The organism is Streptomyces sp. H27-H5, assembly GCF_026627505.1.
In the GTDB taxonomy this organism is placed as follows: domain Bacteria; phylum Actinomycetota; class Actinomycetes; order Streptomycetales; family Streptomycetaceae; genus Streptomyces.
The window spans coordinates 57,672-113,471 of the sequence record NZ_JAPNLK010000005.1 but is presented as its reverse complement, the minus strand read 5'-3'; the positions used below and the strand labels follow the sequence as shown (position 1 = coordinate 113,471).

Genomic DNA, 55,800 nt, shown 5'->3' with positions numbered 1-55,800 from the left:
CCGTGTCATCGCGCTCAAGGATCTCGGCTTCAGCCTGGAACAGGTCGGGGCGATCCTGAACGAGCGGTTGGGCGCGGACGAGCTGCGCGGCATGCTGCGGTTGCGGCAGGCGGAACTGGAGGGCGCCATGGCCGCGGCCGCGGCCCGGCTGCACCAGGTCGAGACGAGGCTCCGGACCATCGAGAGCGAGGGAACCATGCCCACCGACGAGATCGTCGTGAAGAGCCTTCCGCCCGTCCGGCTCGCCGAACTGACCGGCGTCGCGGCGAGCTACGCCCCGCAGGACATCGGCCCGGTCATCGGCCCGCTGTACGACGACCTGTGCCACCGGATCGGGACGGCCGGGGTGGTCCCGACCGGACCCGGTCTCGCCTACTACGAGGCCGCGCCGGACGGCGGACCCGGATCGGTTCTGGTGCACGCGGGGCTCCCGGTCCCGGCCGCCGTGCGCGCCGAGGATCTCGGGGGCGCCGTACGGATCGTCGAACTGCCCGGCGTGGAGCGCGCGGCGACGCTGGTGCACCGGGGCGCCATGGACGACGTGCTGCCGGCCGCGCAGGCGTTGGCACGCTGGATCGACGCGCACGGCCACCGCTCGGCCGGGTATGCCCGCGAGCTGAACCTGGACTGCCCCGAGGACCGCGCGCAGTGGGTCACGGAACTCCAGGAGCCGTTGGCCGACTGACTCCTGGCGGGCCGCCCTCTGGCGGGCTGACCCTTGGCGCGCCGACCTCTGGCCGGCTGACCCCTGGCCGGCCGGTCGTGGGCGGCATACGCTCCGCTGGTGCAGCGCGTACTCGTCGTCGGCATCAGCGGAACCGGCAAGTCCACCCTGGCCCGGGCGTTGGGTCGGCGGCTCGGGCTGCCGTATCACGAGGTGGACGCGCTCCATTTCGGCGGTCCGGGGTGGGCGGTCAGCGAGACGTACGTCGCCGACATGCAGCGGATCGCCGCGACCGGGCTGTGGGTGCTCGACTCCTCCGGCCCGGCGGCGGTCCGGGACCTGCTCTGGGCGCGGGCCGACACGGTGGTCTGGCTGGACCACCGGCGTCCGGTGGTCATGCGGAGGGTGCTGCTGCGGTCGTTGCGCCGGAGCCTGTCGCGGGAACGGTTGTTCAACGGCAACCGGGAGGCCTGGCGGGAGTGGTTGCGGTCCGACCATCCCGCGTGGTGGGCCTGGTCCCGGTACGCCGACCGGCGGGCCGAGATCGGCGGCCTGGCCGCCGACCCCCGCTTCGCCCCGCTGCGCGTGGTCCGCCTGCGCACGCCCGCGGAAGCGGACACCTGGCTCCGGACACGGCGGGCCGGCTGAGGGTCGCCGCGATCGTCGGTCAGGGCCGGGCCGTGCGGTCGGGCAGGTGTCGTCCGCAGGCCTGGGCGCAGCGGCGGGCCGTGTGGGCCGTGCCGTGGCGGGCGGAGCGCAGGCGGGTGATCGCCTCGTGCCGGCGGCGGCTCCACTCGGCGCGGGGCAGGCCCGCGCGCCGGCCGCCGCCCGCGATCAGGGCGTTGACCGGGGTGTAGGGGTCCACGGCCATGGCCTTGGCGAGCAGCACGCCGACCACGAGGGGTACGAGCGCCACGGCCAGCGCCGACCCGGCGGTGGTCACGTGCCGCATGCGCGGGTGGTGTGCGCTCTGCGCGGCCTCTGAAGTCATGTCCCCATTCGACCAGCGGGAGCGCGCCGGGGAATCGGGGCGGATACTCAGGCCGTTGGGCACGAGGTACTCAGACAGGGTGGTGTGCGGTGACGGAAGGACCGGGCGGGCAGGGCTTCGAGCCCGCGACCGGCGACGAGATCCGGGCGGAGTCGGCGGCCGGCGGGCCCGGGGAGTCGGGCGCCGACTCCGCCCGGGCCGCCGAGTTGCGCACGGCGTACGAGGGGATGTTGCAGATCCGCCGGCTGGTGAACGGTTCGGGCGTCGCGTCGGTTCCCGCGCCTTGGGAGGTGCGCCGCATGCCGCGCGCGGTGGCCCTGGCCCTGGAGGCGGCGGGTATCGCGGCGTCGGCGGTGGACGAGCGGGGTCGTCGGATCCGCACGGGGTACCGGGTGGCGGCCGGGGCCGAGGCGGGGCGGGTGGAGGTCACCTGGCTCGGCCCGGCCGGAGGCGGGGCGGCGGAGGAGGAGCAGGAGCGGCTGACGGCGTGCGCGGCGGTGCTGGAGGCGCTCGGATGGGTGTGCCTGCTGTACCGGGGGCCTCGCCGGCGCCGCTTCCTGGAGGTGGAACCCCCGCGCCGGACCTGACGGAACGGATCGGGTCCGGACGGATACGGGCGGGCCGGAACAGAACGGGCCGGGCCTGACGGGGGCTGCGGGCCACGGGGTCGGCGGGCCGGCGCGGTTCATCCGTACAGGTCCGCCAGCGCGGCGGCCGTCTCGGCGAGGGCCCGGCGCAGTTCGGGCGGACCGAGGACCTCGACCTCCGCCCCGAGGCCCAGCAGGTCGCCGACCGCGACGGCGGTCGTCTCGACGGTCAGGTCCACCCGGGTCCAGCCGTCCGCGTCGGCGTCCTCCTCCGCGGCCTCGGCGGCGGCGAGGGCCCGCGTTCCGGCCGCCCCGAACCGCATGGGCAGCAGGGTCCGGCCGCGGGGTGAGAGGCGCAGCCGGGCGGTCTGCGGGTTCAGTGCGGCCCGGAGGCGGTCGGAGGTTTCGGCCCAGTGGGCGGCGAGCACGAAGTCGTCGGGCCGCTCGAAGGTGTCCGCGAGGACGTCCACGGCGAGGAACCGGCCCACGCGGTAGGTCCGCGGGGCTTCGCCGGACCGTGCTTCGCCGGACCGTGCGACGAGGTACCAGATGCCTCCCTTGAGGACGAGGCCGAGCGGGTGCAGTTCGCGCCGGACCGGCCCGGACGGTCGGCGGTAGTGGGCGTCCAGGACGTTCTGGTCCCACACGGCGCGGGCGATCCGCCCGAGGTGCGGGACGGGGTCCACTTCGCGGAACCAGGCCGGGGCGTCGAGGTGGAAACGGGCCCGGATCCGCTCGGCGCGGGCGGCGAGTTCGGCGGGCAGCGCGGCCCGGAGTTTGAGCTGTGCGGCGGCCAGGTCGGCGCCGAGGCCCAGTTCCTCGGCGGGTCCCGGGGCGCCGGCGAGGAAGAGCGAGCCGGCCTGGGCGTCGGTGAGTCCGGTCAACCGGGTGCGGTAGCCGTCCATCAGCCGGTATCCCCCGGCGGGCCCCCGGTCGGCGTGCACGGGCACTCCGGAGGCGCCGAGGGCCTCGACGTCCCGGTAGACGGTGCGGACCGAGACCTCCAGTTCCGCGGCGAGTTCGGGCGCGGTCATCCGGCCGCGGTTCTGGAGCAGGAGCAGCAGCGAGAGGAGACGGTCGGCGCGCATGGCGCCATTGTCGCGGCATACCTGACAGAGGGTGTCAGGTATGCCGTCGATGCTGCTCACACGTCGGGCGGAGGTCCTGCCCGACCGCAGAGAGTCGGGAGCCCCGCATGCCCACGTCCACGACCGGCACCTTCACCTTCGCCGACTGGAAGGAACTTCCGGTCGGCCCGGCCGACGCGACGCCGCGCCTGGCCCACGCCACCGTCACCAACGCCTTCTCCGGGGGTGTCGAGGCCGCCGCGACGACCTGCGACTACACGGTGGCGTACGCGTCGCCGACCACGGGCGGCTTCGCCGGCATGGAGGTGGTGGCGGGCCGGGTGGACGGGCGCGCGGGCACGTTCGTGCTGGAGGAGCGCGGCACCTTCGACGCCGACGGCACCACGCGTTGCACGTTCTCGGTGGTCCCGGGCAGCGCCACGGGAGAGTTGGCGGGCCTCTCGGGTTCGGGTTCCTTCACCGCCCGTCACGGCGAGCCGTCCGTCGCGTACGCGTTCACGTACGACCTGGGCCAGTGACGGCCGGGGGCGGTCCGGGCGGTCGCGGGGCGGCACGCGAAGGGGCGCGGACCCGTCGGTCCGCGCCCCCACCGGTCCCGCTATCGGATCACGGTGCGCCGAAGGTCAGCGTCAGGCGCGGTGTCCCCTCGTTGGCGGCGGCCTCCGAGGACCACAGCCACAACGCGTCCGTGCCCGCGCTCGTCAGGGCCAGACCGTGGGAACCGCCCAGCGCGCCCGCGACGGTGGCCGTGTCCAACCCGGTGCTGTGCACCGCCGAGCCGTCCGGGATGCCCGGGAAGCTGCCGAGCGCCGGGGTGCCGAGGGCGGGGCGGTTGGTGTAGGTGGTCCCGCCCTCGGTCCACGCGCCGGTGATCGGGACCACCGAGACCGTGTCGGTGGTGCCGGCTCCGCTCATCGTGCTGGTCTTGACCGCGAGCGTGGCCGACTTGAGCACCGTGCCCGCGGGCGCGGCGGGCAGGTTGAAGCGCAGGTAGCTCGCGTACAGGGCGGTGCCGCGTACGGCGAGGGAGCCCGAGGTGCCGTAATTGGTGCCCGGGGCGCCCGCGTTGGCGTAGGTGTCCTCGGCCGCCGTGACCTCGACGACGGAGTCGGCGGGCGCGGAGGCGAGGGTGTGGTGGTTCTGCACCTGCGCGGCGCTGAGCACGGTCGGGTAGACGGCGCTCTCGTCGAGTTGACCGGCCCAGAAGTCGCTCGTCGGGCGGTCCGGCCATCCGTTCAGGTTGTCCGCGCCGACGTGCCAGAAGCCGGTGTAGTTCTCGTGGGTGGTGACGTTGAGGGTTCCCCTCTGGACGCCGTCCACGTACAAGGCCATGCCGCCGGGGCCCTGGGTGCCGACGACGTGGTGCCACTGGTTGTCGTTGTAGCTGCCCGGGGTCGTGATGGTGCGGGTGGCCCCGGTGTAGACGCCGTACACGAGCCGGCCGTCATTGGTCATGTAGATGTGCTTGTCGTACTGACTGCTGTTGCGGTCCTGATTGTTCCCGAACCCGAGGAGCTTGCCGCCGCGGGTGGTGTTCGTCTTGAACCAGGTCTCGATCGAGTAGCTGCCGCCGATGCTCTGCCGCTTGTCGCCGTACACCTGTTGGTTGGTGCCGTTGAATCCGATGGCCGTGCTCGCGCCGGTGACCGCGCCGGGCGTCTGGCGCAGGGCCGGGCCGTTCAGGTGAATGCCGCTCTGGTTCCCCCCGTCGGAGGAGTCCGCGACGAACGGCGCGGCCGATTCGTCGTAGCGCCAGTACTGCTGGGCGCCGTCGGTGCGGACGGCGTTCGGGTACGCGTCGACGGACGTCGGCACCGTCACGGTCGAGGTCCCCGACAGGGCGCTGGTGTTGCCGGCGGCGTCCGTCGCCGTCACCCGGTAGGTGTACGACTGGCCGGGCGAGGCCGTGGTGTCCGTCCAGGAGGCCTGCGGGCGCCTGAAGAACAGCGAGTCCGCGGTGACCGTGCCGATCGCAACGGCCGCCCCGTTGCGGTAGATCTTGTAGGTCAGGGCGCTGTCGTCGAGGTCGAGGCTGGTGCGCCAGCGCACCTGGACCTCGCCCGGCTTGAAACTGACGGCGCTCGCGACCGGGACGGTGGGCGCCCCGGTGTCCCCGGTGGAGGAGAACCGCGTCAGGCTCTGCTGCGCGGCCCCGTTGACGGTGGTGAACTCACCGCCGACCCACAGGTACTGGGCGCCGCCCTTCGAGCCGATCGTCATCACCCGCGGGCCGATGCCCTCGCCGATGCCGTCGTTGGTGTCGGGGGCCCATCCGAGCTTGCCCACGCTCGCCGTCGGCTGGGCGAGGAGGTGGTGGCGCTGGCCGTCGGGGAACTCCCCGACGCTGGAGCAGTCGTGCGCGTGCGAGGCGCTGTACAGGACGCTCTGGTAGGGCAGTACGGCCTGGGTGGCGCCGAGGCAGGTGTCGCGCCACCGCTGGTTCAGGTCGCTCAGGTCGAGGGCGATGCGGCCGTCGAAGACGCCGCCGCCCGTGCCCTCGTTGGCGGTGTAGAAGCCGGTGGCGTCGGTGGCGATGTCCTTGACGACCGAATTGTTCTCGATGAAGCCCGGGTAGGACCTGGTGAGCGCGCCGCTCGTGGCGTCGACGACCGCGAGGGCGTGGCTGTTCGTGCCGTTGACGGTGAAGAAGTCGCCACCGAGGAGGACGTTCTCCCCGTCGGGGGTCACCTCGACGGCGCGGCCCGGATCGTCCGCGTCGGCGGTGAAGGGACGCAGTGCGCCGTCGGCCGTGGCCACGGCGGCGAACCGTTGGCGCGGCTGTCCCGCGACGGTGAGGAAGTCGCCGCCTGCGTAGACGGTGTCGCCGGTGACGGCGAGGGCGCGCACGGTGGCGGCGAAGGCCGGACGGAAGGAGGTCTTCACCGTGCAGGTGGCCACGTCGATGGCGGCGACGCTGGAGACCGGTGTGCCGTTGACGGCGCCGAAGTAGCCGCCCGCGTACAGGGTCTTCTTGTCCGGGGAGAGGGTGAGCGCGCGGACGGTCGCGGTGCCGCCGCCGACGGTGAAGTCCAGCTCGCAGGAGGTCGGGGCGCCGGTCGCGGCGTCGAGCGCCACGAAGTTCACCGCCGACTGCTCGCTGCCGCCGCCGCCCGAGGGGGGACGTACGGTCGAGAAGGTGCCGCCGACGAAGACCTGACCGCCGGTTTCGGCGAGGGCCCAGACGACGCCGTTGGGCTGCCAGGTCGACAGCGCGTCGGCGGTGAAGGCCACGGGCGGGGTGACGGCCGCGGCCTGCGGGGCGAGGCCGAGGCCGATGGCCGTGCCGGTGCCGGCCAGGGACAGGGCGAGAGCGATCGCCGTCCCTCTGGATCTACGCATGAACCCCCCAGTTCGATGTGCGGTGTGCGGTGTGGCCGAAAACAGCCTTTGAGCCGTCCTCGGTCGCGGGTATGGGCGCACCCTAGGGCGATTCACCGGGCCGGTCATCACACTTGACTTATTTGATGCAGATTGACCCGGGGAGCCCGCGATCGGCGGCCGGCCGGATGCGACGACCCGGCGGAGTCCGGCGCGGGGGCCGCCGAGCGGCTGTGCGACCGTTCCCGCAGGTCGCCGGGGTGTCTTCGGCGGGCTCACGCTCTGCTCCGGCACACCTGCGGGCCGGGACGCGCGCCCGGCTCGGAGCCGAGCGCGTGTAGCACCATGGGCGCATGAACAGACGTACGAGCAAACGCCTTTCCCGGCAGCTGGTCGAGGCCGCCGGACACGGCTCGACGGCCCGGGTGGAGGCGCTGATCGGCGCGGGGGCCGATCCCGACGGCAGGGACGCGGACGGCACCACCGCCCTGTACGTCGCCTCGGTCCAGGGGAACCCGGACAGCGTCCGGGCGCTGCTCGATCACGGCGCGGACCCGAACGCGCACAGCGGTGGCCCCACGGACGGCACGCCCCTGTGCGCGGCGGCGTGCTGGGGGCATGTGGAGACGGTGCGCGCGCTGCTGGCGGGTGGCGCCGATCCGGGGCTGCGCGAGGACGACGGAGAGGGGCTCTCCCCACTGGAGTGGGCGGTGCGCGAGGAGCACGAGGACGTCGCCCGTCTGCTGCGGGAGGCGTTGCCGACGACGGTGGACGGCAGGTGATCGACGCGCGCGATCGGTCGCCGGAGCGCCGGGACGGATCCGCGGCCGGGGCGGGCGAGCCCCGGCCGCGCTGGACCTATCCGGGCAGGGGGCGGCAGAGCAGGGCCGCCGGGCCCTGGCGGGCGGCGGCGCGGGTGGTGAAGGCGATGCCCGCCGCGTACTCGGTCGACTGGCACTGGCCCTTGAGGTGACCGTGGGCGTAGTCGCCACCCGGGTCGCCCGGAGGCCGGGCGTCGCCCCGGTCGAACCAGACCGTACGGCCGGTACCGGCCGGGAGGGCCGTACGGGCGGGCGCGCACAGGCCGGCCGAGACCCGGGCCCCGCGCAGCGCGTACCCGATGAGGAACTGCCCGCTCGGGCACTGGAACTTCGTGTACCCGGAGGCCCAGTCACCGCCCGGCGGGACGTGCCGTTCGTCCCGGACGACGGTGTGGCCGCCCGCCGCGGCGCGCAGGTCGGACGTGGCGCACAGGCCCCGGCCCCCGGTGTGGCTCAGGCCGGCGAGCCGGGAGCCGTCCGGGCACACCGCCTTGCGGGCCCCGCCGTCCCAGTCGCCGGCGGCCCGGGTGAGCAGCGAGGCGTTGTGGTCCCGGTGGTCGGTGGTGAGTTGGTACCAGGCGGGGGTGACGGGAACCGGTCCCGTGCGCCCGGGGGCGCCGAGGAGCGCGGACCAGGGCCCGGTGCGCCAGTCGCCCGCGTCGAGCGCTCCGCTGCGGCGGCCCGTGTGGTCGTAGCGGAGCACCGCCCAGCTGTCGCCGCCCGGGGCGCCCTGGGCCGTGGTGCTCCAGCCGACCAACGGCCAGTACGCGAAGTCGGCGTCGGTGGCGGTCAGGTGGGAGGTGAGGTTCTCGAACCAGGCGCGCGGTGCGGCGCCGTTCTCGTCGGCGCCGATGCCGAACTCGCTGATCCAGACGGGGGCGGTGAAGTGCTTTCCCGTTTCGGCGGAGACGAAGAACGCCTGGTCGTACAGGGTCCGTTCCAGCTCGGCGCGGGTCATGTCCTGGTAGCGGGGGTCGTGGGTCTCGCCCATTCCGGTGGCGCCGCTGTGGTGGGGGCCGGTGTATCCGTAGAAGTGGGCCGAGTAGACCAGCTTCCCGGACACGGCGAGGGTGTGCGAGAGCGTGCGGACGGGGGTGAGGGTCGGGCGGCCGTGCGCGAGGCCGTCGAGGGGGATGCCGGTCCAGTTGATGCCCTCGATGACGATGAGCAGGTTCGGGTTCGCCTCGGTGAGGATGCGGTCGGCGGCCTCCTGGGCGGCGGCGTGCCAGTCGTGGCCGTCCCCCAGGCCCCAGTTGGGGTCGTCGAGGATGTCGCGGCGCACCTCGTTGTAGAGGTCGGCGCCCACCACGCGCGGGTTGTCGCGGTAGCGGCGGGTGATGAACACCCAGTCGTCCGCCCACTGGCCTGTGGAGCGGCCGCTGTTCCAGCGCTCGTTGCCGTCGAGACCGCAGCACCACCGCGTGGTGCCGGTGTGGTTGTTGAGGATGACGGCGAAGCCGGCGTCGGTGAGCGCGGACACCACGGCGTCGTACACCTGGAGCGGGGTACGGCCGCGCAGGGCCGGATTGGCGGCGACGGCCGCGTCCGGGACGGGGGTGCTCGCGCGGAGCATCTCGTTGGAGAAGGGGAGCCGGATGCTGTTGAGGCCGAGGGCCCGGAAATCGGCGATGAGGGTGGGCAGGGGCACCCGGTCGAGCCCGAGCGGTATGCCGTGGGAGTCCTGGCCGCTGTGGTGGGTGGCGGGATCGCCGCGGTCGCCGGAGCCGGTCCAGGAGCCCTGGGCCCCGTCCCAGTTCCCGGAGCGCAGGCGGAAGCGGTTGCCTTCGGCGTCGACGATGTACCGGCCCCGGGTGGAGAGCGGCGCGGTCCACGCACCGGCCTCCGCCGCCGCGCCGGCCGCCGGTACGGGCGCGGGTCGGGCGGCGTGCGCCGGCGGTGCGGCGACCGCGAGCAGGAGGAGTCCGGGAAGCAGGTGACGGGCCACCCGTAAAAGGCTGTTCATGTCGCTCCCGCCGGATCGGCCGGGCGGTTGACGCGGTCAAGTTACCCGTGGGTCGGGACGGGGGGAAGCCGTTCGGCGGGAGTGATCGCGGCTCTCGGGCGGGCGGAGGGTTCCGGGAGCCCGGGCGGGCCCGGTACGCACGGTCGTCGGTTCGTTTCGTTCGGTCATGTCCGGTTCCTGTCAACAGACGGCATCGCGCGCCACTCGTTTACGCACGCCCACCCCCGTGAAACCGCCCCGCGTCGGGCCCCGCGCCTCTACCGTGCCCTCAGGGGTTGGGCACGACACCGGAGGGCGGGGCGCGGATGGACGACGAAGAAGACATGCGGCTGGCGAGGATGACCCCGGAGATCTCCCGCCGCACCCTCGCGATGCTGCGGGGCCTCGCGGGGCTGGAGCCACCGGAGCAGGTGCCGGAGGACGCCATGCTCGTCGCGGACGCGATCCTCGCCGAGCACGGCACGGACGGCCTGCGGGTGCTGGTGATGACCCTCGCCGCCTGGGCCACGGCGCAGATCGAGAACGTCGCGGAGCTGAGCGAGCGCAGCCACGAGGCGGTGCTGGACGCGATGGAGCTGGCCTGCCTGGAGGCCAATGCCGAGGAGTGAGTCGCGCGGCGGATCGCGGGAACCGGGGCACGTGGATTCGGGCGCATGGGGATCGGCGCCGCCGGAATGGTTTCTTCCGCCACGGATCGGCCGAGGCTGCGAACAGCACGCCGATCCCGGCGGCACACGACGAGAGGAGACCGCGGTCACCCTCGGTGATCGCCGTGCGACGGATCGCCCCGACGGCCCCTCGGCGGGCCCTCCGGGCCCCCGATCCGCCGCGCACCGCGGTCACACCCTGGATCGGCGGAAGTCGGCGACACTGGGGGGAGCAGGAGCGTAGTGGGGGGTCGTGATCGGAGGCCGTCGTGAGCACACCTTCCCCCATCCGGATCGCCGCCGTCTTGTCCACCGAGCACCGTGGACGGCTGATGTCGCACGCCCGCGAGGTCAATTTCCCCGAGAACGCGCGGATCTTCGACGAGGGCACCCGGGCGGACTCCTTCTGGATCGTGCGCTCCGGCACGGTGACGCTAGAGATCCCCGTACCCGGCCGCAGGCCCACGCCCGTCCAGAGCCTCGGTCCCGGTGAGTTGGTCGGTTGGTCCTGGCTGTTCCCCCCGTACACCTGGCAGCTCAGCGCCGAGGCGATGACCCCGGTACGGGCCTACGAGTTCGACGGGACGACCGTACGCATGCTGATGGACGCCGATCCGGCGTTCGGGTCCTCGGTCGGGCACTGGGTCGGACGGGTCCTCGCGGTCCGGTTGCAACAGACCCGCACCCGGCTCATCGACCTGTACGCCCCGCGCACGGGCGCCACGCGCTGAGGCGTCGGGGCCCGCCGCGCGACCCCGGACCCCCGGAACCCCCACAACCGGGGATCCGCGCAACCCGGGATCCGGTGCGTCGTTCCACAGGGTCGAAGGAGACGCCGGCACCGCTCGACGAGGGTGTCGGTCCCGGACACCCGAGGAGCGGAACACGTGCCCCCAGCCCCCGCCGCGCGCCGTCCCCGACGCATCCCGCGCCGAAGCCCCCACCGCGATCCCAGGCGAAACCCGCGACACGCCCCCTCCCGACCCTCTCGGCAACTGCGCACGGTGATCGGCGCCGCGTTCGCCGCCGCCCTCGGGACCCTGTGGCTCGCCGCGACCCCCGTCGGGGCCTCCGCCGACACCGGCCCCCGCCGGGCGTCTGCCCGGTCGCGGCGGGAGGCGCCATCGACGCGGCGAACCACACCGAGGGCGGCCGGCGGTACCTGCTGTGGAAGAGCGACGGCAACTGCTGCGAGACGGACACGTGGATCCACCTCCAGCCCACCACGTGGGACGGGACCCGTACCACCGGCGAGCCCGTCCGGCTGATCCGCCAGGACCGCGACTGGGAGGGCTCGCTGGTCGAGGCGCCCACGCTCGTCAAGCGCGGCGACCACTACGTGCTCTTCTACTCGGCCGACGCCTACGGGGGCGACGGGTACACGATCGGCTACGCGGTGGCGGACGCCCTCACCGGCCCCTACACGAAGGCGGCCGCCCCGCTGGTGACCACCGAGTCGCTCGCCGGCGCGGTCCGCGGCCCCGGCGGCCAGGACGTCGTGACGGGACCGGGCGGCCGGGACCGGATCCTCTTCCACGGCTGGAGCCCCGACGGCCGGGGACGGGTGATGTACCTGGCGGACCTCGTGTTCGAGGACGGCCGCCCGGTCGTGCGCGGCGACCGGGCACGGTGACGGGCGGCCCGATCCCCCAGGCCCTGTCGTCAACGTCTCGCCGGGCCCACCGGCGCCACTTCGACGACAGGGCCCAGCCCGGGCGTCAACCCCACCTCTGATGGTTCGTCCGATCGCAGGCGAGGTCACGCAACCCGGCCGGGCCGTCGTCCAGGCAGGCCCCCGTGACCTTGCTGCGAACCTCGACGGACGCGTCGCCCCAGGCCGTGAGCACCCATTTCTGGGACGCGGCCGCGGCGCAGCCGGAGGTGCGCAGCCCCGCGCCGTCGGCGTCGAGACAGGCCCCGGTGGCGTGGTTGCGCAACTGCCGGGTGCCGTCGGGCGCGCTCTCCACGGTCCACCGCTGGTAGCTCATCCCGTTGCAGTCGAAGGACCGCAGGCCCTTCTCCAGGCTGTCGTCCAGGCAGTCGCCCGTGTTCCGGTTGACGAAGATCCGGGCGTTCTCGGCGATCCCCGGCCCTGATCCCGGGCCCTTGCCCGCGGAACCGGCCCCCGTCGGGCCGCCGGTCGGAGCCGTGGCCTCCCGGGTCTCCCCGGAGGTGTGGCCTGCGTCGACGACGGTGCGCAGCACGAGGACCGCGAGCAGGGCGCCGACCAGCGCCCCGGCCACCGCGCCCGTGGTGGCACAGACCCGTCGGCTGCCCATCCGGGTGCGTACGGCACGGGCGCGACGGCTACCACGCGTACCGGCCCGTCAACATCACCGGCTGATCCTCCGCACGCGCCCCGGCGACCGGCGCCGGGGTTCGACTACCACCCGGTCACCGACGACGATCCGCCGTCCGTGGACCGGGCGTTCCCCTACGTCCTGACCGAGCCGGCCTGGGCCGGCGCCCACGGCTACGGGAGCGCCTTGGAGCGTCGCCGGCGCGATCTGGCGGCGCGCGATCCCAACCGCGGCTACTTCGCGTCCCTGCCCGCGGAGCGCAAGGCGCTCGCCCTCCTCGCGGCGAACGGCCCCGGCCCCGACGGGGTGCGGGCCGCCCTCCCGACGGGCGGTGTGGTCCGGCGCAGCGACCGGGGGTGGGCCCGGTGCATGCGGGAGTCGGGACACCGGTACCCGGACCCCGCCCGTACCCGGGCGGCGGCCCTGTCGCCCGCCGCGGCGATGCCTCCGGGCCGTGAACGGGCCCTGGCGCGCGCCGAGGTGCGATGCGCGGAGCATCTCCCACGGGACCACGATCGGCACCCGGACGTCGAGGAGGTGGAGGGCGCCCCACACGCCCCCCAGGTTCAGGGCGGCGACCAGGCCTCCGACGACCGCCCCGGCCAGGACGACCAGCAGCGCCTCCCCCGCCACCAGGCGCAGCACCTGTCGGCGGGTGGCTCCGGCGAGCCGGAGCGCGGCGAACTCGCCGACCCGCTCGGTGGTGGCCATGACCTGGGTGTTGGCGAGGCCGATGCCGGTGTAGAGGAGGGCGATGCCGAGGACGAGCAGCAGGCCGAGCCGGGTGGTGCTCTTGGTCCCGGGGCGACTGGCCTGCACCCACTGGTCCCTGGTGAAGACCCGGCCGCCCGACGCCTCGGCGACCCGGGTCAGGGCGGTGGCGACCGCGGCGACGTCGGCGCCGGGGACGGTCCGCGCGTCGATCCGGTCGACGTGCGCGCCGGGGGCGTTGGCGGGGGTGAGGTAGACCCCGTTGTCGCCGGTGCCGACGCTGAGCACGGCGGCGATCCGGAGGGTCTTGCGGGCGCCGTCGCCGAGCCGGACCTCCACGGTGGTTCCGACGGTGTGCCGGTCCCATTCCTCGTTCACGATGATGGAGTCGTCGTCGAGGTCGGTGACCTCGCCCGCGACGACGGGCAGTGTCATGGTCCTGGCGAGCAGGGCCGGATCCGCGGCGCGGGCCTCCGAGCGGACGAGCGCGGTGCCCTCCTCCAGGACGTGCACGGCGGTGGCGGAGGTGGCCGAGAGGTCGGCCCCGGGTACGGCGCGCAGCCGTTCGACGGCCGCCGGGTCGAAGTTCCCGGAGAGGACGAAGGGGGCGGTGGTCCGCTCCCGGATCTCGGTGGCCTTCGCCTCGTTCAGGGTGGCTGTGGTGCCGAGGAGGGATCCGGCGAGGGCGACGGTGACCAGGACGGGCGCGGCGACGGCGCAGGTGCGTCGGATCCCGGTGGCCGCGTTCTCCCGGATCAACATCCCGCCGGCGCCCGGCAGTCGGGCGGGAAGCCAACCGACCAGCCGGATCAGCGGTTTGACGGCCAACGGGAACAGCAGGGCGCACGCCGCGATGAGCGGCATCGGCCGGGTGAGGTACGTCTTGCGGTGGAGCAGTTCGGACGGGTCGTCGAGCAGCCCGTACAGCAGGATGGCGAGGGACAGGAGCACCAGTGCGGCGCCGGAGATCCCGCGCCCCCACGTCATGGTCCGGGTCTCCGCGGCGGCCTCGCGCAGCGCCTCGGTGGGGCCGACGCGGCCGGCGCGCCAGGAGGCGGCGACGACCCCGCCGAAGGCGACGAGCAGACCGGTCCAGAAGGCCAGGTGGTAGGGCCAGGAAGCGCTCCCGATGGCGAACCAGCGGGGTGCGAGACCGCCGAGGGCCATGGCCCGGGCGAGGATCGGCGCCCCGTACGCCCCGAGGACGCAGCCGGCGGCGGCGGCCGTCACCCCGAGCAGCAGCGCCTCGACGAGGACCATGCGGCGGATCTGGCCCGGGGCGGCGCCGGTGGTGCGCAGCAGCGCGAACTCCCTGCGGCGTTGGGCCACGGCGAAGGCGAACGTGGAGGCGACGACGAACACGGAGACGAAGCCGGTGATGCCGCCGGCGGTGCCGAGCGCGGCGTTGACGGCGAGCAGGGCTTCGCGGTCGCGTTCCGGGTCGGGGTCGGCGAGGTGCCGGTCCCGGCCGGTCAGGACGCGAACGTCCACGCCGTCGGCCGCGGTGGCTCCGCCGGGGCCGTCCCGGTCCGCGAAGGCTTTCACGGCGGCCCGTACGGCGGCCGGGTCGGCGGTGACGACGACCTGGGGGACGGCGGGTGAGAGGCGGGCGGCGAGTCGGCGCGTCAGCGCGGGGTCGATGCCGCGGGAGTGGGCCAACACGGCCGTGTGTTCGCCGGCCGCGGTCGTCACCCGCAGCGTGTCGGCGCCCTTGACCACGACGGGGGCCTGCGCGAACCGTTCGGGCTGCCGCTGCGGCGCGTCGAGGGTGGCGGCGAGGCCGAGGCCCATGGTGGCGATCAGGCCGACTCCGAGGGACAGGGCGAGGAAACTGCCGACGAGGGTGATCCAGCGGGTGCGCAGGGTGCGCAGGGCGACGCTCAGCACGGCAGGGCCGCCGACTTCGTCATGTGGGCGGCGATGTCCTCGGCGCTCGCGCCGGTGAGTTCGGAGCCGACCCGGCCGTCGGCGAGGAAGACGACGCGGTCCGCGTGGGAAGCGGCGACCGGATCGTGGGTGACCATGATCACCGTTTGTCGTTCGGTGTCGACCATCGCGCGGAGCACGGCGAGGACCTCGCGGCCGGTCACCGAGTCGAGCGCGCCGGTGGGCTCGTCGCCGAAGAGCACCTCGGGGCGGGTGATGAGCGCGCGCCAGCGCCACGCGCTGCTGCTGGCCGCCGGAGAGTTCGGTGGGCCGGTGTCGGGCGCGGTCGCGCAGGCCCACCCGGTCCAGTGCCTCCCGTACCTCCGCCTTCGCGGGGCGTCGGCCGGCCAACCGCAGCGGGAGGGCGACGTTCTGTTCGGCGGTCAGTGCGGGAAGCAGGTTGAACGCCTGGAAGACGAACCCGATCCGGTCCCGGCGCAGGTGGGTCAGGCGGGTCTCGCTCAACCCGCCGAGTTCGGTGTCCCCGATGGTGACGGAGCCGGAGGTGGGGCGGTCGAGGCCGGCGGCGCACTGGAGCAGGGTGGACTTCCCCGACCCGAAGGGGCCCATCACCGCGGTGAAACTGCCCCGGGGGGAAACCGAGGGTGACCTGGTCGAGGGCGGTGACGGTGTGGTCGCCGGAGCCGTGGATCCGGCTGACCGCGCGGAGGTGGATCGCGTCGTTTTCCATGCCTCCACCCAACCGTCCGCGCGCTTCGGAAACAGCGGGGCAGGGGCGAGTCCCGAGGGTGGGGCCGGCCCTACCCCGAGGCCTCGTTCCGTGTGTTTCAGGGATGTTTCAGGGGCGTCTTCGGCCGATTCGACGGTGCGCTCACCCACAGGTCAACACCTCGACACCGCTGCGGACTGCACTCATGCGATCACGATCAGTGACGTAAAACAGCGGTACGAACGGGCGTTCCCGCCCCTCATGGGCAAGACTCACGTCCGCTATCCGAAGCAACCACCCGAGGAGTGTTCGAAATGCGGTCCATCACCAGGAATCTGGGACTGGCCACCGGCGCCATGGCGCTCACCGCCCCCACCGCACTGGTCGGCTCAGGAGTCGCCGACGCGGCGCCCGCCGGCACGGAGAGCATGTACGCGCCCTCCGCGCTCGTGGTCAGCGTCACGGCCGGCGCGGACGCCGACCAGGGCACGGTGCTGCGCGCGGTGACGCTGGTGTGCGCGCCGCGGCCGAGTGGCACGCACCCGGACCCGGTCGCCGCCTGCGCCGAGTTACGGGCGAACGGGCGTGCGCTGGACGCACTCGCCGAACCCCGCGCGGACGCCGCGTGTACCAGGGAGTGGAACCCGATGACGGTCACCGCCGACGGGGTCTGGGAGGGGCGCCGGCTCAGCTACACGTACACGTTCGGCAACCCGTGCGGTCTACGGAACAGCACCGGCGTCCTGTTCGGCATCTGAGTCCCGGTGCCCGGTCCGGGCGGCGTCGTGCGACCGCCGCCCGGCTCACAGGGGGCTCTTGCCGTCCATGTTGAAGGCGTGACCGGCACGGAACATCCGCTTCGCGAAGAAGTGGCCGTGCTCGGCGGCCATCCTGAACCACGGCTCGGCCTCCGGGAGTCCGTCCCGGAGGTCGACGAGCCGGCCCATGTCCCACATGGCCTCCACGTCACCCAGCTCGATCGCCGTGCGGAGCAGCCGCTCCGCCTCGGCGTGGTCATCGCCCAGTTTGTGGATCGAGGCCAGGGCCCGCATCGCCCGGGGATCTCCCGCCTCGGCGGCGGCCCGCGCGTGCTCCACGGACGCGAACTTCCGGCGGTTGCGCCACCATCGCAGGAGGAGCAGGAGGATGCCGATCAGCCAGACCACCCAACCGGCAGTGCTCAAACTGTCGTTGTCGCCGATCCACCCGAGGATGCCCAGCACGGCGGCGACGAGCAGGAGCAGGAACGACACGGTGTCTCCCTCGGGCTACGCTCTGCGGACCCGCGCAGCCTAGGCGAACTCCCCTTCGCCGTCAGCCCAGTTCGAGACTCGCGACACCGTACAGCCCCGGCAGGTCGACCGTGGGCGCCGTCCCCGTGTACATCCGGGCGGCCTCGAAGGTCGGGACCAGCCCCAACGCGGCCAACAGGGCGGTGGCCGTCGGGTTCGCGTCGGGCACGTCCACGGCGATCTCCCCGCCGGGGACGTGCTCCGCGAGCCGCCGCAGCAGGGCGGCGGCCACCTCGGGCGTGGCCGCGTACAGGGGTCCGACGCGGGAGGCCCCGCTGCACGGCCGGACCACGCCGAGCCCCTCGACGCGACCGTCCCGGACGGCGGCGAGGGCCGTGCGGCCCGGCAGTCCGGTCCACGCGGACAGGAAGGCGTCGCGCGGTTCGGGGAAGAACCGCCGGTCGTAGGCGGCGAGTAGGGAGAAGGGGAGGCCGGCGGCGTCCACGACGCGCACCCCGCCGTCGTCCCCGGCCCGCGGCACGCCCTCGTGGCGGACGTTGTTCCACGCCGGACGGAACCCGGACCTGCGGTAGTTGTCCTGCTGCTCGACCACTCCGTCCAACCCCACGAGGCGGCCGTCGAGTCGACTCATGCCGGCCTTCCACAGTCGGATGCCGTAGCCCTGCCCGCGGACGTGTGGGCGGGCGATGTAGAAGCCGATGAAGCCGAAGCCCGTGCCGTAGCGCACGGCGGAGACGCAGGCCACCGGTTCACCGTCGAGCCGGCCGACGAGGAAGCCGTCGGGATCGGCGACCGCGAAGGCGAAGCGGTCGGTGTCACCCGGATTCCAGCCCTCCTCGTCGGCCCAGGCGCGGATCATTTCCATGTCGGCGGCGCTCGCGCCGCCGATCTCGAATCCCGTCATGCCCGGTGTTGTACCAGACAGGCGCGGGGGTCAGCCCGCGCAGATCACGTCATCGAGCCGGATCGGCTGGGAGTCGAGCCGTACGTACGCGGTGAAGGTGTCGGTGTGCTCGGTGTCCCAGCCGGTGGTGACGGTCGCCCAGCCGACCCCCGCGGAGGCGGCGACCGTGACCGGGCCGACGGCGATGCTGCGGGGCTCCCCCTGGGCGCAGAGCAGCACATCGCTCTGGGGGCTGTCCCGCTGCTTGTCCTTCAGCACCTGCGAGACGCGATGGTCCCGGCCGTACCGGGAGGGACCGTGCTTGCCGTAGAAGACGGTGAGGAAGCCGCTGATCTCGGCGGCCGAGTGCCGGTGCGGCCCGGCGGCGACGGCCGGGCCGGGGGCCGGGGCCGGCGCGGGGGCGGCGAGGGCCGGAGCCGGCAGTGCGAGCAGGGAGAGCAGGAGGGCGCCGGTGAGGCGGGGGGTGAGCGTCATGTCCGGTTTGTAGCCGCCCGTCCGTGCCCACGCGGAGGGACGCGGCCGGACCTCACCCCAGTGGGGGCCGGATTCGGCCGAGAACCGCCCCTTTCGGCCGCAGGCCGGGCCGCCGCCCCGGCCGGGTATGGGGGGGGGAGGGCGGCCGCGCGGAATCCGGTCGCGGCGGGGGGTGGGACGTACGTAGGGTCGCGGCCTGGGGAAATCGCTCGTCGCCGTGTTCAGCGGGGCAGGAATGTCCACCGATTCCGGGATTCCGGACTACCGGGGACCGCAGGGTCTAAGGGATGCGACGTGTTCATCGCGGTCGGCTCGACGCTCCAGGTGCAGCCCGCCGCCTCGCTGGCCGGGATGGCGGCGGAGGCGGGGGCCCGCCTGATCATCGTGAACGCGCAGGAGACGCCGTACGACTCCCTCGCCGACGAGGTGATCCGCGAACCGATCGGGACCGCCCTCCCGGCGCTCCTGGCGCGGATCGCCACCCGCTAGCCCACTCCCGCTACCCGGCGTCGGCCGCCCGCCGCATCTCCGCGACGTCGAGCTTCTTCATCCGGAGCATGGCGGCACTGGCCCGGGCGGCGCGGCCCGGGTCCGGGTCGCTGATCAGGTCGATGGCCTCGGTGGGGGTGACCTGCCAGGACAGGCCGAACTTGTCCTTGACCCACCCGCAGGCCGACTCCTGGCCGCCGTCGCGCGTCAGGGCCTCGTAGTAGTAGTCGGCCTCCGCGTCGTCGGCGCAGGGGATCTGGAAGGAGACGGCCTCGGTGAAGGGGAACTGCGGTCCGCCGTTGAGGCCGATGAACCGTTGGCCGTTGATCTCGAACTCGACCACCATCACCTCGCCGACGGGCCCGGGTCCGGCCTCGGTGTAGCGGCCGATCCGGCCGATCCGGCCGTCCTTGAACACGGACAGGTAGAACTCGGCGGCCTCTTCGGCCCGGCCGTCGAACCACAGGCACGTGGTGAACGGGTTGCTGGTCATGACTGCCTCCAGAGTCGTGCGGTGAGGGACACCGTCCCGCACATACAGACCGCCACCGCGCCCGAAACTCATCGGTGGGCGCAGGACGGGTTCACATCGCTCCGGATCTCACTCCTGTGGGCCAGGTGCCGCCGGGGCGGACGGCACCGTGCCGCGCCGTCCGCCACCGCGCCGTCGCGGCCTGCCGAGGGCCCTCAGATCTCCAGTTCGGCTTCGATCTTCTTCAGTTGGTGCCGGGCCATGGCGAGGTTCGCCCGACCGCGATCGAGCGCGAGATAGAGGAAGAATCCGCTGGAACCCCTCGCCTTCATGAGTCGGATCAGGTGGTACTGCCCGCCGAGGGTGATGAGGATGTCCTCGATCTCGTCCTGGAGTCCGAGCATCTCCATCGTGCGCACCTTGGCGCGCACCACGTCGGTGTTGCCCGCCGCGGCGACGGCGAGGTCGAGGTCCTTGCCGCCGCCGATGGTGCCGAGCGCCATGCCGCTGCCGTAGTCGACCAGGGCCGCTCCGAGCGCGCCGTCGATGACGGTGGTGGCTTCTTTGAGGGCGGTTTCCACAGTGGCCATGAGAGGTTCCTCTTTCTTCGGTGACTGTCCGGGGTTCTGCTGGTCTTGTCAGTGGTCGGTGGGGTGGTGCGGCTCAGGTCGACGGAGCCTGGGTGGGCATCGGCGGCGCCACCGGGCCTCGTCGACCGAGGCTGTGCTCGATGAGCTCGGTGATGCGCAGGCTGGAGCGGCGGGCCTCCAGGTGGAGCCGGCCGACATTGACGCGTGGTTCGGCGATCAGCGTGAGGACGGCCGCCTCGCCCGCCGCGTAGGTGGCGATGTAGCCGGATTCGCCGCGCACGAGCAGTTCGCGGAATCCGCCCTGGCCGGTGCTGTCGCTCAGTCGTCGGGCGACGCCGAGGGCGGCCGCGGTCAGGGCCGCGACGGACTCGGCCTCGGTGGCGGCGCTGTCGTGGGCGAGCACCAGGCCGTCCACGCTGGCCGCGAGGGCACCGGTGAGTTGCGGAAGGCGGGCTCTCAGCCGCCGGAGTTCGGCGAGTATCTCGGCCTCGGCCTCGGCGTTCACCATCGCCGTGCTCATGTCGGCCTTCCTCCTTTCGGGCTGTCTCCGCTCGGAGCGGTCGGTGCGCAGAACCGGTCGCAGCGGGAGCCTCACAGGCTTGCCTCCAGTGCGTCGCGTAACCGGCGGAGCAGGGCCACGTCCGGGGATTGGGCCTGGGTCATCCAGTCGGGCAGGGGTGTCTCGGCCATGGGTATCGGGGCCGGTGCGTGCGGGGTCTCGACGAGACCGGCCGCCGCGAGTCTGCGTACGTCGAGCAGGGTGTGGAAGGCCGGTCGGCCGAGCACCCACGCAAGGTCGGCGGGGGTCCGTCTGCCGTCCGCCTGGTGGAGCAGGAGGCGTTGCCGGGCGGTGATGGTCTGGCCGGGTGCGGCCTGACGGGGTATCACGGGGGCGGTGTCCAGCAGCGGATAGGGCCAGACCGCGTCCAACAGTTCTCGGCGGCGGCGGGTCTCGCGCTCGACGGCGGCCGCGGGTACCGAGCGCACGGAACCGATCCAGTGGGTGGCGCCGCGGCGGAACCGGGACGGGCCGCTGCCCGGCGACAGTGCGAAGAACGCGGCGTCGAAGATCGCGGCGAGGTGGCATATCTCCAGCTCGCCGCCCGCCAGACCGCCGCTGTCCACGAGATAGCGGGCGACCTGGCGGCGGGCTCCGGCCTGGTTCACGGCGTCGTTCCAACGCTCGGGGGCGAGGCCGCCACCGGTGGTGAGCAGTACCTCGAGACCGGGGGTGGAGGGGCTTTCGGCGTGCACGACGCGGCCGTCCTCCAGGAACAGGGTGCCGCGGTCGCGGAGCAGGGCGCCGGTGGCGCGTTCGGCGGCGAGGCGGGTCAACAGGGGGGACACTTCGACGGGGTTGGCGGGGAGGGTCGGGGCGGTCATCTGAGCACCAGCCCTTCGGCCAGTGCGCGGAGTCTGTGTCGGGCGAGGGCGAGGTTGCCGTCGGCGCGGTCGAGCCAGAGGTGCAGGAACACGCTGCTGTCGAAGCTCGTCTCGACGAAGCGCAGCACGTGGTAGCCGCTGCGGGTGGTGACGATCAGGTCCTCGACCGGCGGGCCGGCCGGGTCTCCCGGGCCGGCTCCCCCGGCCTCGGGGGCGAAGGATTCGTACTCCGCCGCCGCGCGGGCCAGTTCGGCGGTCTCGGCGGCGGTGGTCTCGTGGTCTCCGACCGGCGAATCCCCTGCGGTGCCGAGGGCCAGTCCACTGCTCCAGTCCACGAGGGAGGCCCCCCGTGCACCGGGCAGGGCCATGGCTTCGAGCAGACATTCGTCGATCCCGGGCACGCGGGCTCCCCTCCCGGCCAGACGTGCTGGGTGCACGGTCGTACGGCGCGACAGGAGGGAACTTACTCAAGTTCCACACTGCGAAAGGGGGTTCTGGCATTTTCCGCTGGAACATGCGCGATAGCACGTGACGGCATGGCCGGAACGCGTCGCATTCTGATCAAGAAGCGAACAGGAGAACGTCAATGCGTCGCACGACGCCATCCTCGCACCGCCCACACACCGCGGTCAGTCCGTCGGCCGACCGGACCGGAAGCAGACCCTCCTGACGGACACGGTGCGCTCCGGGCCCTCCCCAGCGGCCCCTCCCTCGTGTCACCCTGCCGGTCATGGAGCGGATCATCGAGGAGATACGCGAGGACCTGGACCGCCGGATCGCCGTGGCGGCGGACCGGCTCGCCGACCGCACGCCGAGCGAGGACCCCGCGTACGCCGTCCTGCCGGGGCGGACCGCGTTACGCGACCGGATCCACCATCACCTCCGTCAGGCCGTCGACGGCCTGGTCCGCGCGTCCCGAGGCCTCCCGGTGGACCTCTCCGACGCCCGGGCCACCGGCACCCTGTGGGCCGAACAGGGACTCCCGCTCGCCTCCTTGCTCCGCGCCCACCGGCACGGCGGCCGCCTGCTGTGGCAGAGCCTGACCGAGGCGGTGGCCGCGCACGACCGGGCCGCGCTCCCCCGACTGCTGCCGGGCGCGGCCGCGCTGTGGGACGTACTGGAGCAGATGGCGGACGCCGCCTCGGACGCGTACCGCCTGGCCGAGTCCCCCCGCGCCGAGCGCGACCGAGAGCTGAGGGCGTCCCTGCTGGACGCCCTGCTCGACGGCACCGGGGCGGCCGCGGAGGCGGCGGCCCGGTTGGGGCTGCCCGCGCGGGGCCGGTTCGCGGTGGTCGTACTGGGGCCGCCCGGTCTCCCGGCGGGCGGCCCGGAGCCCGGCGCGCCGCGCGTGCTGTGGCGCAACCGCGCCGACGGGGAGACCGGCCTCGTGGAACTGGGCCACCATCCGCTGGAGTCCGTACGGGAGCTGCTCGCCCCGTCGGGCGTGCGGGCCGGGGTCAGCCCCGTCGTGGAGGGGGCCGCCGACCTGGCCCGGGCCCGCCGCCTGGCGGTCCTCGCGCTGCGGGCCTCCCCCGCCTCGGCCGGTCCGCTCACCGTGCTGCTGGACGAGCGGCTCCCGGCGGCGCTGGTGGCGGGCCAGCCCGAACTCGCGGGCCGGCTGCGGCAGGTGGTGCTGGGACCGGTACTGGCCCTGCCCCCGGAGGACCGTCGGGTGTTGCTGACCACGCTGGGCACGTGGCTGACCTGCCAGGGCTCGACCACGTACGCCGCCCAGCGGCTGTACTGCCACCGCAACACGGTCTCCAACCGGCTGCGTCGCCTGGAGCAGCTGACCGGCCGCTCGCTCTCCGATCCGGCCCAGGTGGTGGAACTGGCCTTGGCGCACGCGGCGGTGGTCCGGCACGCCCAGGCGGAACCGGAGCCGCCGCGCTCAGCGGGGCCGCCGGGCCTGAGCCGACGCCACCGTGACGACACCCCCGCCTAGGCCGGTTCGGCGGGCGCGGTCTGCTTCGCCGACTCCAGGAGGTACGGGACGTCGATCACCGCGACCCCCGGTGTGAACAGCAACCGGGCCTTCAGCCGGAGCGCGTTCTGGTTGTGCAGGGGTTGCTCCCACCAGTGCCCGACCACGTACTCGGGGATGACCACGGAGAGCATGTCCGTCCCCTCCGCGGCCGCCAGCTCCTGCACGTACTCCAGGACGGGACCCACCACGTCGCGGTACGGCGAGTGCAGCACCTTGAGCGCGATCCCCGGGTCGTGCCCGGCCCAGGCCTCGCGCAGGGCGTGCGCGTCCTGCGCGTCGGCCGCGACGGAGACGGCCGTGAGGCTGTCGGGCCGCAGGGCCTGCGCGTAGCCGAGCGCCTTCAGCGTCGGGGCGTGCACGGAGGAGACCAGCACCACGACGTGGTGGCGTGAGGGCTTGCGGGGCTTGACGTCGGGGGCGACGGCCACCTGGTCGGCGACGGTGTCGTAGTGGCGCCGGACCCCTTTCATGCCGACGAACAGCAGCGGCATCGCGATGACGACCAACCAGGCGCCGTGCGTGAACTTGGTGAGGAGGACGATGACCAGCACCAGGGCGGTCATGGCGGCGCCGACCGCGTTGATGGCGAGCCGGCGGTGGATGTGCACCCGCTCCCCCCTGGGTGTCTCGGGCGAGTCGAGTGCGCGCCGCCAGTGCCGGACCATGCCCGACTGGGACAGGGTGAAGGAGACGAACACCCCGATGATGTAGAGCTGGATGAGGCGCGTCAGTTCGGCGTCGAAGGCGACGATCAGGGCGATGGCGGCCAGCGCGAGGAGCACGACGCCGTTGGAGTACACGAGCCGGTCGCCGCGGTTGAAGAGCTGGCGCGGCGCGTACCGGTCCTTGGCGAGGATCGAGGCGAGCATCGGGAACCCGTTGAAGGCGGTGTTCGCGGCGAGGATCAGCACGCCGGCGGTGACGGCCTGGAGCAGGTAGAAGAGGAAGTGCCAGCTGCCGAAGGTGGCCCGGCCGATCTGCGCGAGCGCGGTCGAGGTGGGCGTTCCGGGGGCGAGGCCCAGTTCCGTCGGGTCGGCCGCGACGTGCACCTGGTACACCATGGCGAGGACGGTGATCCCGAGGAACATGGTCACGGACAGGACGCCCATGACGGCAAGCGTGTTGGCGGCGTTGCGGCTCTTGGGCTTGCGGAAGGCGGGGACCCCGTTGCTGATGGCCTCGACACCGGTGAGCGCCGTACAGCCCGAGGCGAAGGCGCGCATCACGAGCAGCACCAGGGCCAGGCCCGTGAACGTCTCGGTCTCGATGATGGGCAGGGAGGCGGACTCGGCGCGGATGGTGGCGCCGGTCGCGATCCGTACGGCGGCGACCGCGAACATGACGTAGATGACGAGGACGAAGCCGTAGGTGGGGATGGCGAAGATCCGGCCCGATTCCCGAACGCCGCGCAGGTTCATCAGGGTCAGCAGCACCACGAAACCGACCGACAGCACGACTTCGTGGTCGCTGAGCGAGGGGATGGCGGAGGTGATGGCGGCGACGCCGGAGACCACCGAGACGGCGACGGTCAGCACGTAGTCGACGAGGAGCGCGCTGGCGGCGGTCAGCGCCGCCGTCGGGCCGAGGTTCTCGGCGCTGACGATGTAGGCGCCGCCGCCGCCGGGGTAGGCGTGGCAGGTCTGCCGGTAGGAGGCGACGACCACGATCATCAGGAAGACGATGGCGGCGGCCGCGTACCAGGTGAGGTGGAGCAGCGTCACGCCGCCGAGGGCGAGGATCAGCAGGATCTCCTCGGTGGCGTACGCCACCGAGGAGAGCGGGTCGCTGCAGAAGATGGGCAGCGCGAGCCGCTTGGGAAGCAGGGTCTCGCCCAGGCGTGCGGTGTCGAGCGGTTCACCGACCAGCACGCGTTTCGCATTGATACGCCTCATTCAGGCATGATCGGTCAACCTCTGTCCGGTTCGCCCGCTCTGGGGGCTGTGTCGCCTGCCGTGCTCACATCTTCGCGGCCGCGCCGCGAATGGCCTCACGGATGCGGAAGTAGGTTCCGCAGCGGCAGATGTTGGCGATGGCGTCGATGTCCTCGTCGGTGGGGTCGGCCGTCCGCCGCAGGAGCGCCACCGCGGCCATGATCTGGCCGGGCTGGCAGAAGCCGCACTGGGCCACATCCTGTTCGAGCCAGGCCTCCTGCACCGGGTGCAGGTCGTCCCCGTCCGCCAGGCCCTCGATGGTGGTCACCGTCCTGCCGGCGCAGGCGGACACGGGCACCACGCACGGCCGGATGTCCGTGCCGTCGAGGTGACTGGTGCAGGCCTTGCAGACGTCCACGCCGCAGCCGTACTTGGGGCCGCGTACGCCCAGCATGTCGCGGAGCACCCACAGCAGGGGCAGATCGTCGGGCGCGTCGACGGTGACGCTCCGCCCGTTGACGATGAAGGTGTGCGAGGGCACGGCGCGGCGCTCCTGGGGTGGTGTCGAGAACGATGGCGGGGGGAGGAAACGGGATCGGGGTGGCCTAGCGGGGGTAGGGGGTGAAGTCCACGTCGAAGTCGAGCGGGAAGCTCCGCGGCTTCTTCCCGGTGGCCCGGGCCCAGGCGTTGGCGATCGCCCCGACGGCGGCGGGCACCCCGAGTTCGCCGGCGCCACCCGGTTCGGCGCCGGTGGCCGGGAGCACGAAGACCCGTACGTCCTGGGGGGTGTCGCGTTGCGTCGCCCAGTGGAACTGGCTGTAACTGCCCTCCAACGGCAACCCGTTGTCGAGGTGCAGGCCGGCGCGCAGGGTGGTGGAGAGGGCGTCGGTGAGACCGCCGATCATCTGGGCCTCCAGCCCGCGCGGGTTGACGGGCAGGCCCACGTCCACCGCGATGACGGCCTTGGTGACGCGGACGTGCTCCGGGTCGCGGGTGTCGATCTCGACCAGGCAGGCGGTGCGGGACTTGTACTCCTCGTGGAAGGCGATGCCCTGTGCGCACCCCGCCGGCATCGGTCGCCCCCATTCCCCCTCCCGCGCGGCTTTGTCGAGGACCGCCCGCTGGGCGTCGGTCTTCAGGAAGGTGCGGCGCAAGCCGTACGGGTCCTTCCCCATCCGTGCGGCCAGTTCGTCGACGACGATCTCCTCGGCGCCCCGGGTGTTGGCGGAGTACACCGAGCGCCACGAGCCGGTGGGGACTCCCGTGGGGACCTCGGTGAGCGCCTGGGTGGTGAGCCCGAAGTGGTACGGGGACTTGATCGTGGTGAGGAACAGCGTCTGGGCGAGGGTGGCGTTGCCGAGGCCGAGCGGCAGGTTCGCCGCGGTGGCGGTGATGATCTCGCCCAGCCCGTGCCGGAAGTCCGTCTCGGCGGCGACCACCCGGTGTTCGAACGTGAGCACCTCGCCGAGGGCGTGGGTGGCGCGGATCTTGTGGTGGGTGGCCGGCCGCATCCGACCGTGACGGGTGTCGTCGACCCGGGTCCACATCAGGCGCACCGGGCGGCGGCAGGCCTTGGACACCCGGGCGGCCTCCAGGGCGGCGTCGAAGAAGAGGCGCCGCCCGAAGGATCCGCCGGCCTGGACCACGTGCACGGTGACCTTGTCGAGCGGCAGCCCGAGGTCGGCGGCGATGGTCTGACGGGCCACGATCGGGGACTTGAGCCCGGACCAGATCTCGGCCCGCCCGTCCCGTACGTCGGCCACCGCCGAGTTGGTCTCCATCGGGGCGTGGCTGACGAACGCGAAGTCGAACTCGGCGTCCACGTACGGGGTGAGCAGCGGCGGCACCAGCAGCGGCGGGGTGGCGGCGCGCAGCTTCGTCCGTACCTGCGCGTCCGTGAGCCGGTCGGCGGGGCCGGGCCCCCAGGCGACCTGGAGGGCAGCCTTGGCGTCGAGTGCCTGCCCGAAGGTCTCGGCGACGACGGCGACGCCGGTGGGGATCGTCACCACGTGCAGGACTCCGGGCATGGCCTGGACGGCGGCGAGGTTGGTGACGCCGCGGACGCTGCCGCCGAGGGTGGGCGGTCGGCGCAGCACGCAGGGTTTGGCACCGGGTACGTCGAGGTCGAGGGTGTAGCGCAGGGCTCCGGTGACCATGGCGCGGGCGTCGACGCGGCTGGTCGGTCGGCCGACGAGGGTGTGCCGGGCCGGGGGTTTCGGGGTGGCCCCGAGGACGACCAGGCCGGGCGCGGCGGCGGCCGCGGCGAGGCCGCCGTAGTCGGCGGTGCGCCCGTCGGGGGCCCGGACGACGCCGTTCGCCGTGGTCAGGGCGGAGGCGGAGAGGTTCCAACGGGTGGCGGCAGCGGCGACGAGTCGGGCCCGGGCGGTGGCGGCGATCTGCCGGACGGGTCCGTAGAGGGACCGGATGGCGTTGGAGGAGCCGGTGAGCTGGTTGAACAGCAACTCGGCCCGGGCATCGTCGAGTTCCACCCGGACGTGGGCGAGCGGGGCGTCCAGTTCCTCCGCGACGAGCATGGCCACGGCGGTGGTGAGGCCTTGGCCGACCTCTTCCCGGGGCAGTCGGAAGCGGATGGTGCCGTCCGCCTCGACGGCGAGGGCCAGCAGCGCGGACGTGGGCGCCCCTGCCAGGATGAACAGGTCTCCGAGGTCCACGAGGTCGGCGATCGCGGGCAGGCTCGGGATCACCGCGTGGGCGGGCTGCGGGGCGAGGGCGTCGACCGCGACGCGCGTGACGAGGGCGAGGGTCGGCGCGGCGACGAGGTGGGTGAGGAACGAGCGCCGGCTCGGTGCCGTGTCGTGGCGTTGCCCGGCGTCGCCGCCTTGATCGTTCATGTCCCCGTGGCCCCCGCTCCCGCGCGGTCCGCGGAACGGACCTCCCCCGACTCATTACCGACACGTAGCGTAGCGATCACCGGGAGCGGGGGGAACCCGCTCCGGGGGCCCCAGCGGACGCATCTGTCCGCCGCCGGCGGCGGGGGTCCTTCGTTCGGAGGTACCTCGCGCGTCACGGCGAACGGAGGCTCGCGGGGGCACAACGGCCGCTTTCGCTCGCACACTTCGGCCGCACGCTCGACCGGGCCCTTCCCGGGGGCCGGTTTCCGGCCGGGTCACGCCGCGGGGGCACGGCCCCTCGGATGGGGATCTTCCCCGGGGGCGCCGGTAGAGGTGACCGGATTCGTTCGCACGGCCTCGGAGCGTCCGGGAGGCCGCGAGCATATGCCCCGGGCAAGCCTCCAACAGATGTTGCCAAACCGCTTACGACCCTCCGCCGGCTGTGCCACAGTCGATTCCGGTCCTTCTTTCAGACCTGGCCGTGCCGCGCCTGTATCGGAGTCCTCATGCCGTCCCATCTCTACGCGGACCGTCCCGCGCAGCCCCCCGAGCCGGGACCGGTGGACGCCCTGATCTCACAGACCCGGCGACTGCGGGGCGAGGTGAACGCGGTGCGCCGCGACGCCGTCGCGGACGACGACGACGCGCGGGGCCGCTGGCAACGGGCACTGTGCGACCTCGCCGTACACCACCTCGACGACCTCGGCCGGCACCTCGGCCAGCTCAAGGAAGGGTTGCCGCCCGCCCCCGAGGAGCTCGTCGAGCTGCCGCACGGGGCCTGCGACACCCTGTCCGACGAACCACCGACCCGGGTCGGGAGCGCCGAGTGGAACCTGCTCACCGACGCGGTGACCTGGTCCGAGGAACTCTTCCAGATCTTCGGCCGGTCCCCCGAGGCCGGCCCGCTGCCGCTCGACGAACTGGGCTCGACCCTGTTCTCCGAGGACCAGCCGGCCCTGACCGCGATGGTCACCGACTGCCTGGTGGACGGCAAATCGATCGACGGCGAGTTCCGCATCGTCCGGGCCGACGGCCGCGTCCGGACGTTGCACATGAGGGGCGAGCCGGTACTCGACTCCGACGGTTGCACGGCCTCCATGTGGGCCGTGCTGCGGGACGTGAGTGAACTGCGCCGAAGCCAGCGCGCGGTGCGCGAGTCGCACGACTCGTTGCAGCGCCGCCGGGACATCGCGCGGACCGAGCACCGGCTGTCGGTCGAGCTGCAGGAAGCCGTGCTCCCCCCGTGGCGCGGCTCCCTGCGGTTCCCGCACGACAACACCGGCGCGCTGGACGTCGCCGCGCACCACCTGCCCTCCGCGACCCGCGCGCCGATCGGCGGGGACTGGTACGACGCACTCGAACTAACCGACGGTCGCTCGCTGTTGACGGTCGGCGACCTCACGGGACACGGGGTGAGCGCCACCTCCGGGATGGCGATGCTCCTCGGCGCCCTGCGCGGGATGGCCATGGCCGGCATCGAGCCGGGCCCGCTGATGGGTTGGCTCAACCAGCTCCTGGACACCTCCGCGCAACCGGCGCTCGGCTCGGCCGTCTGCTGCCACTACGATCCCGCCCGCCGGCTGCTGTCCTGGGCCCAGGCCGGACACCCGGCGCCCCTGCTGTTCCGTCGCGGTCGCGGCCGCTCCCTGCAACCGCCGGAGGGCGTGCTGCTGGGGGCGACCTCCGGCGCCGTGTACGGGCAGGCCGAGGAGCGACTGGAGCCCGGCGACGTACTGATCCTGCGTACGGACGGACTGACCCCGCGCGGTTTCGGGATCGCCGAAGCGGACGGCACCGAGCGGCTGTTGGCGCTCGCGCCGGAGCTCGCCACGGCCCGGTCGGCGCAGGAGTGCCTGCGGATGGTCACCGAGGAGTTCGACGAGAACGAGCGCGGCGGCGACGCCTGCGTGCTGGTCGCTCGGGTCGGATCGTAGGGGCGGCCGGACCGGGGCCTCCTTCTCGTTCTCATTCCTTGAGGGCCGCGCCCGGGGCGCGGCCCTTCCCGCATGTCCGCGGAGGTGGGTGGACCTCGTACGCCGGCCCCGACGCCGGCGGCGCGGGCCTCACACCGGCCTAGGCGCCACGGGGCTGTTGGGCAGGGCCGACTCGATCTCCTGGCGCAGGTCCTCGATGCGCGCGTAGCCGGCGTACTGGCCGGTGAGGCGGTACATCTCGCGCAGGCGGTCCCATGTCCGGTGCGAGGAGGTCTCGTTCATCGACACCAGGGCCAGGCGGGCGTAACGGTCGGCCTGTTCCGGGTCGTCGGCGATGAAGCAGGCCGAGGCCATGGAGAGGTAGTCGAAGATCTGGGACCGTTGGTGCCCCTGCGCACGCAGCCGCAGCGCCTCGTGGGCGTGCCGCTGGGCGATCGGCGCGACCGAGGGGTCGTGGTCGGCGAGGGTGCGGAAGGCCAGGGCCTGCATGCCGTGCAGGTCCGCCTCGTCGAAGTGCTGCATCCACGACGGCGGTGGCACGTCGCCCTTGTCGGAGACGAACAGGTCCTCGGCCTCGCCCAGGGTGCGGCGCATGGCCTGCCCCTTGCCCATGGCGGCCTGGGCCCAGGCCTCGATGGTGTGGAGCATGGCGCGCGTGCGCGGCAGGGTCTGCTCCCCGGAGCCGGACTGCGCCAGCTTCATCAGGTCGAGGGCCTCGTTCGGCTTCCCGAGGTGCACCATCTGGCGGGCGGCCCGGGACAGGGCCTCGCCGGCGCGCGGCCGGTCGCCGCCCTCACGCGCCGCGTGGGCGGCGATCACGAAGTACTTCTGGGCGGTGGGTTCGAGACCGACGTCGTGCGACATCCAGCCCGCCAGGACCGCCAGGTTGGCCGCCACCCCCCACAGCCTGCGCTGGAGGTGGTCGGGGTGGCGGTAGGCGAGCATGCCGCCCACCTCGTTGAGCTGGCCCACGACGGCCTTGCGCTGGAGTCCGCCACCCCTGGAGGCGTCCCAGGCGCGGAACACCTCGACGGAGCGCTCCAGGGCCTCGATCTCCTGGGAGCCGATGGGGGCGGCCTCGTAGCGGTCGTAACCCGCCTGATCGGCCTGGTAGGCGTTGTCTCCGAAACGCTGCGCGTCCTTGGCGGCGGCGGGATCGGTGTGCAGCCAGTCGTACATGGCGTTGCTGAGGGCTGAGCCTGCGGTGAGCGCGACTCCCGCGCCCATCAGGCCGCGACGGTTGAGCATGAGGTCCATTCCCGTGAATTCGGTGAGGACCGCGGCTGTGCGTTCGGGCGCCCAGGGCACTCCGTCGGGGTTCTCCTGCGCCCCGTCGGGCTGCCGTTTGGAGGTGCGCCGCTGCCGTACGAACCCGAGGTCCTCAATGGTCACGACACGACCGAGCCGCTCGGTGAACAGTGCTGCCAGTACCGTGGGCACCGGTTCGCGCGGGGTCTCCCCCATGTCGATCCAGCGCCGCACCCGCGAGGTGTCGGTGGCCAATTGGTGGTGACCCATGGCCCCCGCCTGCCGGTTGACCATCCTCGCCAGTTCGCCCTTGGACCAGCCGGCCAGGCCGAACAGGTCGTTCAGACGGGTGTTTGGACCTTTGCTCACGTCAAGCCCCCAGGTTCTCGGCTGAGTTGACAGTAGCCCCCCGTCAGATGCCCAGCGACTATTCGCCAGGCTTCGCCAGGGCACGCAAGATGGTCCGCCACCCACGGTCGGGTGTCAGGTAGGAATGCGCCTCCCCGACCCGGTCACCGACGGAACTCCCCAGGGTGAAGCACGGGATCCGGCGGGGCGGCGTACGCAACTCGTCGGCGCACGAAGGGAACTGTAAACGCCATGTACGCAGCAACGACCTCCGTGTCCGCACCGGTCCGGCCGCACCGTACGCTCCCGGCCGGTGGCGGCCCCTACCTCGAACCCGGTCGCCCGGCGAACCTGCCCCAGGGCGCCCTTCGGACGCGGCGGATGCCGGGCACCGGAACCCAGCCGCCGAGCGGAAGAATCGACCTCTCGGGGCCGCAGGGGGCGCAGTTGCGCACCGCGCTCGCCTCGGTGCAACGGATCTGTCCGGAGTTCGCACCCGTGCAGGTGCTGCGGCGCAGCGGCCGCTCCGTCCTCCTCGTGGGCACCACCGGACGGATGACGGCCGTCGCGAAGGTGTTACTGGACCATTCGCCGGAATGGCGCGAGCGGTACCGGCACGAAATAGCTGCGTACCGGACCTTCGTCCGCAACCGTCCGCCGGTCCGGGTGCCCCGCCTGATCGCCGCCGACCCGGAGAACTGCGTACTCGTCGTGGAGCGGATGGCGGGCCGGGTCGCCGCGCTTCAGCGGCACCCGGTGGAGGCCCCGCCGCGGGCCGACGTCCGGGCGGCGCTCGGGGCGGTGTGCCGGGTCAACCAGTGGCGTCCGGCGCCCGAGCTGTTCGGGCACCCGATGGACTACGCCCGGCGGATCAACCGCGACCACGAGCTGGGGTTGCTGACCGACCGGGACTACGGCGACCTGCAGAAGCTGCTGCACGGCCTGAAGCTCGCCGGCACCCCGTGGCAGTTCAACCACGGTGACGCCCTGCTCTCCAACCTGCTGCTGTCCCCTGCCGGCCCGGTGCTCCTCGACTGGGAACACGCGGGCTGGTACCTGCCGGGCTACGACCTGGCGACCCTGTGGACCGTGCTGGGCGACGCCCCGGCCGCCCGCGGTCAGATCAGCAGGCTGGCGCAGCAGCAGGGACCGGCGGCGCGGGACGCCTTCCTGGTGAACCTGATGCTGGTGCTGACGCGGGAGATCAGGATGTCCGAGACGGCGGTGCAGCGCTCGATGTCGGCGGCCGCCCCCGCTCCGTCGACGCCGGCGGGCTCCCTGTCCTCGGGCGAGGAGCAGCGCCTGCTGCTGCGACGGTTGCACGACGACTGCGGGATGGCCCGCAGGGCGGTGCGCGCTGCGGTCGGCACGCGCTGACGCGGACGGTTCGCGCGGAGGTCCCATGGCGGTCATCGCCATGGGACCTCCGCGCGTCCGGGGTCGGCGGCGGGACGCGGCCGGGTCGGTGGCGGGTCCGGTGGGAAGCGGCGGCGCCGGATGCCTTGACTTCACATGATCCCCCGAAGACCTTTTCCGACTCGGCATCAGACATGCCGGACACGCCCGCTTCCCCGACCCGCTGGAGCCTGCCATGTCCGCGAGCCCCGATCCCGCACGCCCCGCCCTGCCCTCCCGCCGGACCGTCCTCGCCGGGACCGGAGCCGGCGTACTCGCCGCCACCGTGCTGCCGGGGGCCGTCGCGCGGGCCGCCGACGGCGACCCGCTCGGCGAGTACGACGTCGTCGTGGTCGGCTCCGGCGCCTCGGGAATGACCGCCGCGCTCACCGCCGCCGGGCGGGGCCTGAGTGTGCTGGTGGTCGAGAAGGCCCCCACCTTCGGCGGGTCGGCCGCCCGGTCGGGGGCCGGCATCTGGTTGCCGAACAACTCGGTGATCCTGCGCGCCGGTGTGCCCGACACTCCGGCGAAGGCCGCCACGTACCTCTCGGCGGTGGTGGGGCCCGACGTACCGGCGGACCGGCAACAGGCCTTCCTCGCCAACGGCCCCCGGATGTTGGACTTCGTCATGGCGAACAGCCCGTTGAGGTTCCGCTTCATGGACGGCTACAGCGACTACTACCCGAACCTGCCCGGCGGGCTGCCGAACGGCCGTTCCATCGAGCCCGACCAGATCGACGGCAACGTCCTCGGCGCCGAACTGGCCCGTCTGAACCCGGCGTACATGCCGGTGCCGGCCGGGATGGTCGTCTTCAGCCAGGACTACAAGTGGCTCAACCTCGCGGCCGTCAGCGCCAAGGGCCTGGCGGTGTCAGCGGAGTGTCTGGCGCGCGGCACGAAGGCGGCGCTGCGCGGGGAGAAGCCGCTGACCATGGGGCAGGCCCTCGCCGCCGGACTGCGGGCCGGCCTCCAGCGGGCGGGGGTCCCGGTGTGGCTGAACAGCCCGCTGGTGGACCTGGTCCAGGAGGGCGGGGCCGTCACCGGCGTGGTGGTGGAGAAGGAGGGCGTACGGGGGACCGTGCGGGCGCGCAAGGGCGTGATCATCGGCTCGGGCGGCTTCGAGCACAACGCGCAGATGCGGGCCCAGTACCAGCAACAGCCCATCGGCACCCAGTGGTCGGTCGGCGCGAGGGAGAACACCGGCGACGGGATCCGCGCGGGGCAGCGCGCCGGCGCGGCGCTGGGGCTGATGGAGGACGCCTGGTGGGGGCCGTCGATCCCGCTCCCCGGCGAGCCGTACTTCTGTCTGGCCGAACGGACCCTGCCGGGCGGGCTGATCGTCAACGGGAACGGCACGCGGTTCGTCAACGAGGCGGCGCCCTACAGCGACGTGGTGCACGTGATGTACGAGAAGGACCGGGGCGCGGTCGGCTCCCACATACCGGCCTGGCTGATCGTGGACCAGAACTACCGCAACAAGTACCTGTTCAAGGACATCCTGCCGACCTTCGTCTTCCCCGACTCCTGGTACGAGTCGGGCGCGGCGAAGAAGGCGTGGACCTGGGACGCGCTGGCCCACCAGATCGGGGTGCCGGCCGGTGCGCTGCGCTCGACCCTCAACCGCTTCAACGCGCAGGCGTGGAGCGGGAACGACGCCGACTTCCACCGGGGCGACACGGCGTACGACCACTACTACACGGACCCGAACGTCCAGCCGAACTCGTGCCTCGCGCCGATCTGGGCGCCCCCGTTCCACGCCTTCAAGATCGTGCCGGGGGACCTGGGGACGAAGGGCGGCATCGTCACCGACGCCCGGGCGCGGGCGCTGCGGTCCGACGGTTCGGTGATCCGGGGCCTGTGGGCGGCGGGCAACGCGAGCGCGGCGGTGATGGGTCACAGTTACGCGGGGGCCGGATCGACGATCGGCCCCGCGATGACGTTCGGGTACGTGGCGGCGAACGACATCGCGGACGCCTGAGGCACGGGCCGGCGCCGCCCGCCCGCTCACGCCTGCCCGCTCGCGGCCGCGCCGGTCGCGCGGCGGGCGGCCGGGCGGAGGGTCAGCCCTGCTGGAAGAGCTCGGCCGGGAGCGGCTTCAGGAGGGCGTAGAGGTCGTCGGTGATCGGGCGGTCCCAGCTGGCGATGGTGACCAGCACGTTGTCGCTGCGGTCGAACTGGACGCAGGAGATGCGGGACTCCGAAAGCTTGACCTTGCGGACGATGAGGAGGTTGTCGCCCTGCATGACGGGGCAGTCCTCGACTCCGGTGACCTCGACGTCCTCGTCGTTCTCCAGGGCGTCGAGGAGCTGGGCCACCTCGAAGGGGACCTGCTTGTCGGCGAGGTCCCGGGCCGGCGAGCCCTCGGGGAGATTGCCGATGATCATCGCGGGGCCGCGACCGCCGAACAGGTCGTAGCGCAGGAAGACGCCCTGGCAGCTGCCGTCGGGGGCGGGGAGCAGCCCGGCCCCGAGGTTGCCCGGCCAGTCCCCCGGGTCCATGGCCAGGACGTCGAAGTCCGGGCCGGCGGGTGTGGCGGCGCGGTGGCGGCGGAGGAAGGACATGCCGCCATGGTACGTGGCCGGGACCCTTTTCCGGCCCGGGCCCCCTCATCCGACCCGGCCCCGCGCCCGCCGCCCGGGGCACCGCGAGCCGTCGTCCTGTCCGGTACCGTCGCCACCCCTTCCGGTTTCCCGCGTCGGACCGGTCGGTCCCTTGATCGACCGCCCCGGCGCGCGGTGGTCCGTCGCGCATCCGCCGGTGGCCTTCGATCCGGTATCGGGGGCCGGCCGGGATGGATCTTGCGTTTTCAACGACTTACGCTTGGCCGCGAAGCGCACATCGACGATCGGCCGCTGGTCCGAGGAAGGGCAGGCAGATGGCCGACCCAGACCCGTCTCCCGCCGTGACGCCCGCTCAGCCGTGTGCGGGCACCGGACGCCGGGCCCCCGGGCGGTGTCACGGACCGGTATCCATCCTTCCTCGGGGGGATGCCCTCGCCCCGAGGAGGGGGACACTGCTCCTCGCAGCCTCCACCGCGTCGTCGTCGGCGGTGTTCGGGGTGTCCACAGGGGAGGGCGGAGTATGAGCGTGGCCCGGTCCATGCGCAAGCTGTGCAAAGCGCTGACCACCTCACTCGACGTGGAGTCGACCGCCGAACCGCACGCCCTCTTCCGAGCGCTGTGCGACAACATGAGCGCGCTGCGCGGCGGGCGGCCCATCCTGCTGCGCTTCGAACGGTTCCCGCCGGAGCTCACCACGTCGGGGCTGTGGCTGAACATGGAGGACTACGACATCGTCGTGGTGGAGAAGCACACGACGCCGGATCACCAGCTCGTCATCCTGGGGCACGAGCTGTGGCACATGCGGGCCGGGCACGGCAGCGTGCACGGCCTCGGTCCGGCCGCGGCCGCCAGGTCGCTGCCGGGCAACCCCGACCTGACGTACGCCACCGTCGCGGCGCGTTCCCACTACGAGGACGCGGACGAGATGGAGGCCGAGAGGTTCGGACTGCTGCTCGGGGACCGCTGCCGGGGTTGGCTGGCCTCCCCGGGCACCGCCGCCGGCGCCGCCCGGCGCGACGATGTCGCCGGACGCATCGGCAACGCCCTCGGCGGTCGCGGACCGATCGGGTTCCGCTGACGTCCGACACCTTCTGTGGCCCCTACCGCACCGTCGCCTGCGTGATCACGGTCTCGGTGCCGTGGAGCCGGCTGTGGCAGGTCGTGGGATGGCCGCGCGCGGGACTGCCGGAGCCGGCGCCCTGCACGGGTGTCCGCTCAGCGGGTGGCGCGGTCGTACGCCTCCAGCGCCTCCGGCAGCCCGGGACGGTCCGTGCCGAGCTTGCGGTACGCGGCGGACAACTCCCGTGTCGACGGGACCGGGTGCCCGGCGACCACGGCCCGGGCCGCCTTCAGCTCCTCCTCGGTCGGCGCGGCCTGCCAGGCCGTGTCCCGCGGCACGGGGCCGCCCCGTTCGAGCAGGGTCCGCGTCGCGGTCCGCTCCAGGCCGTCGGCCCCGCACTCCCGGGCCGTGAGCACCGCTCGCGCGAGCGTCTCCACGTCCCCGGTGTGGGCGCCCAGGGCGGCCAGCGCGCAGGCCAGCTCGTATCCGGCCGGGGAGGCGGACAGGACGGACACCGCCTCGGTGAGCGGCCCGGTGCGGTCGGCGGGCTCCGCGACCTCGGCCGCCACCCGCAGGGCCTGGCCGATACCGGACGGGGCGCCGAAGGCGCGGGCACGTCGGACCGCGTCGGAGGCGAGCGTGCGCGCCCTGGTCGGGTCCTCGGCGGCGACCGCCCGGGCGAGGAGGAGCTGCCACGGGCACCAGGACGGGTTCTGGATGCCGCGCGGGGTCAACCGCCGGTCGACGGACTCCAGTTCGGCGACTGCTGCCGCGGTGTCGTCGTGGGCGAGCAGGAGTTCGGCGTACACGGTCTGGGAGTCCGGGAACACGACGGCCGCCGGGAAGGGTTCGGCGTACTCGTGTTCCCGTGCCAGCTTCCAGGCCTCGTCGGGCCGCCCGCGGGCGAGCAGTGTCGTGACGAGGATGGCGATGGCGTACCAGTGCACGGGCGTGCGCCGCCCGACGCGCTCGGCGAGCCGCAGCCCGGCGCGGGCCAGTTCCTCCGCCTCCACCAACCGCCCGCGCCGGTACCGGATGTACGCGCGCAGGCTGTACGCGAAGGACAGGTGGGCGCCGCGCCAGCCCTGGCGCTCGAACTCGGCGGTGCCGGCCTCGAACAGTTCCTCGGCGCGCCACGGCCGGTCGGCGTACATGTGGACCATGGCGGTGAGCACGGGAACCTCGAAGCCCCGGTCCTCGTGGGCCCAGCTGAAGTGGGTGGTCAGGGCCCGGCCGGCGTGGTGCAGGACCACGTCCACGGGTTCTCCGCGCAGGCAGGCGTCCCAGGCGCGCAGGCCGATGACGTAGCGCTCGGTGAGGTCGCGGCCCGTGAGTCGGTCGGCGAGCCTGGTCAGGCGGCGCGAGCGGGCCGGCGAGTCGGGTTCGGCGGCGTTGAAGGCGTCCCACATGAACTGCTCGGACTGCAGGCGCAGTCGGGCCCGGAGTTCGTGCGTGTGCGGGATCTCCCGGGCGAGGGAGTCCGAGGCCTCGGCGAGCCGGTCGCTGTGCGAGAGCACCTGGGCGAGCCGGATGACGATGCCCTGGCGCAGGGCGGGGTCGTCGAAGGGCTCGGCGAGGGCCGCGCGCAGGTGGTTGACGGTGTTGGCGGGCTCGGTGAGCAGGGAGGCGCAGCCGAGTTCGTAGAGGACGGCGGCGCGCTCGTCGAAGTCCGGGGGTTCGCGCAGGGCGCGGGCGAGTTGGCGGCGCGCGGCTTCGGGGGCGCCCGCGCGGAGGTTCTCGCCGGCCGCCTCGCGCAGGGTGCGCACCACCCAGGGGTCGCCTTCCGGGTGGGTCTCCAGGAGGTGGCGGGCGGCGGCGGAGGGGCCGAGGCCGGCGTCCACGACGGCCGCGGCGGCCTTGCCGTGCAGGGCGACCCGCAGGGCGTCGGGGATGGCCCGGTAGATGCCGGTGGCGATCAGCGGGTGGACGAACTCCAGCCCGGTGAAGGGTTCTTCGCCGCCGACGGGTTCGGCCGCGCCCGACAGGATGCGGGCGTCCCGCAGTCGTCCGGTGGCGTCGACGGCCTCCTCCGTGCCGAGGCCGGCGACCCGGGCGGCGATGTCCCGGGGGATCGCGGTGCCGAGGACGGCGCAGGCCCAGGCGAACCGGACGGTGGAGGGGCCCAGGTTCTGCAGGCGGGCGACGAGTCCGCTGCCGCGTTGCGCGGCGGCGAGGTCGGCCAGCAGCGGGGCGCTGGCCCCGACGGGGGCGAGGCCCTTGTCCCGGACCCGGGCGGTGAGCTCGACGGCCTCGAAGGGGTTGCCGGTGGTGACGGCCCAGGCCTCGTGGCAGAAGACGTCGTCCGCGTGGTCGCCGACGGCCTCGCGGATCAGGGTGGAGACGGCCGCGGCGCTGAGCGGGGCGAGGGACAGCGGACGCTGTCCGGCCCGGCCGGGCAGCGTGCGGAAGGCTTCGGCGTGGGCGGGGAGTTCGTCGGGGCGGTAGGCGACGACGAGCAGCAGGGGAAGGTGTTCGGCGCGGGGGGCGAAGGCGGCGAGCCAGCCGAGGGACTCGGGGTCGGCCCAGTGGGCGTCGTCGAGGACGAGGACGACGGGGGCGCGCTGGACGGTGAGGTGGGTGAGGACCCAGTCGAGGCCGTCGCGCAGTCCCTGGGGGTCGGGCGGGGCGCCCTGTTCGGGGGCGCAGAGGCCGAGGGCCGGACCGACGATGGCGTACCAGCTGCCGAGGGTTTCGCGCAGTTCGGACTCGGTGTGGCCGGCCAGCCGGGGCTGTATGAGCTGGCGGGCGACGTGGAAGGGCTGGCTCTGTTCCTGCTCGCCGCCGCGGGCGGCGAGCAGGGTGCAGGAGCGGGTGTGGGCGCGGCGGCGCACCTCGGTGAGCAGGGTGGTCTTGCCGAGGCCGGCCGGGCCGGAGAAGGCGAGCAGGGCGCCGCTCGCCCCGCGTCCGTCCGTGCCCGGTGCGGTGAGTTGCTCCAGGGCCTCGTCCACGGTGGCGAGTTCCGCTTCGCGTTCGAACATCGTGCGCCGTGTGCGGGTCCGGCGGTCCGTCATGGCTGGTACCCCCCAGGCCTGTTCGGGGCATCAGAGTACGCCCGCGCGCACGTGGTGACAGGTCGATGGTCGGGAAAGATCGGAAACTTTTCCGACCCTCCGGGAGGCGCCCGTTCAGTGTGCCGAACGGACCGCCAGGCCTTCCAGCAGGGCGACCGCCTCGGCGGCGCGCTCGGCGGCCACGAACAGATGGTCGTGGTGGTATCCGGCGATGACGTTGCAGCTGAGGCCGTGTGCGGCGAGTTCGGCGGCGAAGGCTCCGGTGAGGCCGACCGCGTCGAGGGCGGAGTGCACGCGCAGGGTGATCCATCCGGCGGTGTAGTCGTAGGCGAGTCCGGCCGCGTCGGCGTCCTCGCGGCGCAGGACCAGGGTGAGTCCCTCGGGTTCCAGGACGGTCGCGACGGGGGTGACCCCGTCGGGTGCGGTCGGGCCCGGGACCGTGCAGAAGACGTAGGCCCCCTCGTTGAGCTCCGGTCGCATGCCGCTCAGCAGTTTCCGCAGGTCGCTCTCTCCACTCATGGACCCACCCTACCTATCATCCCCATATGACCGATTCGGCGCCTCCGGCGGAGAACGAGCAGAGCGAGCGTCACGCCTCCTGGCTGGAGCTGTTCTTCGACCTGACGGCGGTGGCCGGCGTGGCCCAGCTGGCCCATCTGCTGCACGGCGGTCCCGCGTGGGCCGATCTGGGTCTGTACGCGGTGATGTTCCTGGCGTTCTGGACGGGCTGGATGCTGTTCACGGTCTACGGCAACGTCACCCGCGACCAGGTCCGGGTGTGGAGGGTGCTGGCCGGCATGTTCGGGCTGGCCGTGATGGCGGCCGCGGTGCACGGGGTGCGGGAGGGGGAACAGGCCGCCGCGTTCGCACTCGCCTACATCCTCGTGCGGTCGCTGGCCGGGAAGGCCTGGGAGCGCCGCCGGGAGTACGTGGCGGATCTGCCGATCACCCGCCTGGGGTTGGGGCTGACGCCGTGGGTGGTGTCGATGTGGTTCGACGGAACGGCCCGGTACGCGCTGTGGGCACTCGGGTTGGCCATCGACCTGGTGGTGATGTTCGCGGTGTCCACCAAGTCCCCGGCGGGCCGGGCGGCGGACGAGGACGCGGCGGTGTGGACGGGACACCGGCCGCCCCGCAAGCTGCGGGCCGCGTACACGGACGCCCCCCATCTCGGGGAACGGCTGGGCCTGTTCGTGCTGATCGTGTTGGGCGAGGGGATCGCCCAGACGGTGTCCGAGGCCTCGGAGGTGGAGTGGGACTCCGCGCTGTACGCGGTGGGGACCGGCGCGTTCCTGTTGCTGATCCTGCTGTGGTCGCTGTCGCTGCGGCACGGCTCGGACGGGGTGCCGCTGCTGGCCCCGGGCGCCGTGCCCGTACGGCTCGCGCTGCCGCTGCACTGTTTCGTGGCGGGGTCGGTGGCGGCCCTGGCGGCGGCCCTGGGCGACTCGGTCGCGTACACCGACACGGCCGTGCCGGAACGGGTGCGGTGGTTGATGTGCGGGAGCCTCGCGGTGTACCTCGTCATCGCGGGCGCGGCGGTGGCCCGCTCGGGGCGGAGCGCTCCGTGGGCGCTGCTGTTGACGGGTCCGCCGCTGGCCCTGGTCCTGGTGGTGGGCCTCACGGCCCGGGAGGCCCGGGCCGGGCACCTGGTGTGGCTGCTGGTGCTCGCGTTGTGGTGGCCCCTGGTGTGGCGGCTGCGTCGACCCTCCGGGGCCCCGGCCCCGCTCTCCCCGTAGGGCCGTCGGGGGGCGACGGCTCCGCCCCCCGACGGCTGTGCCTACGTCAGGTCGAACTCTCCACCGCGCGCGTCCAGGACGAACTTGCGCCACTCGTCCGGCGCGAAGATCAGCGAAGGGCTGTCGGGCCGACCGCTGTTGCGCATCGCGATGAACCCCTCCACGAAGGCGATCTGAACGTCACCCGCTCCCCGGCTGCTCGACCGCCAATCCGCCCCGCTGAGATCGAGGTCCGGCTTGTCCCAGCCTGCGAGGGGCTGCGAAGTCATGCTCTCGGCCACGTGCGTGCTCCTCCCGGTACGTCGTCCGAGGGCAACACTAACCACGCCGGCGGGTGCCGCACAGGCCGCGACGGGTCACCGCCGGCCGGCCCGACACCCCGCCCGGAGATCGGATTCCGTTCAGCCGGTGGGCTCTTCGGCCCCGACCAGCCACATCGCGAAGAACTGCGCCCCGCCGCCGTAGGCGTGCCCCATGGCCCGCCGGGCGTCCGCGACCTGGTGTTCGCCGGCCTGGCCGCGGACCTGGAGCGCCGCCTCCGCGAAGCGGATCATGCCGGAGGCGCCGATCGGGTTGGTGGACAGGACGCCGCCCGACGGGTTGACGGGCAGGTCGCCGTCGAGTTCCGTGACCCCGGCCTCGGTGAGCTTCCAGCCCTCGCCCTCGGCGGCGAAGCCCAGGTTCTCCAACCACATCGGCTCGTACCAGGAGAACGGCACGTACATCTCCACCGCGTCGATCTCCCGGCGGGGATCGGAGATGCCCGCCTGCCGGTAGACGTCGGCGGCGCAGTCCTTGCCCGCCTGCGGGGACACGAAGTCCTTGCCGGCGAACAGCGTCGGCTCGCTGCGCATGGCGCCGCCGTGCACCCAGGCCGGCGGCCTCGGCGACCGCGCGGCCCCCTCGCGGTCGGTGAGGATCATCGCGCAGGCCCCGTCCGAGGAGGGGCAGGTCTCGGAGTAGCGGATGGGGTCCCACAGCATGGGCGAGGCCTGGACCTTCTCCAGGGTGATGTCCCTCTCGTGCAGGTGTGCGTACGGGTTCTTCAGGGCGTTGCGCCGGTCCTTGTAGGCGACGAGCGAGCCCACCGTGTCGGGGGCTCCGGTGCGCCGAATGTACGCGCGCACGTGCGGGGCGAAGAACCCGCCGGCTCCCGCCAGCAGCGGCTGCTGGAAGGGCACCGGAAGGGAGAGTCCCCACATGGCGTTGGACTCGGACTGCTTCTCGAACGCCAGGGTCAGGACGGTCCGGTGGACGCGGGCCGCCACCAGGTTCATGGCGACCAGGGCGGTGGATCCGCCCACCGAACCGGCCGTGTGGACGCGGAGCATGGGTTTGCCGACCGCGCCGAGGGCGTCCGCCAGGTACAGCTCCGGCATCATCACGCCCTCGAAGAAGTCGGGGGCCTTGCCGATGACGACGGCGTCGATGTCCGCCCAGGTCAACTCGGCGTCCTCCAGGGCGCGTACGGCCGCCTCCCGGACCAGTCCGGCGATGGACACGTCGTGTCGGGCGGCGACGTGCTTGGTCTGGCCGATGCCGACGACGGCCACGGGCTCCTTGCTCATGTGCGGTCCCCTTCCAGGACGGCGACCAGGTTCTGCTGGAGGCAGGGACCGGAGGTGGCGTGGGCGACGGCCCGGTCGGACTCGCCGCGGTGGATGCGGGCGGCGGCCTCGCCGATGCGGATCAGGCCGGCGGCCATGACCGGGTGGGCGGCGAGCGCCCCGCCGGACGGGTTGACGCTCACCTCGTCGCCGAGCCCGAGCGCCTTGCGGAGGACCACCTCCTGGGAGGAGAACGGCGCGTGCAGTTCGGCCGTGTCCACGGGCCCCTCGAAGACCCCGGCCTGCTCGGCGGCGATCCGGGTGGACACGGAGTCGGTGAGGTCGCGCAGCCCGAGGCCGTGTGCCTCGATGCGGTGGTCGATGCCCGTGATCCAGGCGGGCCGCTCGCACAGCCCCCGGGCCACGTCCCCCGCGGCGAGGATGACGGCGGCCGCGCCGTCGCCGACGGGCGGGCAGTCCCCGGTGCGCAGCGGGGCCACCTGGTACGCGCCCTGGGGTACGACGCCCTTGAGTTGGGCGTGCGGGTTGGTCTCGGCGGAGGCCCGGCTGCGGGCTCCGATGGCGGCCAGGGCGCGCTCGTCGGTCTCGCCCGCGTCGATCAGCGCCCGGGCCTGGAGGGCGGCCAGGGCCACCGAGTCGGGCCAGAGCGGGGCGAGGTAGTACGGGTCGAGCTGTCGGGTCATGACGTCGCGCACCGATCCCGGCGAGGACTTCCCGTACGCGTAGACGAGCGCGGTGTCGGTCTCGCCCGTTTGGATCTTGACCCAGGCCTCGTAGAGCGCCCAGGCGCCGTCCATCTCCACGTGCGACTCGGAGATCGGCGGCCAGGCGCCGACCCCGTCGAGGGTCATGGTGAAGGAGAAGGCCCTGCCCGCCAGGTAGTCGCTGGAACCGGAGCAGGTGAAGCCGATCTCGCCGGCCTTCAGTCCGGTCCGGGCCAGCACCCGGTGCAGGACGGGCATGACCATCTCGACTTCGCTGAGCTCGTCGGTGTTGCGCCGGTGGTCGCTCTGCGCGAAGGCGACGACGGCCACGTCGCGCGCGTGCCTGCTCGTCCTGGCCATCAGATGAGCTCCTTGTACACGTCGTAGTCCGCGTCCGGTTCGCCGGTGGGTCGGTAGTGGTCGGGGTGGCGCCCGCCCTCGCTCCACACGGGTTCGACGCGCAGGCCCATGCGGACCTGGTCGTAGGGGAGGCCGCCGATCCGCCCGTGGAGGGCGAGGTCCGCGCCGTCGAGCGCGATGTGGGCGTAGACGTAGGGGACTTCGATGTCGAGATTGCGTGCCTTGATGTTGACGATGCAGTACGTGGTGACCGTTCCGGCGGGGCCGACCTCGACCCGGTCGGTGGTGGCCACTCCGCAGGTCGGGCAGGCGCCGCGCGGGGGCACGTACACCTTGTGGCAGGAGGGGCAGCGCTCGCCGACGGTCCGCCGCTCGGAGAGGGCGTTGATGTAGGCGGTCTGGGCGCGGCCGGGGCTGTACGTGTAGTCCAGGCGGGCCTCGGCGACGATGCCGGTGACCGCGTCCGCGAAGATCCCGTCGTGCGGGGCGGCCTGCGGGAAGGCGGGGTCGGCCGGGGCGTCGGCGGGTTCGAAGCAGGCGATGTCGGTGATGGCCCCGACGCGGTCGGTCGCCCAGCGGATCCGGACCCGCATGCCGGTGGCCACCGACTCGGGGTCGGGTGCGTCGAGGGCGTGCAGGATCGCGGTGTCGGCGCCGTCGAGGCGGACGAGGACCCAGGCGAAGGGGGTGGCGAGGGGCTGTTGCGGGCGCGGATCGCCGTTCCAGGCCCAGGTGGTGACGGTCCCGGTCGCGGCCACCTCGACCAGGTCGCGGATCTCGTCGGCGGTGACGGGGTCGTATTCGACGGGCGGGACCATCACCCTGCCGTCGGACGTCGTGACGCCGAGGACCACGCGTTCGCGCAGACCGGTGAGGAAGGCGCTCTGGACGGGTCCGAGGGAGCGGGTGAAGGGGAACTCGACGACGAGGGGTGCGCGCAGCACCTCGGGTGGGGACGCGGCTGCTGTCATGGAGGGGTCTCCGTTTTCTCCGGGGCGGTGGGGACGGTGGACGTGTCGGCGTCCGGCGCGTGAGGGGTCAGCCGCGCCTGTAGACCGGAGGTCGTTTCTCCGCGAAGGCCCGGGCCCCTTCTTTCGCGTCGGCCGTGTCGAAGATGGGCCAACCGCGGGTGAGTTCGGCGGCCAGCCCTTCCGTCTCGGTGAGTTCGGCGCTCTCGTAGACGGAGGCCTTGACGGCCTCGACGGCCAGCGGCCCGCAGGCGTTGATCCGCTCGGCGATCTCCAGGGCCGCGTCCAGCGCCGTGCCGTCCGGCACCACCCGCCCGATGAGCCCGATCCGCGCGGCTTCCTCGGCGGGGTACGGCCGTCCGGTGAGCAGCATCTCCAGCGCGTGCGTGCGCGGGATCTGCCGGGGCAGCCGCACCGTCGAGCCGCCGATCGGGAAGAGGCCCCGTTTGACCTCGAACAGCCCGAAGGTGGCTCCCGCGCCGGCGACCCGGATGTCGGTGCCCTGGAGGATCTCGGTGCCGCCGGCCACGCAGTACCCCTCGACCGCGGCGATCACCGGTTTGCGCGGTCGGTGGTGGCGGAGCATGGCCTTCCAGTGCAGGTCGGGGTCGGCCTTGAGGCGGTCCCGGTACTGGTCGCCCGCCATGCCCTTCCCGGCCAGCGCCTTCAGGTCCATGCCCGCGCAGAAGTCGCCGCCCGCGCCCGTCAGGACCACGGAGCGGATCGCGTCGTCGGCGTCCGCCTCCAGCCAGCCGTCGTACAGGCCCACCAACAGCGGCAGCGAGAGCGCGTTCTTCGCTTCCGGTCTGTTCATGGTGAGCACCAGCGTGGCTCCGCGGCGTTCCACGGTCAGGTGTTCGGTCCCACCCATTGCCGTCCTCCCGTCTCAAGACCTAGAACAGGTTGCAGGAGGGGCGAGTGCAGTTCAATAGTTTTCTGACACACAGTCAGTTTTCTTGTCCTGCGCCCTTCCCAGTTGGCATGAGCGGCGCTCTAATGACCGCCGAGCAGCCCACCCATGGGATTTTTCGGGTCAGGAGGAACGGTGGAGTACAACCTTGCCGACCTGTTCGAGTCGGTCGTGGACGTCGTCCCGGACCGCGAGGCCCTGGTGTACGTGGACCACCCCGGGACCGGCGCCGAGCACCGCCTGACGTACGCGGAACTGGACGCGGCGGCCAACCGCATCGCGCACCACCTGCTCGACAGCGGGCTGAGGGCCGGCGAGCACCTGGGGCTGCACCTCTACAACGGGGTCGAGTACCTCCAGACCGTACTGGCCTGCCTCAAGGCCCGACTGGTCCCGGTGAACGTCAACTACCGGTACGTGGAGGAGGAACTGGTCTACCTCTACAACGACGCCGACCTCGCCGCGCTCGTCTTCGAGGGCGAGTTCACCGAACGGGTGGCGGCCGCGCTGCCGCAGACGACGCGGCTCCGGCACCTGATCCGGGTCGGCACGGCACCCGAGGGGGCGCCCGAACCCTCGCTCGCAACCGTCCCGTTCGCGGACGCCGCGGCGGCCGGCTCCCCCGAACGCGGTTTCCCGCCGCGCTCCCCCGACGACCTGTTCATCATCTACACCGGCGGCACGACCGGGATGCCCAAGGGCGTCATGTGGCGGGCCGAGGACCTCTTCTTCGCCGGGCTGTTCGGCGGGGAGCCCTCCGGTGAGCCGGTCAAGCGGCCGGAGGAACTCGCCGAGCGGGTGGCCGCGCGCGGCGCCGGGCTCACCTTCTTCCCCGCTCCCCCGCTGATGCACGGCACGTCCACGCTGACCTCGTTCATCGCCTTCAACTACGGACAGCGGGTGGTGATCCACCGCAAGTACGCGCCCGAGGAGGTGCTGCGGACGATCGAGAAGGAGAAGGTCTCCAGTGTGTCCCTGGTGGGTGACGCGATGCTGCGGCCGCTCATCGACGCCCTGAACGGGCCGCTGCGGGGCACCGACCTGTCGTCCCTCTTCAGCGTCTCCTCGTCGGGCGCGATCATGTCGGAGACCGTGCGGGCCGAGTTCCAGCGGCTCGTGCCGCACGTGATGCTGCTGAACAACTTCGGCTCGTCCGAGTCCGGGTCGAACGGGAAGGCCACGAACGACTCCGGGCCGGAGAACGGCTTCCGCCTGGAGGTCAACGACCGTACGCAGGTGGTGGATCCGGTGACGCACGAGCCCGTGCCGGTGGGCGAGCCGGGACGGCTGGCGCAGCGGGGGCACGTTCCGCTCGGGTACTACAACGACCCCGCCAAGACCGCGGAGACCTTCTTCCGCAAGGGCGAGGAGCGGTGGGTGCTGCTCGGGGACATGGCCACCGTGGACGAGCGGGGCATCGTCACCGTGCTCGGCCGCGGCTCGCAGTGCATCAACACCGGCGGGGAGAAGGTGTATCCGGAGGAGGTCGAGCAGGCGCTGAAGTCACACCCGGACGTGTACGACGCGCTGGTCGCCGGCGTGGCGGATCCGAGGTGGGGCAGTCACGTGGCGGCGGTGGTCCAGATCCGTGAGGGGGCGGGCGAGCCGACGCTGGACGAGATACAGACCCACTGCCGCACCAGGCTGGCGGGGTACAAGATCCCGCGCCAGCTGGTCATCGCCCCGGCGATCCAGCGCTCGCCCAGCGGCAAGGCGGACTACCGCTGGGCGAAGACGGTGGCCTCGGAGGCGAACGCGGCGGAGGCGACCCCCTGATCGCTTCGGGCCGGGCGGATCCCCGCCGGCGGGGACGATCGCCCGGCCGGCGGGTCGCGGTCGACGGTCAGGGCACCGGGTGGCCGTCGTCGTCGGTGCGGTCGGCCTGGGTGGAGAACTTCGACAGGAACACGTCGTACTGCCCGTCCTCGCGGCGGGTCATCGTCGCACCGTCCTGCCAGGTCCCGTTGTCGGCCCACCACTGGCTGCCGTAGGGGTCGCCCTGGTTCTGGTGGACGTTGTGCACGCCGAGGCCGCCGTGGGAGAAGGGTTCCCCGAAGACGAGGATCGACCTGCCCGGCACGAGGATCGGCTCCAGCGCCCGCGAGGCCTCCAGATGGGAGCCGACGACCCATGGGCGCGGCGGGCTCAGCCGGTCCAGGAGCGCCCGGAGCCAGGCGATCCCGAACCCGGTCCGGGGGCGCAGCGCGGGGTGGCGCAGGTAGTCGACGGCGCCCGAGCCCGAGGTGCGGGCGAGTTCGTGGAAGCCGGGCGGCAGTCCGGACGCGGGATCGACCACCGAGGCGGCGAGGGTGATCACCTTCCATCGCACGCCGGTGTCGGAATCCTTGCTGTCCACGTCGATCGCGCACCGGTGGCGACCCTCGGGGGTGTCGACCTCCAGATTGACGTGGAACCAGCGTCCCTGGGTGTCGGGTTCGTCGCGGAAATGGCGATGGAGGGTCCCGGACAACACTCCGTAGTCTTCGAGCGGCATGCCGCCAGTGAACCACCCGGTCCGCCGGGTGGTCCGCCGCGCGGTCGGCCCCGGACGCCGTTCGGGCGGCTACAGCTGGGCGCGCAGTTCGGCGGCGAGTTCGCGGGCCCAGACCGCCAGCTCGGCGCGGGCCGTGCCCTGGCCGAGCGCGGCGGCCTGTTCGTCGGTGAGCCGGAGCGGGTCCGGGTTCTCCAGCAGGTGGGCGACCTCGGCGAGCAGCCCGACCAGGCGGCGGGCGCCGGGGGCGCCGAGTCGTACCGATACCGCGGGGTCGATGACGGCCATGCCGTCGCCTCCCTTCGTGCCTCCCGGCCGGGGGCGTGCCTCCTCGGCCGGGGCTCCTGATTCGACCGTACGCCGCCGGCCGGCGCGCCGCCCGCGCTCACGCCCCCGGGCCGGGTGCCCGCGTGGACTGCGGGAAGCCCGTTCCCGGGCGGCGCCGCGCGGCCCGCTCACACCGTCGCGGCCCGGCCCGCGTCCGCCTCGCGGTGCATGCCGGTGCACAGCGCCCAGATGACGAGGAGGTTGACGGCGATCAGCACAAGGGCCCACAAGGGGTAGTACGGCAGCCACAGGAAGTTGGCCACCACCCCGAGGCTGGCGATGGCGACGCCGAAGTAGCGTGCCCACAGGGCGCCGCCGATCACGGCGCATCCGGCGATGACGAGGGCCACGCCCAGGATGATGTGGACCCAGCCCCAGCCGGTCCGGCTGAACTCGTAGACGTAGTGGCGGGTGACGACGAACAGGTCGTCGTTGACGACGGTGGCGATCCCTTCGAGGATCGCCATCGCCCCGCCGATGATCATCAGGGCTGCTGCCAGGACGGTGGTACCGGAGGCGGGCGCGTGCGTGGGGCTCGTGTGCACGTGGCCCGCCCGGTGTCCGACGGGGTCACCAGACATCTCGATCTCCTAGGTCGCGGCGTCGGCCCGGTGTGCCAGGACCGGCGAGAACCCCTGTTTCAGCGTGGCACGGCGGCTCCCCGTCGGCACTCCGGCCGGCGCGTCGGTGCGCCGGGTGGGCGGCGGGGGCGCTCGACGGGTGCGGGCACACGCCGCGGGAAATCAGGCGATCACTCGTTCGAGTCATTGATTTAACCGCCGGAGGCCTGGCACTCTACCGAATGATCGGTCGGTTGGCAGGCGATGAGGTGACGGCATGACAGCGCACGCGGACATCCATGACGAGGGCGAGCGGTTGAGCGGCGACGAGCTGGCCGCTCTCCAGCTGAGGCGACTGCGCGCGACCCTGCACCGCGCCTACGACCACGTGCCCCACTACCGGCAGGCGTTCGACAAGGCCGGCCTCCATCCGGACGACTGCCGGTCCCTGGCCGACCTCGCCCACTTCCCGTTCACCACCAAGTCCGATCTGCGCGACCAGTACCCCTTCGGGATGTTCGCCGTGCCCCGCTCCGAGGTGCGGCGCATCCACGCCTCCAGCGGGACCACCGGACGGCCCACGGTCGTCGGCTACACCGAGGGGGACCTGTCCACCTGGGCCGACGTCGTGGCCCGGTCCATCCGCGCGGCGGGCGGCCGCCCCGGCCAGATCGTGCACGTCGCCTACGGCTACGGCCTCTTCACCGGCGGCCTCGGCGCGCACTACGGCGCGGAACGGCTCGGCTGTACGGTCGTGCCCGCCTCGGGGGGCATGACCGACCGCCAGGTCCGCCTGATCCAGGACTTCCGGCCGGAGGTCATCATGGTGACCCCGTCCTACATGCTCACGCTGCTGGACGAGATGGAACGCCAGGGCATCGACCCGCGCTCCACCTCGCTCCGCACGGGGATCTTCGGTGCGGAGCCGTGGACGGAGGGGATGCGGCGGGAGATCGAGGAGCGGCTGGACATGGACGCCGTGGACATCTACGGCCTGTCCGAGGTGATGGGACCGGGCGTGGCCCAGGAGTTCGCGTCGACCAAGGACGGCCTGCACATCTGGGAGGACCACTTCTTCCCGGAGGTGGTCGACCCGTTGACCGGGGCGGTGCTGCCGGACGGGGAGCCGGGCGAGTTGGTGTTCACCTCGCTCACCAAGGAGGCCATGCCGATCATCCGGTACCGGACCCGGGACCTGACACGGCTGTTGCCCGGAACGGCCCGGCCCGCCTTCCGCCGGATGGAGAAGATCACCGGCCGCAGCGACGACATGATCATCCTGCGGGGGGTGAACCTCTACCCCACCGCGGTGGAGGAGATCCTGCTGCGCGTCCCGGGCCTGGCCCCGCACTTCCAGTTGCGGCTGACCGACGAGGGCCGCCTGGACACCCTGACCGTGCGGGTGGAGGCCCGGCGGGACACCGATCGCGACCGCCGCGAGGCGGCGGCCGCCGAGGTGGTCCGCGCCGTCAAGGAGGGCGTCGGGGTGTCCGTCCGTGTCGAGGTGGTGGACCCGGAGACCCTGGAGCGCTCGGTGGGCAAGATCAAGCGGGTACGGGACCTGCGCACCAGACCGTAGGCACCGGGACGGCTCGGCGCGGGGCCGCGCGGCCCCGTCAGCCGCGTGGAGGCCGGAAACCACCCCTTCGGGCCCACTTGCGGGTGCGCGCGGGAGGGCCCCCGGTCCTCCCGGGTAGGCCAGTGTGCGTGACCCCGAAGCCCCGGCCGCTGCACGACCGCCTCCAGGCCTCCCTCGCCGGTCTGGCCTGGAGCCGGGGTCGTCAGATGGAGCTGATGCACCGGGCGATGGGCTTCGCCGCCCTCGGGTTCCTCACGCTGGTGCCGCTGCTGGTGGTCGTCGCGGCCGCCGCCCCCGGCAGTGGTTACGGCTTCGGCCGCTGGCTGGGCCAGGCGCTGGGCGTGACGGCTTCCTCGCGGGCCCGGGTCGAGGTGCTGTTCGGATCCGCCGATCTGGCACTGGAGCGGACGACGGCCTTCGGGCTCGCCGCGCTCGCCGTGTTCGGCCTGACGTTCGGCTCGGCCGTGCAGACCGGGTACGAGAAGGTGTGGGACCTGCCCACGGCCCGCTGGCACACCATGTGGCGGCACGTGGTGTGGCTCGCCCTGCTGGTCTGCTACCTCGCGATGCTCGTCGGGATCCCCTCCCCGCCGCACGACGTGCTCGGCAGCCTGGTCGGCACGATCACCGACCTGGCGGGCACCGTGCTGTTCTTCTGGTCCTCCCAGCGGCTCCTGCTGGGAGGACGCGTCCGCTGGCGCGCCCTGCTCCCGGGAGCGGTGGCCACCAGCATCGGCCTGCTCGGTCTCCGGGTCTTCTCGCAGCTGGTGTTCTCCCCGCTGATCGCCTCGAACGCGGTGACCTACGGCCCCTTCGGCACCCTGCTCGTCGTCCAATCCTGGCTGGTCGGGGTCGGCTTCGTGGTGTACGGCGGCGCCCTCGTCGGCCGCCTGCTCCACGAACGCCTCACCCTGCGCCGGCTCCACCGCTCGGGCCTTCCGCCGGAGTAGACGGCGTCCGCGCCGCGGCCCCCGCCGCGCCCCTCCCTGCGGCGTGCCCGGCGGGCCCGCACGCAGCGCGGCAGGCTCGTGCCGCCGTAACCGAGCAGCCAGGGCAGGACCGCTGATCGCGTGCGGTGTGCCAGGGCCACGCGCCCCGCCCGCCGCCCCGTCCGTCGCCCCGGCCCGCCGCGCGCCGGCCGTCAGACGCCCTGGCCGCCGAAGCGGTCCCGGAGTTCCCTCTTGAGGATCTTGCCGCTGGCGTTGCGGGGCAGCGCGTCCACGAAGAGCACCCGCTTGGGGGCCTTGAAGTGCGCGAGCTTCTCGCGGGCGTACGCCATCACCTCCGCCTCCGTGACCTCCCCGCGCGGCACCACCACCGCCGTGACCGCCTCGATCCACCGCTCGTCGGGCAGGCCGACGACGGCCGCCTCCGCCACCCCGGGGTGGGTGTACAGGACGTCCTCCACCTGACGGGAGGCGACCAGCACCCCGCCCGAGTTGATGACGTCCTTCACCCGGTCGACGACGGTGAAGTAGCCCTCCGCGTCCCGTACGGCGAGGTCCCCGGAGCGGAACCAGCCGCCCCGGAAGGCCTTCGCGGTCGCCTCGGGGTCGTTCCAGTAGCCGAGGCACAACTGCGGCGAGCGGTAGACCACCTCGCCCGCGACCCCGTCCGCGACGTCGGCTCCGTCCTCGTCGACGACCTTGGCCTCGACGTGGCGCACGGGTCGCCCGCACGAGTCCATCCGGCCCTCGTGTTCGTCCGGTCCCAGCACCGTGGCCAGCGGGCCGATCTCGCTCTGCCCGAAGCAGTTGTAGAACGCGAGCCCGGGCAGTCGCGCCCGCAGCCGTTCCAGGACGGGCACCGGCATGATCGAGGCCCCGTAGTAGGCCTTGCGCAGCGCGCCCAGGTCCCGCCGGTCGAACCCGGGGTGGTTGGCCAGCGCGATCCACACCGTCGGCGGGGCGAAGACACTGTCCGCCCGGCCCGTCTCCACCAGGTCGAGGATCTCCTGCGCGACCGGCGCGTCGAGGACGGTGTTCTCCGCGCCCACGGCCAGGTAGGGCAGCAGGAACACGTGCGTCTGCGCCGAGTGGTAGAGGGGCAGCGAGTGCACGGGCCGGTCCGTCTCGACCAGGTCCAGGGCGACGATGGCGCTCTCGTACTCGTGCGCCAGCGCGCGGTGGGTCATCATCGCGCCCTTGGGCAGGGCGGTGGTCCCGGAGGTGTAGAGCAGTTGCACCACGGCGTCCGCGGTCCGGTCCGGGACGAAGGGCAGCGGCTCGGCCAGGTCCGCGAGGAAGGAGTCCGGGGTGTCGCGCAGGGCGCGCACGGCGTGTCCGGCGGGGATCCGGCCGGCGAGGTCCGGGTCGGCGAGCACGAGCGCGCTCGCGCAGTTCCCCAGGATGTACGCGAGGTCCTCGCCGGTGAGGTTCTGGTTGACGGGGACGTGCGTGAGCCCGGCACGTGCGCAGGCAAGGAAGGCGAGGACGTAGGCGTCGCAGTTGTGGGCGTAGGTCGCGACCCGGTCGCCGGCGGCCAGGCCGTACCGCTCGCGCAGCACGGCGGCGCCGGTGGTGACGGCCGCGTCGAGTTCCGCGTACGTCCAGGTCCGCTCGCGGTAGCGCAGTGCCACCCGGTCGGGGACCCGCAGGGCGCTGTCGCGGAGCAGCCCGTCGACCGTGTTCTCTCGGATCGCTCGCCCCGACCCCCCGGTCGTCGCGGCATTCGCGGCGGTCGAGGCGTCCCCCGGCGTCACGGCCCCGTCCGGCGTCATGGCTCCCTGTGGCGTCATGGCGCGATCCTTCCCCCTCCCCCACCCGAGGTCAACAACCGGGATACCAAACGGGACGTTGACAGATCGTCGGGTGGCCTGCATGAGTGTGGGGGCACGCAAGCACCGCCTGTTTCACGGGCAATCACGCCCCAGCACAGGCCACTTGGGAGGTACGTTGCACATCCGCACCCGTCCCTTACGTCGTCGCGTCGCCCTCGTCGGGGCCGCGCTGCTCGCCGCCGCGGCCGCGTTGCCCCAGGCCGCGGCCGCGGCCTCGGCCGACGTCGAGCGCGGTCCGTCCGGCGGCGGTCTGTCCGCCGTCATCCGCTACACCGAGAACGGCATCCCCCACATCCTGGCCCGGGACTACGCGCACCTCGGTTTCGGCACCGGTTGGGCCCAGGCCGCCGACCAGGTCTGCGTGCTCGCGGACGGGTTCCTGACCGTGTCCGGGGAGCGCTCGCGCTGGTTCGGCCCGGACGCCGTGCCCGACGGCTCGCTGTCCTCGGCGACCACGAACCTGACCGGCGACCTGTACTTCAAGGGGGTCCGGGACTCCGGCACCGTGGAGAAGCTGTTGGCCACCCCGGCTCCGGCGGGTCCCGGCAAGGAGGTCCGGGAGCTGATGAGGGGATGGGCCGCCGGGTACAACGCCTGGCTGGCCCAGAACAAGATCACCGACCCGGCCTGCAAGGGCGCGGGCTGGGTGCGCCCGGTCACCGCCACCGACGTGGCCGCGCGCGGTTTCGCGGTCTCGGTCCTCGGCGGCGAGGGGCGCGCCGTCGACGGCATCGCGGGGGCGAGGCCGCCCGGCGCGAGCGCCCGCGCGCAGCCCGGACCGGAGGTCGATCCGGCGTCCGCCGCCGAGGCGGCGCGCCGGTTCTTCGACACCGGCCGGTACGACATGGGGTCCAACGCGGTGGCCTTCGCCGGTTCCACGACGGCCTCCGGGAGCGGTCTGCTCCTGGGCAATCCGCACTACCCCTGGCAGGGCGGCCGACGGTTCTGGCAGTCGCAGCAGACCATCCCCGGCGAGCTCAACGTCTCCGGTGCCTCGCTGCTCGGCAACGCCGTGGTGAACATCGGCTTCAACGACAAGGTGGCGTGGAGCAACACCGTCGCCACCGGAACCCCGGTCAATCTGCACCAGTTGGCCCTCGACCCGGCCGACCCCACGTCCTACCTGGTCGACGGCGAACCGGAGAGGATGACCGAGCGGAAGGTCACCGTCCCGGTCGCGGGCGGGGCGTCCGTCACCCGCAGCCAGTGGTGGACCCGGTACGGGCCCGTCGTCGCGGACCTCGGCGCGGGACTGCCGCTGCCCTGGACGAGGACGACGGCGTACGCGCTGAACGACCCCAACTCCCGGAACCTGCGCGGCTCCGACACCACACTCGCCCTGGGCAAGGCCCGTTCGGTCGCCGGGATCCAGGACGCCCTGAGGCGCACCCAGGGGCTGCCCTGGGTCAACACGATCGCCGCGGACTCGGCGGGCGGCACCCTCTTCACGCAGAGCCAGGTGCTGCCGCGGATCACCGACGAACTCGCCGCGCACTGTTCCACCCCGCTCGGCCGGGCCACGTACCCGTCCTCGGGGCTGGCCGTGCTGGACGGCTCGCGCGGCGCGTGCGCGCTCGGCTCGGACCCGGACGCGGTACAGCCGGGGGTGTTCGGCCCGGGCCGGGCGCCGACGCTGCGTGACGCCCCGTACGCCGAGAACTCCAACGACAGCGCCTGGCTCGCCAACGCGGACCGGCCGCTGACCGGGTACGAGCGGATCTGGGGCACGGCCACCGGTCCGCGCTCGCTGCGTACGCGCGGCGCGCTGGAGGACGTGGCGGCGATGGCCGCGAAGGGGCGGCTGACGGTGGCCGATCTGGAGCGGCAGCAGTACGCGAACCGGGTCCCGGCCGGCGACCTGGCGGCGGCCGAGGCGGCGAAGGCGTGTGCGGCCCTGCCCGGGGGCACGGCGAGGGGAAGCGACGGTGCGGCGGTGGACGTCTCGGCGGCCTGCGGGGTGCTGGCGGGCTGGGACCGCACGGCGAACAGCTCCAGTCGGGGCGCACTGCTCTTCGACCGGTTCTGGCGCAGGCTCACGGCGAGCACCCCGGCCAGGGAGCTGTGGTCGGTGCCGTTCTCGGTGGCCGATCCGGTGCGCACGCCGCACACGTTGAACCGTGCGGCGCCCGGTGTCGGCAGGGCGCTCGCGGACACGGTCGTGGAGTTGAGGACGGCGGGGATCGCCCTGGACGCCCCGCTGGGCGAGCACCAGTTCGTGGTGCGCGACGGCCGCAGGCTGCCGGTCGGCGGCGGCACCGAGGCGCTGGGGGTCTGGAACAAGATCGAGGCGCCGTGGAACG

Annotated in this window: 49 protein-coding genes and 2 pseudogenes (2 of these 51 running past the window's edge); 20 read left to right on the top strand and 31 right to left on the bottom strand. The window is 73.1% G+C overall.

Annotated elements, in window-relative coordinates:
* On the top strand, positions 1–685 hold the 3' portion of the coding sequence (locus OTB19_RS03680) for a MerR family transcriptional regulator (RefSeq protein ID WP_267796456.1). It extends 149 nt beyond the left edge of the window; only the last 685 of its 834 coding nucleotides appear in the window; the start codon falls outside the window, past its left edge; its stop codon occupies positions 683–685.
* A 99-nt stretch (positions 686–784) separates the two neighbouring features.
* Positions 785–1,312, top strand: a complete 528-nt coding sequence (locus tag OTB19_RS03675) for an AAA family ATPase (protein ID WP_267796455.1) — start codon at positions 785–787, stop codon at positions 1,310–1,312.
* A 19-nt stretch (positions 1,313–1,331) separates the two neighbouring features.
* On the opposite strand, the gene OTB19_RS03670 is transcribed toward OTB19_RS03675, so the two are convergent.
* A complete protein-coding gene (locus OTB19_RS03670; RefSeq protein WP_267796454.1) occupies positions 1,332–1,655 on the bottom strand; it encodes a hypothetical protein in 324 nt (107 codons plus the stop codon).
* A gap of 89 nt (positions 1,656–1,744) precedes the next feature.
* Here OTB19_RS03670 and OTB19_RS03665 point away from each other — a divergent pair, with 89 nt between their 5' ends.
* Positions 1,745–2,242, top strand: coding sequence for a hypothetical protein (locus OTB19_RS03665; protein WP_420716784.1), 498 nt, complete (start codon positions 1,745–1,747; stop codon positions 2,240–2,242).
* A gap of 98 nt (positions 2,243–2,340) precedes the next feature.
* Here the strand turns inward: OTB19_RS03665 and OTB19_RS03660 are convergent, their stop codons facing one another.
* Positions 2,341–3,330 (bottom strand): helix-turn-helix transcriptional regulator, encoded by a 990-nt coding sequence (locus OTB19_RS03660; RefSeq protein WP_267796453.1) that lies wholly within the window; start codon positions 3,328–3,330, stop codon positions 2,341–2,343.
* 107 nt (positions 3,331–3,437) lie between these two features.
* On the opposite strand from OTB19_RS03660, the gene OTB19_RS03655 reads away from it, so the two are divergent.
* Positions 3,438–3,848 (top strand): DUF3224 domain-containing protein, encoded by a 411-nt coding sequence (locus OTB19_RS03655; protein WP_267796452.1) that lies wholly within the window; start codon positions 3,438–3,440, stop codon positions 3,846–3,848.
* Between the two features lie 88 nt (positions 3,849–3,936).
* On the opposite strand, the gene OTB19_RS03650 is transcribed toward OTB19_RS03655, so the two are convergent.
* Complete coding sequence (locus OTB19_RS03650) at positions 3,937–6,669, bottom strand: DNRLRE domain-containing protein (RefSeq protein WP_267796450.1); 2,733 nt, start codon at positions 6,667–6,669, stop codon at positions 3,937–3,939.
* 332 nt (positions 6,670–7,001) lie between these two features.
* Here OTB19_RS03650 and OTB19_RS03645 point away from each other — a divergent pair, with 332 nt between their 5' ends.
* A complete protein-coding gene (locus OTB19_RS03645) occupies positions 7,002–7,430 on the top strand; it encodes an ankyrin repeat domain-containing protein (RefSeq protein ID WP_267796448.1) in 429 nt (142 codons plus the stop codon).
* Between the two features lie 76 nt (positions 7,431–7,506).
* Here the strand turns inward: OTB19_RS03645 and OTB19_RS03640 are convergent, their stop codons facing one another.
* Entirely contained in the window at positions 7,507–9,432 is a 1,926-nt protein-coding gene (locus tag OTB19_RS03640) for a glycoside hydrolase family 5 protein (protein ID WP_267796446.1), read from the bottom strand.
* Positions 9,433–9,737: 305 nt separating this feature from the next.
* Between OTB19_RS03640 and OTB19_RS03635 the strand changes: the two genes are divergently transcribed.
* The 3 genes from OTB19_RS03635 (at position 9,738) to OTB19_RS03625 (ending at position 11,712) form a co-directional block, all read left to right on the top strand.
* Entirely contained in the window at positions 9,738–10,040 is a 303-nt protein-coding gene (locus OTB19_RS03635) for a hypothetical protein (protein WP_053682076.1), read from the top strand.
* Positions 10,041–10,348: 308 nt separating this feature from the next.
* Positions 10,349–10,810, top strand: coding sequence for a Crp/Fnr family transcriptional regulator (locus OTB19_RS03630; protein ID WP_267796445.1), 462 nt, complete (start codon positions 10,349–10,351; stop codon positions 10,808–10,810).
* Between the two features lie 311 nt (positions 10,811–11,121).
* On the top strand, positions 11,122–11,712 hold the full coding sequence (locus OTB19_RS03625) for a glycoside hydrolase family 43 protein (RefSeq protein WP_267796444.1): 591 nt from the start codon (positions 11,122–11,124) through the stop codon (positions 11,710–11,712).
* A gap of 85 nt (positions 11,713–11,797) precedes the next feature.
* On the opposite strand, the gene OTB19_RS03620 is transcribed toward OTB19_RS03625, so the two are convergent.
* The 3 genes and pseudogenes from OTB19_RS03620 to OTB19_RS03610 all read right to left on the bottom strand — a co-directional run bounded on the left by OTB19_RS03620 (position 11,798) and on the right by OTB19_RS03610 (position 15,707).
* Complete coding sequence (locus OTB19_RS03620) at positions 11,798–12,358, bottom strand: RICIN domain-containing protein (protein ID WP_267796443.1); 561 nt, start codon at positions 12,356–12,358, stop codon at positions 11,798–11,800.
* A 54-nt stretch (positions 12,359–12,412) separates the two neighbouring features.
* Positions 12,413–14,977, bottom strand: coding sequence for an ABC transporter permease (locus OTB19_RS03615; RefSeq protein WP_267796442.1), 2,565 nt, complete (start codon positions 14,975–14,977; stop codon positions 12,413–12,415).
* A pseudogene (locus tag OTB19_RS03610) lies at positions 14,971–15,707 on the bottom strand (ABC transporter ATP-binding protein). Before OTB19_RS03610 ends, OTB19_RS03615 begins: the two are co-directional and overlap by 7 nt.
* A 293-nt stretch (positions 15,708–16,000) precedes the next feature.
* Here OTB19_RS03610 and OTB19_RS03605 point away from each other — a divergent pair.
* Positions 16,001–16,444 carry a subtilase-type protease inhibitor gene (locus OTB19_RS03605; RefSeq protein ID WP_267796441.1) on the top strand — a complete coding sequence of 148 codons (444 nt, stop codon included), beginning with the start codon at positions 16,001–16,003 and terminating at the stop codon, positions 16,442–16,444.
* Positions 16,445–16,489: 45 nt separating this feature from the next.
* On the opposite strand, the gene OTB19_RS03600 is transcribed toward OTB19_RS03605, so the two are convergent.
* The 3 genes from OTB19_RS03600 to OTB19_RS03590 all read right to left on the bottom strand — a co-directional run bounded on the left by OTB19_RS03600 (position 16,490) and on the right by OTB19_RS03590 (position 18,317).
* A complete protein-coding gene (locus tag OTB19_RS03600; RefSeq protein WP_267796439.1) occupies positions 16,490–16,939 on the bottom strand; it encodes a tetratricopeptide repeat protein in 450 nt (149 codons plus the stop codon).
* Between the two features lie 61 nt (positions 16,940–17,000).
* Complete coding sequence (locus OTB19_RS03595; protein ID WP_267796437.1) at positions 17,001–17,843, bottom strand: GNAT family N-acetyltransferase; 843 nt, start codon at positions 17,841–17,843, stop codon at positions 17,001–17,003.
* A gap of 30 nt (positions 17,844–17,873) precedes the next feature.
* Positions 17,874–18,317 (bottom strand): hypothetical protein, encoded by a 444-nt coding sequence (locus tag OTB19_RS03590; protein WP_267796435.1) that lies wholly within the window; start codon positions 18,315–18,317, stop codon positions 17,874–17,876.
* Between the two features lie 279 nt (positions 18,318–18,596).
* Between OTB19_RS03590 and OTB19_RS03585 the strand changes: the two are divergent.
* Positions 18,597–18,806: pseudogene (locus tag OTB19_RS03585) on the top strand (NAD-dependent deacetylase); the annotation flags it as partial.
* A 10-nt stretch (positions 18,807–18,816) separates the two neighbouring features.
* Here the strand turns inward: OTB19_RS03585 and OTB19_RS03580 are convergent.
* The 5 genes from OTB19_RS03580 to OTB19_RS03560 form a co-directional block, all read right to left on the bottom strand.
* On the bottom strand, positions 18,817–19,299 hold the full coding sequence (locus OTB19_RS03580; RefSeq protein ID WP_267796433.1) for a VOC family protein: 483 nt from the start codon (positions 19,297–19,299) through the stop codon (positions 18,817–18,819).
* 194 nt (positions 19,300–19,493) lie between these two features.
* Entirely contained in the window at positions 19,494–19,868 is a 375-nt protein-coding gene (locus OTB19_RS03575) for a hypothetical protein (protein WP_267796431.1), read from the bottom strand.
* 73 nt (positions 19,869–19,941) lie between these two features.
* On the bottom strand, positions 19,942–20,388 hold the full coding sequence (locus OTB19_RS03570; protein WP_323181926.1) for a roadblock/LC7 domain-containing protein: 447 nt from the start codon (positions 20,386–20,388) through the stop codon (positions 19,942–19,944).
* Between the two features lie 71 nt (positions 20,389–20,459).
* Positions 20,460–21,251 (bottom strand): transcriptional regulator, encoded by a 792-nt coding sequence (locus OTB19_RS03565; protein ID WP_267796430.1) that lies wholly within the window; start codon positions 21,249–21,251, stop codon positions 20,460–20,462.
* On the bottom strand, positions 21,248–21,652 hold the full coding sequence (locus OTB19_RS03560) for a hypothetical protein (RefSeq protein WP_267796429.1): 405 nt from the start codon (positions 21,650–21,652) through the stop codon (positions 21,248–21,250). Before OTB19_RS03560 ends, OTB19_RS03565 begins: the two co-directional genes overlap by 4 nt.
* Positions 21,653–21,981: 329 nt before the next feature.
* Between OTB19_RS03560 and OTB19_RS03555 the strand changes: the two genes are divergently transcribed.
* On the top strand, positions 21,982–23,196 hold the full coding sequence (locus tag OTB19_RS03555) for a helix-turn-helix domain-containing protein (protein ID WP_267796428.1): 1,215 nt from the start codon (positions 21,982–21,984) through the stop codon (positions 23,194–23,196).
* On the opposite strand, the gene OTB19_RS03550 is transcribed toward OTB19_RS03555, so the two are convergent.
* From OTB19_RS03550 to OTB19_RS03540, 3 genes are all read right to left on the bottom strand, one after another.
* Positions 23,193–25,130 carry an APC family permease gene (locus tag OTB19_RS03550; RefSeq protein WP_267796427.1) on the bottom strand — a complete coding sequence of 646 codons (1,938 nt, stop codon included), beginning with the start codon at positions 25,128–25,130 and terminating at the stop codon, positions 23,193–23,195. The two genes, OTB19_RS03555 and OTB19_RS03550, sit on opposite strands and share 4 nt — an antisense overlap.
* Positions 25,131–25,194: 64 nt before the next feature.
* Complete coding sequence (locus tag OTB19_RS03545) at positions 25,195–25,650, bottom strand: (2Fe-2S)-binding protein (protein ID WP_267796425.1); 456 nt, start codon at positions 25,648–25,650, stop codon at positions 25,195–25,197.
* A gap of 64 nt (positions 25,651–25,714) precedes the next feature.
* Positions 25,715–27,961 carry a xanthine dehydrogenase family protein molybdopterin-binding subunit gene (locus OTB19_RS03540; RefSeq protein WP_267796423.1) on the bottom strand — a complete coding sequence of 749 codons (2,247 nt, stop codon included), beginning with the start codon at positions 27,959–27,961 and terminating at the stop codon, positions 25,715–25,717.
* A gap of 506 nt (positions 27,962–28,467) precedes the next feature.
* Between OTB19_RS03540 and OTB19_RS03535 the strand changes: the two genes are divergently transcribed.
* Positions 28,468–29,895, top strand: a complete 1,428-nt coding sequence (locus OTB19_RS03535; RefSeq protein ID WP_267796422.1) for a PP2C family protein-serine/threonine phosphatase — start codon at positions 28,468–28,470, stop codon at positions 29,893–29,895.
* Between the two features lie 129 nt (positions 29,896–30,024).
* On the opposite strand, the gene OTB19_RS03530 is transcribed toward OTB19_RS03535, so the two are convergent.
* Positions 30,025–31,512, bottom strand: coding sequence for a hypothetical protein (locus tag OTB19_RS03530; protein ID WP_267796421.1), 1,488 nt, complete (start codon positions 31,510–31,512; stop codon positions 30,025–30,027).
* A 231-nt stretch (positions 31,513–31,743) separates the two neighbouring features.
* Here OTB19_RS03530 and OTB19_RS03525 point away from each other — a divergent pair, with 231 nt between their 5' ends.
* The gene (locus OTB19_RS03525; protein ID WP_267796419.1) at positions 31,744–32,868 is read left to right on the top strand and encodes an aminoglycoside phosphotransferase family protein; all 1,125 of its coding nucleotides are present in this window, start codon (positions 31,744–31,746) and stop codon (positions 32,866–32,868) included.
* Between the two features lie 214 nt (positions 32,869–33,082).
* Positions 33,083–34,864 carry a 3-oxosteroid 1-dehydrogenase gene (kstD, locus tag OTB19_RS03520; protein WP_267796418.1) on the top strand — a complete coding sequence of 594 codons (1,782 nt, stop codon included), beginning with the start codon at positions 33,083–33,085 and terminating at the stop codon, positions 34,862–34,864.
* 82 nt (positions 34,865–34,946) lie between these two features.
* On the opposite strand, the gene OTB19_RS03515 is transcribed toward kstD, so the two are convergent.
* The gene (locus OTB19_RS03515) at positions 34,947–35,447 is read right to left on the bottom strand and encodes a hypothetical protein (RefSeq protein WP_053682053.1); all 501 of its coding nucleotides are present in this window, start codon (positions 35,445–35,447) and stop codon (positions 34,947–34,949) included.
* A 520-nt stretch (positions 35,448–35,967) separates the two neighbouring features.
* Between OTB19_RS03515 and OTB19_RS03510 the strand changes: the two genes are divergently transcribed.
* Positions 35,968–36,525: a toxin-antitoxin system, toxin component gene (locus OTB19_RS03510; protein WP_267796417.1), complete on the top strand. Its 558-nt coding sequence runs from the start codon at positions 35,968–35,970 to the stop codon at positions 36,523–36,525.
* Positions 36,526–36,662: 137 nt separating this feature from the next.
* Here the strand turns inward: OTB19_RS03510 and OTB19_RS03505 are convergent, their stop codons facing one another.
* Positions 36,663–39,485: an ATP-binding protein gene (locus OTB19_RS03505; RefSeq protein WP_267796416.1), complete on the bottom strand. Its 2,823-nt coding sequence runs from the start codon at positions 39,483–39,485 to the stop codon at positions 36,663–36,665.
* Between the two features lie 147 nt (positions 39,486–39,632).
* Entirely contained in the window at positions 39,633–40,037 is a 405-nt protein-coding gene (locus tag OTB19_RS03500) for an ACT domain-containing protein (RefSeq protein WP_267796415.1), read from the bottom strand.
* Between the two features lie 26 nt (positions 40,038–40,063).
* Between OTB19_RS03500 and OTB19_RS03495 the strand changes: the two genes are divergently transcribed.
* Positions 40,064–41,254, top strand: coding sequence for a low temperature requirement protein A (locus tag OTB19_RS03495; protein ID WP_267796413.1), 1,191 nt, complete (start codon positions 40,064–40,066; stop codon positions 41,252–41,254).
* Between the two features lie 41 nt (positions 41,255–41,295).
* Here OTB19_RS03495 and OTB19_RS03490 read toward each other — a convergent pair whose 3' ends face one another.
* The 5 genes from OTB19_RS03490 to OTB19_RS03470 all read right to left on the bottom strand — a co-directional run bounded on the left by OTB19_RS03490 (position 41,296) and on the right by OTB19_RS03470 (position 45,725).
* Positions 41,296–41,523 (bottom strand): DUF397 domain-containing protein, encoded by a 228-nt coding sequence (locus OTB19_RS03490; protein ID WP_384615777.1) that lies wholly within the window; start codon positions 41,521–41,523, stop codon positions 41,296–41,298.
* A gap of 132 nt (positions 41,524–41,655) precedes the next feature.
* Complete coding sequence (locus OTB19_RS03485) at positions 41,656–42,822, bottom strand: thiolase domain-containing protein (RefSeq protein ID WP_267796411.1); 1,167 nt, start codon at positions 42,820–42,822, stop codon at positions 41,656–41,658.
* Positions 42,819–43,886, bottom strand: coding sequence for a thiolase domain-containing protein (locus OTB19_RS03480; RefSeq protein WP_267796409.1), 1,068 nt, complete (start codon positions 43,884–43,886; stop codon positions 42,819–42,821). The genes OTB19_RS03485 and OTB19_RS03480 overlap by 4 nt, the downstream gene beginning before the upstream one ends.
* Positions 43,886–44,857: a Zn-ribbon domain-containing OB-fold protein gene (locus tag OTB19_RS03475; RefSeq protein WP_267796408.1), complete on the bottom strand. Its 972-nt coding sequence runs from the start codon at positions 44,855–44,857 to the stop codon at positions 43,886–43,888. Before OTB19_RS03475 ends, OTB19_RS03480 begins: the two co-directional genes overlap by 1 nt.
* A gap of 67 nt (positions 44,858–44,924) precedes the next feature.
* Positions 44,925–45,725, bottom strand: coding sequence for a crotonase/enoyl-CoA hydratase family protein (locus OTB19_RS03470; protein WP_267796407.1), 801 nt, complete (start codon positions 45,723–45,725; stop codon positions 44,925–44,927).
* Positions 45,726–45,899: 174 nt separating this feature from the next.
* Between OTB19_RS03470 and OTB19_RS03465 the strand changes: the two genes are divergently transcribed.
* Positions 45,900–47,540 (top strand): acyl-CoA synthetase, encoded by a 1,641-nt coding sequence (locus OTB19_RS03465; protein WP_267796406.1) that lies wholly within the window; start codon positions 45,900–45,902, stop codon positions 47,538–47,540.
* A gap of 67 nt (positions 47,541–47,607) precedes the next feature.
* Here the strand turns inward: OTB19_RS03465 and OTB19_RS03460 are convergent, their stop codons facing one another.
* The 3 genes from OTB19_RS03460 to OTB19_RS03450 all read right to left on the bottom strand — a co-directional run bounded on the left by OTB19_RS03460 (position 47,608) and on the right by OTB19_RS03450 (position 49,163).
* Positions 47,608–48,258: a DUF2278 family protein gene (locus tag OTB19_RS03460; protein ID WP_267796405.1), complete on the bottom strand. Its 651-nt coding sequence runs from the start codon at positions 48,256–48,258 to the stop codon at positions 47,608–47,610.
* 69 nt (positions 48,259–48,327) lie between these two features.
* Positions 48,328–48,543, bottom strand: coding sequence for a hypothetical protein (locus tag OTB19_RS03455; protein WP_267796404.1), 216 nt, complete (start codon positions 48,541–48,543; stop codon positions 48,328–48,330).
* A 167-nt stretch (positions 48,544–48,710) separates the two neighbouring features.
* Complete coding sequence (locus OTB19_RS03450) at positions 48,711–49,163, bottom strand: DUF7144 family membrane protein (RefSeq protein WP_267796403.1); 453 nt, start codon at positions 49,161–49,163, stop codon at positions 48,711–48,713.
* Positions 49,164–49,419: 256 nt separating this feature from the next.
* Here OTB19_RS03450 and paaK point away from each other — a divergent pair, with 256 nt between their 5' ends.
* Both paaK and OTB19_RS03440 read left to right on the top strand, forming a co-directional pair.
* A complete protein-coding gene (gene paaK / locus OTB19_RS03445; RefSeq protein ID WP_267796402.1) occupies positions 49,420–50,721 on the top strand; it encodes a phenylacetate--CoA ligase PaaK in 1,302 nt (433 codons plus the stop codon).
* 128 nt (positions 50,722–50,849) lie between these two features.
* The gene (locus tag OTB19_RS03440; RefSeq protein WP_267796401.1) at positions 50,850–51,671 is read left to right on the top strand and encodes a YhjD/YihY/BrkB family envelope integrity protein; all 822 of its coding nucleotides are present in this window, start codon (positions 50,850–50,852) and stop codon (positions 51,669–51,671) included.
* A gap of 191 nt (positions 51,672–51,862) precedes the next feature.
* Here OTB19_RS03440 and OTB19_RS03435 read toward each other — a convergent pair whose 3' ends face one another.
* Positions 51,863–53,458 carry a fatty acyl-CoA synthetase gene (locus OTB19_RS03435; protein ID WP_267796399.1) on the bottom strand — a complete coding sequence of 532 codons (1,596 nt, stop codon included), beginning with the start codon at positions 53,456–53,458 and terminating at the stop codon, positions 51,863–51,865.
* A gap of 163 nt (positions 53,459–53,621) precedes the next feature.
* Between OTB19_RS03435 and OTB19_RS03430 the strand changes: the two genes are divergently transcribed.
* On the top strand, positions 53,622–55,800 hold the 5' portion of the coding sequence (locus OTB19_RS03430) for a penicillin acylase family protein (RefSeq protein ID WP_267796488.1). 251 nt of this gene lie beyond the right edge of the window; the window shows 2,179 of its 2,430 coding nt (coding positions 1–2,179); its start codon is at positions 53,622–53,624; its stop codon lies off the right edge, out of view.

What these genes read in the sequence shown, in the direction of transcription:
- OTB19_RS03670 (WP_267796454.1), bottom strand. Translation starts at nt 1,655, where the DNA reads ATGACTTCAGAGGCCGCGCAGAGCGCACACCACCCGCGCATGCGGCAC.
- OTB19_RS03660 (WP_267796453.1), bottom strand. Translation starts at nt 3,330, where the DNA reads ATGCGCGCCGACCGTCTCCTCTCGCTGCTGCTCCTGCTCCAGAACCGC.
- OTB19_RS03655 (WP_267796452.1), top strand. Translation starts at nt 3,438, where the DNA reads ATGCCCACGTCCACGACCGGCACCTTCACCTTCGCCGACTGGAAGGAA.
- OTB19_RS03650 (WP_267796450.1), bottom strand. Translation starts at nt 6,669, where the DNA reads ATGCGTAGATCCAGAGGGACGGCGATCGCTCTCGCCCTGTCCCTGGCC.
- OTB19_RS03645 (WP_267796448.1), top strand. Translation starts at nt 7,002, where the DNA reads ATGAACAGACGTACGAGCAAACGCCTTTCCCGGCAGCTGGTCGAGGCC.
- OTB19_RS03640 (WP_267796446.1), bottom strand. Translation starts at nt 9,432, where the DNA reads ATGAACAGCCTTTTACGGGTGGCCCGTCACCTGCTTCCCGGACTCCTC.
- OTB19_RS03635 (WP_053682076.1), top strand. Translation starts at nt 9,738, where the DNA reads ATGGACGACGAAGAAGACATGCGGCTGGCGAGGATGACCCCGGAGATC.
- OTB19_RS03620 (WP_267796443.1), bottom strand. Translation starts at nt 12,358, where the DNA reads ATGGGCAGCCGACGGGTCTGTGCCACCACGGGCGCGGTGGCCGGGGCG.
- OTB19_RS03605 (WP_267796441.1), top strand. Translation starts at nt 16,001, where the DNA reads ATGCGGTCCATCACCAGGAATCTGGGACTGGCCACCGGCGCCATGGCG.
- OTB19_RS03595 (WP_267796437.1), bottom strand. Translation starts at nt 17,843, where the DNA reads ATGACGGGATTCGAGATCGGCGGCGCGAGCGCCGCCGACATGGAAATG.
- OTB19_RS03590 (WP_267796435.1), bottom strand. Translation starts at nt 18,317, where the DNA reads ATGACGCTCACCCCCCGCCTCACCGGCGCCCTCCTGCTCTCCCTGCTC.
- OTB19_RS03580 (WP_267796433.1), bottom strand. Translation starts at nt 19,299, where the DNA reads ATGACCAGCAACCCGTTCACCACGTGCCTGTGGTTCGACGGCCGGGCC.
- OTB19_RS03575 (WP_267796431.1), bottom strand. Translation starts at nt 19,868, where the DNA reads ATGGCCACTGTGGAAACCGCCCTCAAAGAAGCCACCACCGTCATCGAC.
- OTB19_RS03570 (WP_323181926.1), bottom strand. Translation starts at nt 20,388, where the DNA reads ATGAGCACGGCGATGGTGAACGCCGAGGCCGAGGCCGAGATACTCGCC.
- OTB19_RS03565 (WP_267796430.1), bottom strand. Translation starts at nt 21,251, where the DNA reads ATGACCGCCCCGACCCTCCCCGCCAACCCCGTCGAAGTGTCCCCCCTG.
- OTB19_RS03555 (WP_267796428.1), top strand. Translation starts at nt 21,982, where the DNA reads ATGGAGCGGATCATCGAGGAGATACGCGAGGACCTGGACCGCCGGATC.
- OTB19_RS03550 (WP_267796427.1), bottom strand. Translation starts at nt 25,130, where the DNA reads ATGAGGCGTATCAATGCGAAACGCGTGCTGGTCGGTGAACCGCTCGAC.
- OTB19_RS03540 (WP_267796423.1), bottom strand. Translation starts at nt 27,961, where the DNA reads ATGAACGATCAAGGCGGCGACGCCGGGCAACGCCACGACACGGCACCG.
- OTB19_RS03535 (WP_267796422.1), top strand. Translation starts at nt 28,468, where the DNA reads ATGCCGTCCCATCTCTACGCGGACCGTCCCGCGCAGCCCCCCGAGCCG.
- OTB19_RS03525 (WP_267796419.1), top strand. Translation starts at nt 31,744, where the DNA reads ATGTACGCAGCAACGACCTCCGTGTCCGCACCGGTCCGGCCGCACCGT.
- kstD (WP_267796418.1), top strand. Translation starts at nt 33,083, where the DNA reads ATGTCCGCGAGCCCCGATCCCGCACGCCCCGCCCTGCCCTCCCGCCGG.
- OTB19_RS03515 (WP_053682053.1), bottom strand. Translation starts at nt 35,447, where the DNA reads ATGTCCTTCCTCCGCCGCCACCGCGCCGCCACACCCGCCGGCCCGGAC.
- OTB19_RS03510 (WP_267796417.1), top strand. Translation starts at nt 35,968, where the DNA reads ATGAGCGTGGCCCGGTCCATGCGCAAGCTGTGCAAAGCGCTGACCACC.
- OTB19_RS03505 (WP_267796416.1), bottom strand. Translation starts at nt 39,485, where the DNA reads ATGTTCGAACGCGAAGCGGAACTCGCCACCGTGGACGAGGCCCTGGAG.
- OTB19_RS03500 (WP_267796415.1), bottom strand. Translation starts at nt 40,037, where the DNA reads ATGAGTGGAGAGAGCGACCTGCGGAAACTGCTGAGCGGCATGCGACCG.
- OTB19_RS03495 (WP_267796413.1), top strand. Translation starts at nt 40,064, where the DNA reads ATGACCGATTCGGCGCCTCCGGCGGAGAACGAGCAGAGCGAGCGTCAC.
- OTB19_RS03490 (WP_384615777.1), bottom strand. Translation starts at nt 41,523, where the DNA reads ATGACTTCGCAGCCCCTCGCAGGCTGGGACAAGCCGGACCTCGATCTC.
- OTB19_RS03485 (WP_267796411.1), bottom strand. Translation starts at nt 42,822, where the DNA reads ATGAGCAAGGAGCCCGTGGCCGTCGTCGGCATCGGCCAGACCAAGCAC.
- OTB19_RS03480 (WP_267796409.1), bottom strand. Translation starts at nt 43,886, where the DNA reads ATGGCCAGGACGAGCAGGCACGCGCGCGACGTGGCCGTCGTCGCCTTC.
- OTB19_RS03475 (WP_267796408.1), bottom strand. Translation starts at nt 44,857, where the DNA reads ATGACAGCAGCCGCGTCCCCACCCGAGGTGCTGCGCGCACCCCTCGTC.
- OTB19_RS03470 (WP_267796407.1), bottom strand. Translation starts at nt 45,725, where the DNA reads ATGGGTGGGACCGAACACCTGACCGTGGAACGCCGCGGAGCCACGCTG.
- OTB19_RS03460 (WP_267796405.1), bottom strand. Translation starts at nt 48,258, where the DNA reads ATGCCGCTCGAAGACTACGGAGTGTTGTCCGGGACCCTCCATCGCCAT.
- OTB19_RS03455 (WP_267796404.1), bottom strand. Translation starts at nt 48,543, where the DNA reads ATGGCCGTCATCGACCCCGCGGTATCGGTACGACTCGGCGCCCCCGGC.
- OTB19_RS03450 (WP_267796403.1), bottom strand. Translation starts at nt 49,163, where the DNA reads ATGTCTGGTGACCCCGTCGGACACCGGGCGGGCCACGTGCACACGAGC.
- paaK (WP_267796402.1), top strand. Translation starts at nt 49,420, where the DNA reads ATGACAGCGCACGCGGACATCCATGACGAGGGCGAGCGGTTGAGCGGC.
- OTB19_RS03435 (WP_267796399.1), bottom strand. Translation starts at nt 53,458, where the DNA reads ATGACGCCACAGGGAGCCATGACGCCGGACGGGGCCGTGACGCCGGGG.